This window comes from Microcoleus sp. N9_A1 (genome assembly GCF_036701795.1).
Taxonomy (GTDB): domain Bacteria; phylum Cyanobacteriota; class Cyanobacteriia; order Cyanobacteriales; family Microcoleaceae; genus Microcoleus.
Map to the genome: position 1 here is coordinate 36,854 of NZ_JAUBRI010000007.1, position 57,671 is coordinate 94,524.

Genomic DNA, 57,671 nt, shown 5'->3' on the forward strand with positions numbered 1-57,671 from the left:
GTTGGTTCCGGCAAAGGTTCTGGGGTTGGTTCCGGCAAAGGTTCTGGGGTTGGTTCCGGCAAAGGTTCTGGGGTTGGTTCCGGCAAAGGTTCTGGGGTTGGGGTTGGCAAAGGTTGCGGGGTTGGGGTTGGCAAAGGTAGCGGGTTGGGTACCGGAGTTAGTGTCGGCGTCGGACTGATGACTGCTGGCGCTGTCGGAGTGGGTTTGGGCCGCGAATTGTTGAGAAATGAGCCGACTAAAGCCCAGGAACCGAAGCCAGTCAAGATTACTAAGCCCGTCAGCAGTCCGATCGCAGCGATGGGATTGTCCCAAACAGAGTTGCCAACAGGCTCACTTAGCGGATCTGGCTGGTTTTGCGGGTGGGAACTCTGGGCGGCGGGCTCTGGCGGCCTGCCCACGGCCACCGTTGCTATTAGCGAAGGGTTTGTCGGCACCACTGCTGGCGCGGGCGGTACAGTTGGCTGGGTAGGTTTAGGATTAGTTTGGCCCTCGAGTGCTTGGGCGACTTCGCTGACAGATTGATATCGATCGCCCGGAGACCGGCTCAACATCCGATTCAGCACCAAAGCCAAACCTGTGCTCACCTGCACTCGCTGCTGCCAATTCCACTGCAGCGTCGTTTGATCGAGCAATTCCTGCGGTTCTTTGCCTGTCAGCAGGACGATCGCCGTTACAGCTAAAGCGTAGAGGTCGCTGCTGGCAGTTGCCCGCCCGCTTTGCAACTGTTCCATCGGCGCGTAGCCGATTTTACCCACTGTTGTCGCGTGGGCTGTTCCTTCGGGAGACTGAACTTTGGTGGCGAGTTCCTTCACCACTCCAAAGTCAATCAGCACCGGCAACTGGTCGTTTTCCCTGCGAATTATATTTTCTGGGGAGATGTCGCGGTGGATGATGCCGCGGGCGTGGATGTGAGCCAGTACCGGCAGCATTTGCCGGATAAATACCAAGACTTCGGCTTCGGTGAAGCTGCGACCATTTGAAGTTCGATCGAGCAACAGTTCGCGGTAAGTCATCCCTTCCACGTAATCCTGCACTAAAAACAAACGCTGATTCTCTTCAAATATTGCCCGAAACTGGGGAATTTGCGGGTGCCCAATTTGGTAAAGTATTGCTGCCTCTCTTTGAAACAATTCCTTCGATTTTTCCAAAACGTAAGGCCCGCTTTGCACCGGAATCAATTCCTTCAGGGCGCAGCGTTCTTGAAACCGTCCCAAATCTTCTACTAAATAAGTCCGGCCAAATCCCCCTTGACCTAAAATATTCACCAAACGGTAGCGGTTTTGTAGGAGAGTTCCAATAGCAATAGGTGGCTGCATAAGTTTAAGTAGAAACTGTTAAATAGTTGACAGTTGACAGTTGACAGTTGACAGTTGACTGGGGATTTAAACCCGTTCATCAACAATTGCTAATTGTCCAGTGTTAAAAAATAGACGATCCTGCTAGGTCTTTAACACTCAATAGCATACTTCACTGTCTCTCGCTCCCAGTCCCGACCAAAGTTAGCATCTTACGTTTTTTGACGCAACTTTGAGCAACCAATTTTTTTTTAGATTTAAGGAGGGGGCAACCACGGGGGGTTTGCCCCTACATTTCCGATGTTTTGGGGTCGATCGAATGACTGCTGATGGTACTGTCAACTAACAACTGTCAACTGTCAACTGTCAACTGTCAACTGACTAAGCTTTGCTTTCACCATGTCTTGAATTCTGTTACCGTCTGCTTTGCCCTTAAGCTGCTGCATTGCCTTGCCCATCACCTTGCCCATATCTTTTGCAGAAGTAGCGCCAACCGAAGCAATCACTTCGTCAACGACTTGACTCACCTCTTCGTCTGACATCTGCGGTGGCAAATACTCTTCAACAATTGCTAACTCCGCCTCCTCTTGTGCCACTAAATCTTCGCGGCCACCTTTGCGGTATTGTTCGATCGAATCCCGGCGCTGTTTGGCTATTTGCATCAAAATTTCCATTTCTTGAGCTTCTGTCAGCGTGTCTTGCCCGGAAGGACGAAGGCTGACTTCTTTTTCGAGAATAAATTTCTTGATGCCGCGAACTGTTTCCAAGCGAACTTTGTCCTTGGACTTCATGGCTGCTTTGATTTCTGCGTCAATGCGTTCTCTTAAGCTCATCGATTTCTACCTTGCTTTGCCCGACATCAAAAATCTGAAGTATGCTTCCGATTCTTAACTTTTTTTACAGTATTTTTCAAGTTTATTGCCTGTTGGTGGCTTTTTTATCGCATTGAACCCGGATGCCTTCGGCTTTCGACTGAATTTGGGGTGGCTGCACTTGCAGCCTCAGCCCCAAATTGACTCACGCTAGAACTTTTAGACGCAGGGGCACAAGTGCGATCGTACTTCTCCCAGTACAGAGTTCGCTAGAACCCACATTCCGCACCCTGGGGGTGTCACACAGCATAATTACGCAGAATACTCTATCTTTACAGTAATAAATTATGCCTTTAAAAAGTAATTTATCCGTTAATGTACGGTATTTTAGTATAACTTAGAGTTTTATTAGTGGATAAAAATAAGTAAAAACCGATTGTGACCGTTGAAAGTGCCGAAAGTGGGCTAGAAACCCGGTTTCTCGGACATATTTCTGCAAGTCCTATTCAATTCGCCTAACTTCACACTTGTGGTCGCCCCGAAAGTTAAATCTCTCAAAAATTTGGCTGAATATTTCTAGTTTCAGATGGTAAGATATCGATGGAATAAACGTCCTGCAAGAGGCCTGCTGTGATCCGTTCTGCTACTTTACCGCTTCCGCTTCCCGAGCCGCCGGTTTCCGCTCATGACCGTCTGCGGCTGTTCTCCGGTTCTGCTAATGTTCCCCTCGCCCAAGAGGTGGCTCGCTATCTGGGGATCGATTTGGGGCCGATGGTTCGCAAGCGGTTTGCTGATGGGGAACTCTACGTTCAAATTCAAGAATCGATTCGGGGTTGCGATGTTTACTTGATTCAGCCAACTTGCTGTCCGGTAAACGATCGCCTCATGGAATTGTTAATTATGATCGATGCTTGTCGCCGCGCTTCGGCCAGACAAATTACTGCTGTCATTCCCTATTACGGATATGCTAGGGCTGACCGCAAAACGGCCGGAAGAGAGTCGATTACTGCAAAATTAGTGGCTAATTTGATTACGGAAGCTGGGGCCGGTCGCATTTTGGCGATGGATTTGCACTCGGCTCAGATTCAAGGTTATTTTGACATTCCTTTCGATCACGTTTACGGTTCGCCGGTGCTTTTGGATTATCTGGCGAGCAAGCAATTGACGGATATTGTTGTGGTTTCGCCGGATGTTGGCGGAGTCGCTAGGGCGAGAGCTTTTGCCAAAAAGCTTGGTGATGCTCCCCTGGCTATTATTGACAAGCGCCGCCAAGCTCACAACGTGGCAGAAGTGATGAATCTTATTGGTGATGTCAGGGGCAAAACTGCTGTGTTGGTGGACGACATGATCGATACTGCCGGCACGATTTCTGAAGGGGCCCGATTGTTGCGCCGCGAGGGTGCGAGGCAGGTTTATGCTTGTGCTACTCATGCGGTGTTTTCGCCTCCGGCGATCGAGCGTTTGTCGAGCGGGGTTTTGGAAGAGGTAATTGTTACGAATACAATTCCTGTGCCGGAAGAGAACCGTTTTAAGCAGTTGACGGTGCTTTCGGTAGCGAATTTGCTCGGAGAAACTATTTGGCGGATTCACGAAGATAGTTCTGTTAGCAGTATGTTCCGCTAGACAGGAAAAGCGCTTTTTGAATGTTTGTTTGAGGGTGCGTTAAACTTGTTAACGCACCGTTTTTTTTGTGAATAGTGTGATACGTTTCCTGCGGGTAATAAGCCCAGGCCCCTCTAAATTTTACTGTCAAGTGCCATCAAATTCTTGTGGAGTGGGCGTCCCGCCCGCCCGGAGAATACAATTTAGATGCCCAACAGCTTATCAAGTTTCTCGGTAAAATAACGGTTATAACTTTGTAGTGAGGACTAAAGTCCTCATAAAAATTGGCTCAGACTTTAGCTCTCACTACGAACCAATGTGACGATCGGCGATCGATCGCACTTGGTACCACCGGAACAAGAGATGCTAAAATTCTATCTTGTTGTTGGAAGAGGGCGACTTTTTTATATTCTAGATAAGTCTCATTAAAATAAGGAGCCAATAGGGAAAAATCATGAAACATTCACTTGTACGAACAGTGGCCGCACTGGCAGGTTCAGCAATTTTAACACTCGGGGCGATCGGTTCAGCTAAAGCATTTACTTTTGACGAAACCGAAATTAGCCAAGACCGAGTAATTGTCATCGCCCAACCCCGCCCTTTCGGCGGCTACCAATTGCTAATTTTAGAACAAGTATCTGACAAGCGACAATGCTGGAGCGAAAGTGGCTCTAATCCCGTGAAAGTCGATCCATTATTAGTTACTTTTGATTTCACCGGTATTTGTGGCCGCGCAACAGACAGCAACGGCTTTTCAATTCGCATGGCAGGCAGCGATTTAGCATTAAAATACACCCTGACATTGGAAACTGTTGATGGCAATGTTCTTCTAATGGGAACTCCGGTAGATTACCAAGGTAAATCGGTAATTATCGGTCGCACAAACGGTGAGGTTAACGACTTCATGAAAATCAGTCTCGATCCTGCTTGGCGCTTGAGTAAAAGAGCTTACCAAGGCCGCACATTAGGCCACTTTTATTTCACTACCAATCAATCCGCACCGGGAGAAATTGGCAATACCGAAGCAATACCGCAACCAATACCAATACCGCAGCCAATACCGCAACCAATACCAATACCGCAGCCATTACCGCAGCCAATACCAATACCGCAGCCATTACCGCAGCCAATACCAATACCGCAGCCATTACCGCAGCCAATACCGCAGGAAATACCAATACCGTAGGCAATACTGGCTTTTCTACAATTCGGAGATAGCTACCGATGATATCTACGCTTCCGAAATTAAAGAAGTTGTGGGCTTTGGGTTTGTAGCCCGGTTTTATCAAAATAATGCTTTGGGGCCGCAACTTGCTGTTAGCAGAGAGCAATTGGTATCTTTAGTTGGGGAATCTTTGAAATGAATACAAGGTGCTAATATCACCTTTTCTAGCCATGTTTCTATCCGTCCATTTAGCGACTTTGATATTTCCCGCTGGAGTGCCGGAAAACTTCTATTGGCACGGAACAACAAGATAGTTAGCTAATATCAAGATGGAACTTTTAAACCTACCCAGCCCGTCACTCGCGCTGAATTGATGGCGGTGCTGCCAAAAGCGGCCGAATTTGGTTTGTCGGCGGGAATTCAGCCGAATTTAGTTGTTAAAGAGCGGTATAAAACTTTTTCAGACACTCAGAATTATTGGGCTGCTTCTATTATTACTCAAATGTCGGCTTATTGTTCTGTTGCTGCCGCTATTAACGAAATTGGCAATCGGTTTGCTTTCGATAATTATGCAAAGCGGAATTACGCCGCGGCTACTTTACGGATGGTGAAATGCGTCAAGGCTCAGTAGGATTATTGTAGGGTGCGTCACGGAAGCGAATGCAAAATAATTGGGATTTTCCCAAGTGACTCACCCTACCTGATAATAGTAAGTCACAGGAGGAAGTACAAAATAATTGGTGTTTTCTAAAGAGACGGGCCCTATATTAAGTGGACATTTGTCAACTGTCAACTGTCAACTGTCAACTGTCAACTGTCAACTGTTTACGCTACACCATAATCAGTATAGGGCCGTTTGTATGGCGGTTGCAATCCCAAAATAATATCCTCTCTCGGTACTCCCATTGCAACTAATTCCTCCGCAGGATTTTGCTCTGTCAAATTTTGCTGAAGCCAGATTTTTCCATCTTTGATGTCAATGTGAATGAAGGTTTGATAAATCCGGGTTAAGTGTTCCCAGCCGACATTCATCCACTGATAATGATCTCGTTCTGTGTCGCAGATAAGTTGCACTTCGACTTCATCATCAGAAACATCTTCTTCGGCATAACGGCTCATTAATGTCTGAACGTATTGACGATATTGAGTTAGTTTGTCCATTGCACAATTACCTCATTGGTTGGTTAATAGTTATATGTACTCTTGTCAAGGACGGGCAAGATGCCCGTTCCACAATAAAATCAAGTTTTGTGGAACGGGCAAGATGCCCGTTCCGGCACTGGCGTGTCCCTACTGATGGATTTTGGGGAAATCACATTTATGTTCGCGATCTAGATAATGATTTAGGATTACTATAGTTATATTTTGTACTCTTGTCAAGAACGGGCAAGATGCCCGTTCCACAATAAAATCAAGTTTTGTGGAACGGGCATCTTGCCCGTTCCTAAACAAGTAACTGATAATGGTGCAAGATATCAGTTAATCAGGACTAAAGTCCTTACTACAAACCTGTTCGTAATCAGCACTTTAGTGCTCATCATATCGTTTCCTTGGGTTTTTTCTTAGATGGCTTTTTAGGAGTTTTCGGGACGGCGATTGTATCTGATTCTTGCTGTGTGATGTCGGGGGTTAATTTGCACAAGTCATTTAAGGAAAGTTTTTGCTGAGATTCAAGTTCGTTGAGTCTGTTTGAAGCTGTTTCTAATATTTGCTTTCCCTGTCGGACTTGGATAGTAGTTTTATTTTCTATTCCATCTAGCAACACAAAAATCGAGACTGTTTGCCAAATATCTAAATCGTCGCCGACGACATCGCAAGCAGAGACAATTTTGCCGTTTTCTGGGGCGTGAATTCCTAAGCCGGAATCTTGAATTAACGGCTGGATTTCTGCTAGACTTAAATTCGCAAGGTCGCTAATTTTATGTTCGAGGGATACTAATTCTGCTAAATCTGGTAAGTCGATCGATTCTGCGGCTACAGCATCGAATTTAAAGGTAAGAGTTTGATTCAGCGGATCGGAAATGGCGTAAATTGATTGAATTTGCGATCGACTAACCGCAACTTTATCGAAAAAATCTCCACCTTGCGGGGCGATCCTCTTCGTTGATGAGCCTCCCGTAGGGGCGGGCTTCGCTAACGCAATTCGCCCATTTTCAGCCACCTCCAAGGTTTCCAAACTAACCAGAGTCGCCGCCGTAGTCTTCACAAAAATCTCGTCTAACCCCAGCAAATCCGCCAATTCCTTCAAAGTTGGCGCAGGTTCAAACTCAACACCCGCCCGCAAAATGAACTCTTCCAACACGTTAAACTCGCGCGGTTCACTAATCGCCACCTCCAGCGGAGTTTGACGGATTGCGAAGCGGAATTGACGCGCCGCCAACACTGACAAACCCGGATTTTGTTGCTCAATTTGTTCGGCTAGCGAACTTAAATTCGAGTCTATTGGTTTAGTTGAGGACGCTAGAAACATCTACAAAACCTCCGCAGTGACGCACCGTTTTTGAAACTTCCTGATACATTTTTCCGACAGTACCTGTTTGTTGGGTAAATAAATCGTGGCAGCCGACAACTACCAGCAATTCTTGAGCGCGGGAAAATGCCACATTCACCCGTTCCGGTTCCTTAGCAAATCCAATATCGCCCCTAATATTATTACACACTGTGCTAACAATAATTACAGGTCTTTCCATGCCTTGGAATATGTCAACCGTACCAGTGCGGATGCTCAAAGACGGAAATTTTTCGGCTTCGATTCTGTCTTTAATTGCATTTAATTGAGCGCCGTAAAAAGTGATAATTCCGATTTCTTTCGGCGGTTCGCCGATCGCAACTTTGGGCCGCCAAGCAGCCTCCATTTGCTCGCACAAACGCTCGATCGCATCAATCTCCTTGACATTCAACCGCGAAGTACCCTGTTTTTCCTCTTCAAATCCTTGTCCGATGGGCGTTTTTACCCAGAGAATGTGATTATTTTCTTGAATGATTCTACCTGCGAGGTTGTGGGCGCGCTTGGTGTCAGCTTCCTGAATGCCACAATTGAGTTTTTGTTGGTAAAACTGATTGATTGCGCCCATAATTTGCGGGTGCATTCGGTATTGAGTTGTCAGCATTTTTTTGATGCTGTCGCTGGCATTCTCAAACAATACTTTGAACAAAGATTCTTTGATGAAGCTAAGTTCGTCTCCGGTACAACCGATGTCTTCGGCAATATCGTCGATCGTACTTTGATTAAACATCGGTGGCAATTGCCTGTGATCGCCAACTAATACTAACTTCCTGCCTTTCAAAGCCGGAATTAATAACTCTGGGGGAGTGCATTTGCTAACTTCGTCAATGATGACTGCATCAAAGCTGGGAAAGTTTTTAGTAAAATCGAAACTAGCAGCCTGCACGCAAGTAATGCCGATCACGTTGGCATTGTCAATATAAATTTGCTTTAAATCGTTGCGGTCTTTTTCTGATGGATTGCGGAGTTTTTGAATCCAATCAGTCACAAACGTTTGAGAACGATTTAGGGCTGTTTCTTCTTGTTCTAATTTTCGCTGCCAAGTTTTGAAAAGACGCTTAATTTTGCTTAAAAAATCTACGCTGAACAATCCTGTATTGGGAACTTCTGGCCCGTATTGTTCCGGGATTTTTTTCCAGGTTGATTCCCACCAATTCCTCTCAGCAAGTAATGCTGCTGTCGGTTGCTGCTGTTGCAGTTGAGCGGTAATTCCGCTCAATTCTGTTTGAAGTTCGGCGAGTTGCTGGTGCGAAGTTGCGGCGGCAATTTGCAGCGGAGATAAATGATCGTCAAGAGTGTTTTTGATTATCTCCAAAATCCCAAAAGCATCTAAGTCAGCAATCGATTTTTCAAGCTGAATGGCGCTGGCTTTCCAAGCCTCAACTTGCTTGACAAAATGCTGCGGTTGCTCCCAAATATTCGATTTTTGGGCGAGATATTGTTCGGATAAAATCCGCAATTTTTCAGGTACATTTGGCTGTTGGACAATTGCTTGCAACAAATTAGTAACTTCGCTAATTTGTAAGTTTGCCTCTTGCTGCGCTGTTTCTACCTGAAGTTTAGCGGCGGATATTTGCTGCTGGTTCAAGGTTTGACCGATTTTATCTAATAACTGTTGCTGTTTGATCAGTTGCTGATCGGTTTCGGTTTTCAGGGGAACCACGCACTGACGGGCATTTGCGAGGATACTGTGCAGCAATTCTTTGACTAGGCGATCGAAGGTAGCCTGGATCTGATTTGGCTGCAAGGATTCACTGTAAAATTGTTGAATGCTACTTAAGAAAGTGCCAGCTTTTTCTATGATGAATTTGCGCTGACTTTGACTAACTTGGGAATAGCTGGCGAAGTCTTTGGCTAGCTGCTGCCATTGCGTACGATCGCCCGCAGAGAGCACGATCGGCGTTTGACTCAAATTTAGGTGCAGAAACTCGCTAAACCGGAACTGTTGCCCTTGTATGTCCTTAAAACCTGCGTTTGCTTCGTGGGATACCGCGTTTCGCAACCGATCCAAATCGGGCAAATTTATTTTGCATTTGGGCGGCACGATCGGCAATTTGAGCGATCGGGCAATTTTCAACAGTCCCACAGGCAATTCTACCATTTCATCGGTCAGGATCGCGCCCGTTTCCCAGCAAGTTTTCACAACTTCATAGAGTCCCGTATCCGCTGTTTCAATCCACTGTGCAACGGCGACGACAACGGCTGTAATTTCCGCTTTTCGCAGTTCCAAATTCTTGATTTTCTGTTCGAGATTGTGGCGGTGTGTCTGATTTTGCCGATCGCCCAATTCGAGTTGATTAACAGCCTCCGACATCTGCCGCGACACCCGCAACGACTCCGCAACCGTTGAGATAGCGTGACAAACATCATCAGCGCGATCGAATGCTATCTTAAATTCCGCTATTTGCGCTGCTACAGTTTCCTGCAGCCAAACCCCAATCCCAAACGCGCCACAAGCAGGGCGAGCGAAGCCGATTTGAATAGCATTGCTAGCGGCAATCCGAACATTTGCCATAAAGTTTTCTACTAAAACATTACCTTCGGAATAAGGTTTTAGTCTGGGCATAAACTCGGCAACTTCGGGAGATTCCCAGTTGACATTCGGCGCATCCAGCAAATTTACTAGCCCACTAGCTAGAGATTCAATATCGCTTTTTTCGGTTAAATTACGTTCATAATCTGCTGCTTGCTGGTTGCACTTTTCCTCAATATTTGCTTTACTGTCGTGCAGGTGTTTTAGTTCATTAAAAAAAGCTTTTTCGGCGGCACAGTAGGCGGTAAATCGCTCTGATTCTGCCAGCATCTGCCGCAAAAATTTTATATTATTCAGGCGCTGCGAGAGCTTTTCTTCGCAGTCAGTCGCCGTATTTTGCAACCAAGTGCCGATCGCATTTTCCTCTAAAAACGGCTGTCCTTCTTCCTGCACCTTATGAGCTTTTCCTTTCCGCAAAGCCCGAATCGCTGGATTGTGAACTAACCGACTCAAAGCATTGTCTACAGCCAAATTTGCTTGCGAAGCAATCAGCGTTTTGCCGCCCTGACGGGCAATTTGATAGCAAATTTCCGCAATCACAGTCGTTTTGCCCGTTCCCGGCGGCCCTTGAATCAAAATTAAATCCCGCGCCGAAAGCACCGTTTCTACGGCAGCAAGTTGGTCGTCATTAGCATTGCGATTTAATAAGTTTTCCCTATTCAATTTAATCAGTTTTTCGGGTATTCTCGCCTGAGAAGAGTCGAATAAAAATTCGCTCAAATAGGGATTTTGAGCGCGGCCATCTGTCAGCATTTTTAAAGCTTTCTTCTTGCGTTCAATCTGACTGATATCGCCCGCCGCCTCAAAATATAAGAATCCTTGTTTGGGTAATTGATATCTACCGCCCGCCATACGATCGCCCAAATCAACATCTAACTTAATGCGTAATTTACCATGTTCAAAGTCTATTTCGGCGATGCTGCCTAATGTCTCTCCATCGCGGCTGCTTCTGCTTCCGGGCGGCGAATCAAACAGGATAATTTCTTCATTTCTGGCTTTTTTCAGCCTTTCGCGAAAGTCGCCCAATTCTAAGGGATTTTCCTCGTAGCCGTCAAGAGTTGCGGAATTACGATCAATTTCAAAAGTGACGATTTTAAAGCCTGAACCGTAATTGTGCGCTCGGAAAGGCACGCAAAATTGACGCGCTTCCGCGATGCGTTTTTCCACATTTAAAAAAGTATGCCAAATTTTTAGTTGTTCGGTAGTTGGTATGTGTCTGTCGTCCCAAAAGGGCATTTTTTGGACGCGGGCGATCGACTTTACAGGAATTGGCGCTCGACTGTTAGCCAAAAGTCGCAACTGAACCGGCAAAGCATACCCATCTTTTCTTCCTCTCGGAAGCGCCACCAAACCAGCATCCAGCAGCTTTAAACCGCCAATTCCGTCTTCAACACGTACAGTTGCTAACAACCGCAAAGTGCGATCGGCTTTTTGCAGCAATTGAGGTAATTCAAAATCATCTCCATCCGTAGCAAGAATCAACTCCCAGATTTCCTCTTCCGAAAATCTCTCATTTACCTTTTGGCGGCGCACATAAAAAAGATTGTGAGATTCGCCGGCTATCTCCGACATCAGAAGTTCCGCACGATCTCGGCATTCCCAATCGCAATATTTCGCTAAAGCCGCTTCCCCTTCTATATCGCGAATAAACTTATTAATTGTGCGATCGCCACTAAATTTATATCCCCAATCTTCTGTTACTAAAGATGGCATATTTTGATGTTAGATTTTAGATTTGAGATTTTATCTTGGATTTAAGATTAGCACATCGGAACTTGTGCCGACAGAACCGCTAAATCCCAAAAAAGATTAAGGTGTGCAATGCACACCCTACCACCATCGCAAGTAACCGTACAGGCGACGGGCGATCGAATTAAACAGTTCAGAATTAAAAGGGCGAATGATGGGAATTGAACCCACGAATGGTGGTACCACAAACCACTGCCTTAACCACTTGGCTACACTCGCCATATCTTTTGTAACTATAGCATCAGATCTCAGCACAAGTCTAGGGGTAAAGCAAAAATATTTTGAAATATTTCTGAGCGTCCCTGAACCGGACAGATCGATTGTGCCTTAAATCCAACGCACAGTAAGAGTTTAGCACAATTCTCGCTCTGCGCGATCGGCCTGTGCGATCGGCAATTATCTCGCCCACAGCAGTCATCTGGCCTGGGTTCGGCAGCTTTGGCAGCGTCCCGATTCGATCCAGCGCATTAAAATAGCCTTATCAGCCCTGGCGCATCTAAATTTTACACTCCAGTTTGATAAAACTCACATCTGGCACCATTCTCACTTAACAGGCAAGATGCCTGTTCCACAAAGAATGAATTTCTTGTAGGGTGCGCTCTTCTAGCCCGCCCCTACAAGCCTGACTGAGAATGGTGCAACATCTCAGATGAAATGCTTGTGGGGTGTCCCGCCCGCCCGAAAAATACAACGCAAGAAGCGGGACAGCTTATCCCACACTGCATGAGTTATCAACCATCTCTCTTCTCTCTCTTCTCTCTTCTCTCTTCTCTCTCTTCTCTATTCCCTCTTCCTACCCTTCGGGAACGGCTTCGCCGAACGCGCAGCTTCGCGTCTTCGCGGTTCGTTTAAAAAAAAGTCTTGTCCGCCATCTAAAATCAAAAATCAAAAATCAAAAATCAATATGAGCTACTGTATCAACCCAGAATGCCAAAATCCTCAAAACTCCAACACCGCTAATTTTTGCTTAAACTGCGGCTTTAACCTGTTGCTAAGACAGCGATATCGCCCGATTGAACTTTTAGGTAGAGGCGGATTTGGTAAAACTTTCCTAGCAATTGATCAAGACATCCCGTCTCTACCCCGCTGTGCAGTCAAGCAATTTTATTTTTACGACCGTGACCCCGAAATTTTCAACAAAGCCCTTGAATTATTTCGGCAAGAAGCCGTCCGTTTAGACGAGCTCGGAAAACACCCGCAAATCCCCACATTATTAGCGGCATTTGAACAAGAAGGTCATATTTATTTAGTTCAAGAGTTTATAGACGGGCAGACTCTTAAACAAGAATTAGACAAAAGTGTCTACGATGACAATCAAATTTGGCAACTGCTGCAAGACTTATTGCCCGTCTTGCAATTTATCCACGACAAGCGCGTCATTCACCGCGACATCAAACCCGAAAATATTATCCGCCGCCAATCGGACAACAAACTCGTATTGATCGATTTCGGCATTGCCAAACTGCTGACTGATTCAGCCATGCTTCGTCCAGCAACGCTCATTGGCAGTCAAGATTATGTAGCTCCCGAACAAATGCGCGGCAAAGTATTTCCGGCTAGCGACCTTTACAGTTTAGGTGTGACTTGCATTCGCCTAATGACCCAAGTTCCTCCCTTGGATATGTACGACTGCAACAGCGAGCGCTGGTGGTGGCGGGAGTTTCTCCCCAAAGCCACGAGTATTAGCGACGAGTTAGGCGAAATTTTAGATAAATTGTTGCAAACTCATCTCAATCAGCGGTACAGTTTTGCTACGGAAGTTTTGCACGATATCAAAGCAGTTTTAGATATTCGCCATCAAAATTTGCTTTCGCCCGAAAAACCGATCATCGCTCCTGCTGTCAGTAATAGCCACAACTCAACCGATATCAGCGCGCTACAAACTCCTGATTCTCCCATTTTACCCACAAAATCCGTCGCCAATTGTGCAGAAACTTTTTCCTTATCTGTTACTTCAAATCTCGATAAAGCTCTAATTTCTGCACGGGGAGTTGATTATACCAAACTGCGAGAGTTTTTGTCTGACAATAAGTGGAAAGAAGCCGATCGCGAAACTTGGACTCTGATGTGTCAGTCTCTTTCCCAGGAACCGGGAACTCAGCTAGAAATAAGCCAAATTTACCATATCCCCTGCCAAGATTTGCAAACAGTCGATCGCCTTTGGTTGCACTACAGTCAAGGTCGGTTTGGCTTCAGCGTCCAAAAGCAGATTTATGAAAGCGTTAAGGGAGACTATATCAGATTTTGCGATCGGGTAAACTGGCAAACCTACAATTCTGCTAATACTTTAGGGCAGATTAAATTTAGTCAGCAAGCACCAATCGGACACCTCCCCTCTCGCAGTTGGGTTGGCGGCATTCAGTGGCTGCGGCATCTCGATGCCCTGTCAGCAAAATTAACCGAGTGCGACAATAATCCTGCTCCTAAATTGTAATTTGGTCTACCGACTCACTAAGTAAAATTTCATATTTAAACTCTACCTGAAAGCAGAGAAATTTGTCGAGCTAGATGTATCCATCGACCGAGGCTGGGTGCGATCGCTTGTCGCACAATGGATTCTGAAGGTGAACACAGCTACAAGTCTGCAATCCTCAGACTGTAGCAACAGAATTAAAGAGAGGTATCAATCCATGTTTTTTCACAAAAAACAATTAATGGCTGCGGTGACTGTAGACGAACCCAACCCCCGTTTTGCCCAATTGCTGCTAGAACAGTTTGGCGGAGCAACCGGAGAATTGACAGCAGCTCTGCAATACTGGGTGCAGTCCTTTCACTGTGAAGATGCAGGGATTAAGGATATGCTCCAAGATATTGCAATAGAAGAATTCAGCCACTTAGAAATGGTGGGGCAACTCATCGAAATGCACACCAAAAACGTTGACCAAACAGAAGCTTACAAAAGCACTTTGTTTGCGGTGCGTGGCGTAGGCCCACACTTGTTGGACAGCCAAGGTCAAGCTTGGACGGCAGCTTATATCAACGAAGGCGGGGAGGTGGTGCGCGATTTGCGCGCTGATATCGCTGCGGAAGCAGGAGCTCGCCAAACCTACGAAGAGTTGATTAAACTAGCACCGGATATGGGAACGAAAAAGACGCTGCACTTTCTGCTGACTCGCGAAATTTCTCACACTCAAATGTTCATGAAAGCTTTGGAATCGCTGGGTAAACTCACGGATCCGATGTTCGGCAATATTCCGCCAGATTCTACTGTGGATCTCTACTTTAACTTGTCTACAAATGGCAAGGATGAACGCGGCCCTTGGAACTCGGAACCTACTTTCCAATACATTGCCGATCCCGCTCCCAAAGGTTAATGTGAGATTTGTCTAGGGTGTGTGGCTTAGAAGATTTAAGCCCAGTATTAAGTAATTTTTAAGCCGCGCACCTTGTTTTGTAAGGTGGGCGGCTTAGAAGATTTAAGCCCTGTGTTGAGTAATTTTCAAGCCGGGTACTTTGCTTTAGTTGTTAGAGGTGGGTGACTCGGAAGCTTCCGGTTGAGGGTTGAGTATTTTTCAAGTCACGCGCCCAACGGTGTTATAATTATTTGAAATCCCGATCGAACATTAACATCAAATCTATATTGAAATTGCGATCGACCTATTTATTAGTCTCTCACGGCAGCCGCGACCCCAGACCCCAACTAGCTTTGGAAAACCTAGGTCAACTGCTGTCTCAAAATTTGGCTGACTCCTTCCCCGCAGTAGCAACCGCCACCTTAGAACTGGGCCCCGCACCGCTGCACGAACAAATTTGCAGTTTTGGCGAACGTACCCTGTCGCTGGGACTGACAGAATTGCAAATCCTGCCTGTATTTTTATTGCCGGGAGTTCACGTCGCCGAAGACATACCGGCAGAGGTGGAAATTGCCCAAAAAACTTTTGGTGACAAGCTAAAAATTGAATTGCGCCCGCATTTAGGTTCCCAGGAAGCAGGCTTAACACAATTGGTAAAAAGTCAGATGCAAGAGGTGACTTTTCTCCCCAATCTGCTATTGCCAAAATGGATTTTATTATCTCACGGCAGCCGTCGTCCCGGAGGTAACTCGATTGTTGAGGAAATCGCCAGCAAACTAGGTGCACAGACAGCTTATTGGTCGGTAAAGCCGAGTTTGTCAGAGCAAATTGACAGTTTGGTTCGTGGTGGACAGCAGCAAATAGGGATTGTGCCATACTTCTTATTTAATGGAGGAATTACAGATGCGATCGCCAAAAATGTCGCACAGCTAAAGCAGCAATTTCCTGCGGCGGAACTTCATCTCGCAAATCCTCTAGGCGCAAGTGTACAATTAGCAGACTTAATTGGGAATTTAATTCAAAAATGAACCCCAGAGGCAAAGCAGAGTTCAGTTGACAGTTGACAGTTGACAGTTGACAGATGAGTGCGACCTCTACCTAGAAGGAAGAGGATTGAAGTAATGAATCGTCTTCTTTTAATTTCTCGCCTTTAAGGGAGAGGCTTTAAACCAATTTTTTCTGGTAAAGGAAGAAAGAAAAATGTCTTTAGGAAAAGTGTATTTAGTAGGTGCGGGGCCCGGAGATCCGGGTTTGATGACCTTGAAGGGAAAAGCTCTGTTAGAGTGCGCGGATGTGGTGATTTACGATGCTTTAGTCAGCCCTCAAATTTTGGCAGCAATCAACCCCCAAGCAGAACGAATTGATGCCGGAAAACGCAAAGGTCGTCACTCGTTAATGCAGGATGAAACAACTCAGTTAATGATAGAAAAAGCTGGAGATAATGCGATCGTAGTTCGTCTCAAAGGCGGCGATCCGTTTATTTTCGGGCGCGGCGGCGAAGAAATGGAAGAGTTGGTAAAAGCTGGAGTGTCAGTAGAAGTCGTCCCCGGCGTAACTTCTGGGATTGCGGCCCCTGCTTATGCGGGAATTCCTTTAACACATCGATCGTACAGTTCCTCTGTCACCTTTGTCACCGGTCACGAATCAGCGGGAAAATATCGGCCGGAGGTAAATTGGCAGGCGATCGCCCGCGGCTCGGAAACCATTGTAGTATACATGGGAATCCACAATTTGCCTTACATTATCGGTCAGTTAACAGCAGCCCAATTGAGTGCAGAAACGCCAATAGCGTTAGTGCGCTGGGGAACACGGCCGGAACAAGAAGAATTGATCGGGACTTTGGGTACAATTGTAGAGCAAGTTGAGGCGATCGGATTTTCAGCACCTGCGATCGCAGTAATCGGAAATGTCGTCAATTTGCACTCGATATTGTCTGGCTGTCGGCCAGTTTCTCAGACTGTAGAATAAGCGGGAAAATTGGGTCAGAAGCGATCTAATTTCGATCGCTTTGATTTCGCTCCCTCTAAGGTGCCTCGCCAGCGGGGACAATCGCACCCTTAATGTCATTCCGATGTCATTCCAGGACGCATCAATGACATATTTACAGCATATTCCATGTAGATGTAGATCGCGATCAACCGGGTTTCGAGCAACAGAATCAGTAAGGATGCGAGAACTGTAAAGAAACCCGGTTTCTGAGGTGTATTTTATACACCTGGAATACCCTGTATAATCCGTGACTTTAGTCTAGGAGCTGTCTATTCCAGCCTGACTTGGGCGCCCCACAAATCTTGCGGGAGAAATACTCTGTCGGTGGGTAGGGGAGCAACTGGGGCCGTGAGGGTAAATTGACCAGCTTCAATTTGCTGCTTCAATTCCAATGCTACTTGCCGCGAGAGAAACATACTCGCCAGGGGGGCGGCCCGCACAGGTTTGCCCTCTATCAGGATGCGGCCAGTTTTTAATTGAGCGTAGCTGACTAAACCGAAGGTGGGACGAACGCGCCGGGGGATAGAGAAATCTACCACCGGCGCTACTATTTTTTTGTCGGATACTGCACAGTGGGCGACGACCGTTTCGTTTAAGACTGGAAACGGGATGCCGACTCCCAGCATCAGGGATGGGCCGTAGTTTTTGAAGTAGCACCCGCGCACCCATTTCGAGTTCATCTGTTTGGCGTCGCCGATGACTGCGAGGGTGGCGGCCGGGCCGATGGGGGTGCGGTTGGGCTGGCGTTTTTGCAGCGGGAAGTGCTGGGTTCCTTCCCAGGTGATGTAGCCGGTGGCGCCTCCTAGGAAGATGCGGGTGCCGATGCCGATGATTTCGAGGTCGGGGTCGTTTAGCAGGGGAGACATGGCTCCAAGGTTCGAGTAGACGGCGTTGCCGAGGTTTGGTTGCAGGGGGCCGAGGTAGGTGAACAGCGGGCGATCGCCCCCGTTAACTCCCACAATAAAGTTTTGATAGGCGTTGCGGGGATTGAATAAATAAAATTGGTTGATGGTATCGCGGGTAATCGTGGTTTCAAAGGAGGCGCGGGGGTAGCAATCTGTGACTTGCCCCAAGGCTCGCAACTGCACGGGTTTGCCGGCTATTAAGTCTTCGATGACGTGTCCGCCGCCCCGTTCGCGGGATTCTTCGCCGTCTTCGGCTACTTGGGTGGCCCCCAAGTACAGGTCTACAGCCCCAAAGCCGGAGTAGGCTAAAACGCCGTCTAGCCAGCACTGGCGGATTTTGATCGGCGGGTCGGTATGGCCGAGGTTGATGATGGCGCCGGAGGATTCCATCGGCTCGAAGGTGCCTGCGGTAATCACATCGACTTCTTTGGCGGCTTGGGTAATACTGGTTTCTTGGACTCTACTTTTGAGTTCTTCGATTGTCCAGACTGTAGCTTTGCCTTGGCTGATTTTATCGTTGATTTCGTCGATCGATCTCATAATTTTAGTTTTAGTTTTAGTTTTTAGTTTTTAGTTTTTAGTTTTTAGTTTTTAGTTTTATTGATGGCGATCAATTTCCTAAATTTTTAGTGAACGTAGGGTGCGTCGCCAATAACAAATCTCGCCATGAAACGCCAGATTAAACGAGCGACGCACCCTACAACTTATAACTTAAGTAAACCGTATTGTTTTATCATCAGGAATTCTGGTGCATCTGGGTTTTGCATTTGTAGTGCGAGCGTCCCCGCTCGCGTGTTTTATTACATACCACGCGAGCGGGGACGCTCGCACTGTAAAAAACTTTTTGCGAAAATGAGATGCTCCCAGGAATTCAGTCCTCACTCTCAGAATTAAGAAGGACTGAAGTCCGAACGATCAAACCTGACTGAAGTCCGAACGATCAAACCTGAATTATTGATTGACAGTATCGTCATTTTCTGCTTGGTCTGCGATGTCTGTTTTTGGTTCTGGAAGGCTTTCTTGTCTGTGATGTTTTACTCCTAGAGACTCATATTCTTCGTGAATAGCCGAATCGATTGCTGCTAAAGTTTTAGGATTCGCGTCCCAATGGTTGAGAATGTCTTTAATTAATACTTCCCTAATCCAAACTTGAGCTACAACGGTGAGGGGGAGGGCAAGTAATAGTCCTAAAAATCCAAAAAAGGTGGCGAAAAATACTTGAGAGATTAATGTTACTGCTGGCAGCAATGATACTTGCTGTGCCATGACGTAGGGAGTGAGGATGTTGCTTTCAAATTGTTGAATTAGAAAGTAAAGAATTAAAACTAAACCGGATTGTAAGGGAGAGTCTAAAAGTGCGATCGTCATTGGCGGAATGACGCTGATCGTGGGGCCAATATTGGGAATTAAGTTAAGAAATCCTGCTACTACAGCGTGAGCTAGCGGTAGGGGAACTCGCAAAATTGACAAACCAATTAAGCTCAACAAAGCAATCACGCTCATGCTAATAAGAGCGCCGACAACCCATCGACCGAGAGCTATTTCGCATTCATCTAAAATACCATCGATTCGCCGGCGGTAAAAAGAGGGAAATAGTTGTATAAATGCTTTGCGGTAAGAGAGCGGATCTGCTAAGGTCATCAAGGTCAAAACTAAGACCAGCAAAAAGCTGAGAATAACCCCTAATGTGTTGCCGACAAAAGCTCCTGCACCGCCAACGAGTTGGTTGAACAAGGGTTGCAGTTGTCGCATAATATCGTTAACATCGAGATTGGGCAGCAGCCGCTGATCGATTTGTCCCGAGAAGCGAGCTTCGATTTGATCTACCCAATCGTTGAGTTTGGCGATTGCTTCAGGTGCTTTTTGGGTCAATTGTTGGAATTGTAGGGCAAAGGGCGGTACAATTATCAGGAACAAGCTTACCAAAACCAGGACTAAAAAGCTAATTGATAAAAGTACGGCGATCGACCTTTTGAGTCGGAATTTTTGCAAGTAGCGTGCCAGTCTGTTTAAGGATGTGGCTAAGACGATAGCGGCAAACAGCAGCAGCAGGGCTTGTCTGATTTGCCAGAGGATGTAACAAGATGCGATGAGGGCTAATAAGCCCATCCATTGTCCTAGCTTCATTAGATTTTAGATATTAGATATTAGATTTTAGATTGAGGAATAGAGTATGGGGAATTACTGCTTGCTAATTGCTCTGCAGCCCAGAAGCGATGAATCGCCTTTATATCAAGATACAGCAGATGCGCGCGATCGCATCTTGAATCGGATACCCCTACTCGGACATTAGCATAAGCAGCCACCTCAATTCCCTTTTGCGAACACCTGCTGCGCTGTCAGCTTCAATTCTGGGAAAGTTGGGGACTCAATACACTCGCCCCCTCGGAACAGTTTGACTTGGTATTCCCCGTCAATTAGTTGGTAAACCGAAAAAGTAGGTTGTTTGGGGTTGCCGATGAACCGTCTGCCACCCAATCCTAGATAGTCTATAATCCAATATTCCTGAATACCCATTGCCTCGTATGCCTCAAGCTTTAGGGCATAATCATCCTCCCAGTTAGTGCTAGTTACCTCTACGATTAGGGACACTGATGAACCCATCGTGATAATTGATGATTTCTCCCATCGCGGCTCGTTTCCAATGGTTTGCTCGTTGAGTACAATGATATCTGGCTCATACCCAGATTCCTCGGGCATCGGTTTGATGACGCATTCTTTAGGGATGAAGTAGGGCAAATTGAGACGCTCAATCTCTATTCCGACTTTCAGTGCGGTAAAACCGGCAACTTTAGAATGTTTGCCTGTTGCTTTTGGCCTTTCAATAATTTCTCCATTGTGCAATTCGTAGCGGTGTTCTGAATTTTCAGGATACCAGTCAATGAATTCATCGAATGTTACTAATTCTGTTATGCTTTGAATCATGGTGAGTGCCTTTAGTTTGGTTGCGACCCTAAGCTATAGAATTACTATAACATTCAAGTTTTTCTAGAACAACTTTTTGATAAAAAGACTCTAACCCAGTCACGCAAACTCGATCGTCAAATAGATTACCTTGTCGCTGACTCATGCGTTGTGCAATATCTTGCCGCCACTTTGAATCTCTACCCAACTTGACAGCAATTTCAATATATTCTGCTTCATTTTTAGCGATTGTGTCTGTCACTCCCAGCATTTTGAGAAAGCTATAGGTGTGAAGTCCCCGCATAAATTCTCCCGGACAAGTTACTATGGGTAAATTACAGGCGATCGCCTCCAAAGATGTATTCCCCCCCGACCAAGTGAAAGTATCTAAGAAAACATCGGAAATAAAGTTAATTGCTATGTAATCTTGTCGAGTTGGAATAGTTCGGAACAGACAGTAATCTTCACTGTCAAGATTGATAGCAGCAAAAGCACGTTTTAGCCGTTCCCGCAGCAATTCACCGCGCGGAAAAATAAACTGAGCTTGCGGAACGCGACTCGCAATTTCTGCTAATATGAAATCATATTGCGGTAAGTATTTGAAAGGCGCTTGGCAGCACAAATAAATTATTGCATCTTCTCGGAGGTCAAAATCTGAGCGAGTCTGAGTTAATTGACCAACAATGGGTTTTGGGTAGGCAACACCAATATTAGGCAACTTAATTAAAGTTTCTGAGTAATGCAATTGCCCATCTTCGGGTTCCATCAATTCGCTGGAAATAAAGTAATCAATCGTAGGTAAACCAGAGGTGACAGGATGTCCCCACGCCGAACATTGCACGGGGGCAAGGCGCAAAGCTGCTATTTGGATAGTTGCTGCATCCATGCCAATTTCTGGGAAGACAAGAATATGCAATTTGTCATCAATAATTTGTTGGCATACGGCTTCTAGGTTGTAGGGAATGTGCCGAAATTCTGTGCTATATTGACGAAATTGTTCTGTAATTGGATCGGGATCGTTACCCGTATAGTAACAGTAAATTTCAAAGTGTTTTGTGTCGGCATAACGCAACCAGCCAGTCAACCATAAAGTGCCACTGTAAGAATGCAAATAACTAGAAATATAACCGACTCTAATTTTGCAATTTTTCAGCAGTGGAGGCATCGATCGCGCTTGCACCCACTGTGGATAGTTGGCGGCCATAACTTGATGGACTAAATTAGCATACTTTGATTGCGATTCCACAACATTGTGAGCCTGATATGCTAGGTAAAAATTAGTGAAACTACTAAAACCCCGGAAAGCATTAATTTTGTTTTGTGGAGTTCTTAGGGATGTTTGCTGAATTAAGTTTTTCAATTCTTGAACAAATCTTTTTTTGTAAAATTGTATTTCATCTAATGTGTTATAAATAATCGGCAATGTTAAGTGTTTAAACAGTTGAAAAACATATTCATTAGGCAATATCTGCATGGCTTTTTCTGCACTTAATATAGCTTTTTGAGTGCGTCCGTTTTGCTGGCAAACTTTGATGAGTTGAAAATGTAGTTGTCCGGCTGTCGGGTAATTGCGGATGCCTGACTCTAGAATCGCGATCGCTTCTTCGATTCTGTTGAGGTTTCTTAAACACTCGCTTAAGTTACCATACAGTTCTATATCTCCTATCTGGGATACTAAAAACCTTTGATAGTGCTTAATGGCTGCTTCGTATCTTCCTTGACGGTAGAGTGCGTTGCCAAAGTCTATCAACCGTGATACTTGGGAATCAACAGTTATATCGCTAAGTTGTTCTTGTTCCACTACTGGAATTAATGTGATTCCAGAGTCTGCTATTGCTTGGTGATTTTCCGCATTCAACTTAATTCGATATTGAATATGTGGCAAAATATCTAGCCACTGGCTTCGATTGAGATTTTCCAATAAAATAATTTCCGGTTCGCAGCTAGTATCTAAATCTTCTTCCATGAAAAGATTCATCACAATAGCTGATAAAATCAGATGGGCATCTAAATCTGAATTTTCTAAGGATTCGCTGACATATATTAAAATAGTTAAAAAATCGCGATCGGGATGACTTACCAGACTCCTAATAATTTGTTCTAACTCTAAATAAACTGATTCTTCGGGTTGGTTCCAATCAGGAAAAATCAGCAAATTTAAGGGTTTGAGATTTAAGGTGGCTAGATCCATGTGATTGTCTGTCTCATCTATATTGCTGGGCATGGAGGGGTTTTGGTTTGAGTGTTCGATCGCACCTAGCTTAATTTAACTCGTCTTTGGGCGCGATCGCCCTCCATCCCCTATCTGGGCTGTTGGCGCGATCGCCAACCGAGGATCGCAGCTAGGATGATACTAGGGGAAAGCACGGCGATTAGGGCGTTGATGTCGGTAGAGGGTATGGATAAGCTAGGCCCTGCGTACTTGATGGCCAGGGAAAGGGCGGCGGAGAGGGTGAATACTTTGAGGATGGGGCTGATGTTGGTGTTCATGGAGGCGGTGGTTGGTTGTATAATCAGGGATTGAGATTATTATGGCAAGTATGTGTTGCGGCTTGGCGGGCGATCGGCTATTTTTTGAGATACTAAGATAGTTTGCCAGCGTTGAGCGTAATTGAAAATGGATAACCAAGAATCAGAGTTAATAGAAAACATTCGCCAGCAATTTGACAATACTCCTTTTCCCAGAATTCCGCTGGAAGAATCTCCAAAAGACAACAGCGAATTGCTCTACCTTCACAATCTTGTCACCGCTTACTACTTCAGAAATAGAAAAGTTATCAATACAGAAGGTAAAGTTATCCTCGATGCGGGATGCGGCACCGGTTATAAATCCTTAGTCTTAGCTTTAGCCAATCCGGGAGCAAAAATAGTAGGGATAGATTTATCAGCAGAATCTGTGAAACTAGCCGAGCAGCGTTTGCAATATCATGGGGTTGCCAATGCAGAGTTTTATGCTTTGAAAATAGAAGAGTTACCAACTTTAGGGTTAGAGTTTGATTATATCAATGCTGACGAAGTTCTGTATCTCTTGCCCGATGCTGTTGCTGGATTGCAAGCGATGAAGTCTGTTCTCGCTCCCGATGGCATCATCCGCACAAACCTGCACAGTGCAAACGGTAGAGCCGGAGTATTTCGCGCTCAAGCTGTTTTCAAAGCAATGGGATTAATGGATGGAAGTCCGGGAGAATTGGAGATAGAAATAGTCCGGGAGACTATGGAAGCATTAGAAGATGGAGTAGGGCTTAAGGCATTTACCTGGACTTCAGATCGCGCGCAGAATGAGTCATGGATTATGGCTAACTATTTATTGGTGGGTGATAAAGGTTCTACCATTCCTGAAGTGTTTGCCATGTTGAGAGGTGCTGATTTAGAGTTTATCAATATGGTGGCTTGGCGCAGGTGGGAATTGATGGATTTGTTCAAAGATGCAGATGATTTGCCTCCGTTTTTGGCGATGAGTCTGCCAGAAGCTTCTGTCGAAGAGCGGCTGCATTTATTTGACTTGCTGCATCCCCTGCACCGTTTGTTTGATTTCTGGTGCGGCAATCCAAATCGAACTCAGGATTTTGTTCCCGTGGCGGAATGGACGGAAGCTCAATGGCGGGAAGCGCGGGTACACCTGCACCCTCAACTGAGGACTTCCCAGATTAGGGAAGACTTGAGTAATTGCATTGACAGCCAGACGGCGTTTGAGATTAGCCGTTATATTATTGTGCCAACTTTAGCGCCGGTGGCACTCAATAGTACAATTGCCGCTTGCTTGCTACCTCTGTGGGAGGGGTCGCAGTCTGCGGTGTCGCTAGTCCAGAAGTGGCTTCAAATCCGCTCCCAGATGGCTGTTAACCTAGAGCCTGTTAGCGAGCAGACTGCCTTTGAGGAAGTCAAGGAACTGTTGATTAGGCTAGAAGTCTTTCTGTACGTGCTTTTGGAGCGTTAAGACCGGAAGTTGAAAAAAAATTGCTCTGGGGTGATATTAAAGTGCCGACAACTGGGTAAGTTACATATACGAGTTAGAAATCGAGCATCCCACGCCTCTAGGAGAAAAGACTTATGAAGACTGAATTTAAAGCCAAGTTCCTGCAACACATCAACAAAAGAAGACAGGATCAAGGTTTCACCCTGATTGAACTGCTGGTTGTTATTATCATCATCGGTATTCTTTCGGCTATTGCTTTGCCATCCTTCCTCAGCCAAGCAAACAAAGCCAAGCAGACAGAAGCTAAGCAGTATGTCAGTTCCATTAACAAGGGAGTACAAGCTTACTACGCAGAAAACACCAAGTTTGTAACAGATATCTCTTTGTTGGGTCTTGGTCTCAAAACTGAGACAACTAACTATGGATACACCATTGGCACTACAGGTGCGGGGGGTGTAACTTCAGCAGCAACTCCTAATGCGGCCACTTTAGCTTCACTAAAGGGATATGCAGGAGCCGTAGCGGTTACTGCGCCTGACGCTTCAGGGGCTTCAGGCACACAGACAATCCTTTGTGAAACGACGAGTCCTGCTGCTCCTACTGCTATTGTTCTTGCTGGTAGCAATACTGTTTGTACTGGTATGACGCTAGTTACTAAATAACAGTTAACAGTTTACTACACAAGCAATCCTTGTCAAAAAAGACCGAAGAGCGGGTTAGCGCTATGTGCTGCCCGCTTTAGTTTAGTGTAAATTAAAAACTGCTTTTATTGGATGAGTTTATGAGTGACAATTTCTTAGCGTTGGCTACCGATTGGCAGGAGAAAGCCGAGCAACTCTTATTTAAAGAAAATTACGCTCAGGCAGCCATCCTCTACGAACAGGCAATTACAGAGCAACCAAGCGTTAAATCTTACTACTGGCATTTAGGATTGATATTGCTGTTGCAAGAACAAGAAGCAGAAGCTCAAACGACATGGCTGCTGGCAATGGCTGAGGGTGATTCTGAAGAAATTGAACTTTGGACAGCAGAACTGTTGGAAGTCCTGGAAGCTGAGGCTGAACGACAACGGTTGGATTTGAAAAATTATGAAGTAGCGTGGGCGATTCGGCAGCACATTCGAGAAATCAATCCTGGGGATATTAACAACCTGCTGCATTCGGTGGGACTTTCGATATTGCGGACAATTTACAGAGGTGAAAAATCAGACGCTCTGGGCGCGATCATTGAGCTTTTGAAGTCTGAGCCTCCAATAGCATTAGACTGCGATCTTTTGTTTCAAGTCTGGAAAAGCGTTTTAGATGTTGCTCCATTCCACCCTTCATCGTTTGAGTTTACAGAAGCTTGTTTTAAATATGTTAAAGAACCTCTACCTGTTATTGAAAATTTACTTTACTTTGCTTATGACATCGCATATTCAGGAAAGCAATTTCACCTAGCGACTCGTTATGTGGAACTCGCCTTGCAACTAGAAGCTAAACACCAAGAAACTTTGCGTGCCCTGGCTGGTTTTTACCAAGATATCGGAAATTTTTCTAAGGGGATAGAAACTGCTAAAATTTGCTCCTCAGTCATGGAACAGTTGGCAGATAAAATTTTTGCGAATCACTTGCTGCTGCGCGGGCTGATGCTGGCTGGTGGTCATTGGGAAGATGCTTGGTCAGCCTTTGAAGCACACAAATTAATGATGGGGGCGCTCATTGAGGAATATCCAACTAATCTGGATTCAACTACTGCGGTTCGCTTGATGAGTTCGTTATTTTTCTTTCCTTACTTTGAAGATAGGCCTCAAGAAGCCGGGATAATTCGTATCCAAATTGGTAATCTTTTTCAAGAAAATGTTGAAAATTATGCTAAGCCAGTAGTGGAGAAGTGCCGCCAGCGCTCGTTGCCCCTGCTTCAGGGAGGCAATCAAAAAAAACGTTATAAAGTTGGTTATTTATCTTACTGCTTGCGTAGCCATTCTGTGGGATGGCTGGCGCGGTGGCTGTTTGAACATCACGACCGCGATCGCTTTGAAATATCTACTTATTTACTAGGATCAAAACTGACAAATGATCCCATGCAACAATGGTATATTAGCAAATCTGATAAAGCTTATAAACTAGGTACCTCTGGTATTGAAGCTGCTGAAAAAATTTACGAAGACGAAATAGATATATTGATCGATCTCGATAGCATTACTATGAATAGTAGCTGTGAGGTAATGGCAATTAAGCCCGCCCCTGTACAAGTTAGTTGGCTGGGGTGGGATGCTTCGGGCGTACCAAATGCCGATTACTATATTGCAGATAATTACGTTTTACCGGAATCAGCACAGGATTACTACGCAGAAAAAATATGGCGATTGCCTGAAACTTATGTAGCAGTAGATGGCTTTGAAGTGGGAGTGCCGACGGTTCGACGCGATTTGCTAGATATTCCTAGCGATGCCGTCATCTACTATTGCAGTCAGATGGGATACAAATACAATCCCAACACAGCCCGCCTGCAAATGCAAATCATTAAAGCAGTCCCGAATAGCTACTTTGTAACTAAATGGTTCCCCGATCAAGAGTCCATGAAAAACTTTTTTATTCAGAGCGCGGAATCTGAGGGGGTGAGTGCGGATCGCCTGCGATTTTTGCCTATAGCTGTTTCAGAGTCAGTTCACCGAGCGAATTTAGGAATTGCTGATGTTGTACTCGATACTTATCCTTACAATGGAGCAACTACTACTTTAGAAACTCTCTGGATGTGCATTCCTATGGTGACACGGGCGGGCGAGCAGTTTTCAGCTCGCAACAGTTACGGGATGATGATGAATGCAGGTATAACTGAGGGTATTTCATGGACTGATGAAGAATATGTAGAGTGGGGGATTCGTTTAGGAAAAGATCCTGTTTTGCGGCAACAAATATCTTGGAAACTGCGACAGTCACGACAAACTGCTCCGCTGTGGAATGGCAAGCAATTTACACGAGAGATGGAAAAAGCTTACGAGCAAATGTGGCAGAAATATGTTGAAAACTATCAGGAGTAGTAAGGATATTTTGCAGAGCAATTATTGTACAACTCCAAATATCCAAATTCACAATCAACGCTGTACAATCCACGCTCGAATTTCAATGGCGCTGTTGCTTCAAGGGAATATCTTGAAGTAACAGCAGATTGTTCAACTTTTGTCGGGAAGCAATAAATACTGACCGAGATGATTTTTCTGGTGAACAGAAATTCCAATCAAGAGGAAACTGTTCGTGGTTAGGTTGGGTTATAGGCATATAAACAAACTCGAAGTATTGTTTTAGTTGATTGTACACCCACTTTCTAGTAGGTCGGCATCCATTACCGGATATAGCTTGCGATGGATAATCTGCTTCTTCTTTGCACAAATTGATAGCTTCTTCTTCCCCAAACGAGACGCACGTCTCCAGCAACAGCATCTTTTGGCAATTGCGTGCCATAAACTCGATAGCTTGAGTGGGTTTTTGCAAGTGATACAGCAACCCATAGCAGTAAACAATGTCAAATTGCTGATTTAATTTTAAATCTGGTGTGTCTAAATCTAGTTGTATTGTCTCAATATCGGGATAGCGCGATCTAAGTATTTCCAAATTTTGCGGTCTACCTTCGGTGACAATTACTTCACAGCTTCTATCCAGAAAAAAGGTTGTATGATCTCCAATTCCTGCTCCAAGTTCGAGTACAGTTTTCCCTACAATATCTAATCCTAAGCTTGCTAAATGTTCTAATCTTCTCTGGTTGTGTCGCAGATATTCATCGCAGTGGAACACCTTCATAGGATCGATAGGTAGTTCCTGCTGGTCTTTATTGGTAATATCAGCTTCACTGGGGATGAGAGAGTCAATATCATAACCATCAATATAATCTAAAATTCGGGAAACAGCAGGCAGAGAAGTTATTCCTTTACTGACAAGCTCTGGAAATTGAGCCAAACTCTCAACGATATTTTTGGCAAAATTATAGTCAGGGTTGTTGCCATAGTGTAAAGTTAAATACTCTAATAATTCCAGAGTATAGTCAGGGAAATTGAGAATATCAGCAATACAGGCTAATTTGAGAATTTTATCTGGTGTTTTTAGATCGTTTTCCAAGCCGTCTTCTATCAAGTCCCGCAAGTAAAAAGCGTCTCCGTATAATAACTGTCCAGCGCGAACTGTTGAACCAATGGGAGATCTGCTCCGCAAACGATAAGCTCGATCTAAATCGAACAAAGTAAATCCTTGTTCCCTGAGATCAATATCAACGTCCGCAAATAAAGGCTGATTTTTATAGAGGTATGAAAATCCTACTTCAGCCTGCACACCAAGAATAGACTGTCCCAAGATTTGAGAAGCACCTTGTAATACTTGTAACTCTGCTCCCTGAACGTCAATTTGCAAAAAGTCGATCTCCTCAATCCCTTCACTTTGGCAAAACTGATCTAATGTAGTTGTTTCTATTCCCATATAAAAATCTAAGTTGACTAATTCTGACAAGCCTGAAAAGCGCTCTAGATAAGGTTCATTAGGTGGGTACAAAGAGCTGCACATGGGATGCTTAGTTACATAAAGTGTAGATTCGCCTACAGAATTTGCTAGCGCTAGAGGAATATGTTTTTCTGTCCAATTTATTTGTTGAGCTTCCAGAGCAGTATTGCTCGCCTCACAAGCATCAGCATCAGCATCAAATCCATAAATAGTCAGATTTGGTGCAAATATTTCCCAACCTTTCTGCCCATACTCATCTTCACTGCTAAGTTTGCGGGAGCCAACGTTACAAACTGTCATGTGAATCCGATCTAAATGACCGCTTCTCTTCAAACTGGGGAGAAATACTGACATAGCCTAAATTTTCCTTTGGTTTATTAATTGAAATGTACTTTTAAGATTGAGAAATGAAATCTATTTTGCTTTCAGGAACAGCGATAACATTTAGGTTCCCCTCCAACTCATCAGATGAGTTTATAGGAATGAGTTCCTGGGCGTAAGGTTGATAGCGAAAGAGTTTATACCCTTTGCTTTTTAGATAATCAGCAACAGGTAAATTACTGCCTCTGCTCATAGCGATATTTTCATAGAGGATGATAGGACAAAATTCCGATAATATTTTTTCACTCCCTATTAAAACTGACATTTCGTGTCCTTCTGCATCTATTTTAAGGTAATCAACTCGGTTGACGTTTTCCTGCTCAACTAAACTGTCCAAAGTAAAACACGGGACTTCTTCAAAAGAACCAATTTGCATTGATTGTGCGGCATCGCCAGTAACAATTTCGTTCAATTCGGTAGCTGCGTAAAGCTGCAATCGTGCTGTACCAATGCGATCGCTAGCAGCTCCAGCACATATTGTTACCCAATCGAACTCGTTGATTTTACAGGTTTCTTCTAAGCAGCGTAAACAACCTGTAAAAGGTTCCACTGCTAGTACACGACCTGTAGTCCCCACCCGTCGCGCAGCAGTAAACGTATAAACCCCGACATTTGCGCCAACATCTATAACTGTCATGCCCGGTTTGATGGAATTCCGCCAAAATTCCATTTCATGTTCAAACCAATCCCCCTCTGCGAGCAGAACACCTGTTACAATACTCCGAAAGCTAGGCTCAACGGCTAATAATAGATCCTTTTCAACAGGCAGGTAAGTGACTGAAGAATTTGCTGCTAATTTTGCCCATTTCCAATCAGGAGAAGTAGGATCTTTCTTATAAAATTCACGAGCCTCATTTAGCCAGTAGCTAGCTGAATTTCCATTTTGTATATCTCGATAAGCGAGGTAGAGAGCTTGAAAAATTTGTGGTGAATGTGGCGCTAGCTGGTTGGCTTGGTGCAGGTATAAAAGTCCTTCCCTTAAATTGTTAGCCATGCACGAGACTCCTAGTTTAAACTTGATGAAACTCGAATCTGGTAGAACCTTCTCTGCTAGATTCAGCAGTCGGAGTCCACCTGCTGAATAAAATACAATGTGAGTTCGACATAGCACTTCGCTGAACAGGAGAAATGCCTGAGTAGAAGCATCTCTTGCTTGAAGTAGATGTGTCAATTGCTCAGCCAAAGTATGAAGCAAACTGTTGCGCGGTGAAGGCAAGTAAACGAGTGCAGGGGGAAGTTTCTCTATGGTACTGTAAACATTGGGGATGATGTTGAGAAAAGCAGGAAAACCAAGTTCTATAGCTTGCGACATCTCTCCAGTCATCGTCAAGACGAGAGCTAAATGAGCCATACAGAGAGGACAGCTATCTTGCTCTATTCCTTGGTTTAAGGCTTCTAAAGCCATATTCAGGTACAGTTGGCGATCTAATAAGTTTTCAGACTGTTCTGCCAGAATCAAAGCTAATACTGCAACGTTGTTTAAGTCGGTGCTGGAGGTAGGTTCTTCCCAGCAAGTGCTTTCAAGGATTGTCGCTACACGAGCTAGAGAATTTGCATCTAGACTAGGACAATTATGATAAATATAGTCGATATATTTATCTCTCATTTCGCGAGAAGAATCCATTGATTTAGGATCTACTTTTCCACAGCTTATCTCAGATTTTTGTTGAGGATAAAGGGGAAGGGCAAGTAATAAAACTTCACTAACCGTCTTTGCCATTTTTGACCAGGAAAACTTTTTCGCTTGCTCAATTCCGGCAGCTATCAAAGCTTCGCGCACTTCCGGGTTTTGAATATTAATAAGTGCGATCGCCATTGCTTCAACATCATCATCCTTAACATATAAAGCTGCCTCTCCAGCCACTTCAGGTATAGAAGCATTCGGACAAGTAATAACTGGACATCCGCAAGCCATTGCCTCTAAAATCGGCAAGCCAAAGCCTTCATACTGGGAGGGGTAAACCAGCGCCACAGCACCCGAAAAGGCTGCTTTTAACTCTTCATCGCTGAGGGGAAGCTTATGCACTGTACTCCCTGAAGTGTATGGTTCAAACTCATCCTTTGTTAAAGCGCTGTGAAATGTGCAGACAATATCAAATTCTGGTTGATTGGGCAGTTGTGCGAAAGCTTGCAAGAATAATGGTGCATTTTTATGACCGCCTGCCGCACCCACCATCATAAAGTATGGCTTTGAAAGATTGTATTTAATCTTAAAATTCTCGATCTCATCTGGGCTAGCTGGCGATAGATTTTTGGTAACTCCACAATGAGCGACTGTTACTAAATCTGGGGCAATATCAGGAAAAAACTTTAATAAGTCTGAGGCTGTATTGCGGGAAATAGTAATGTATGTAGATGCGTGGCGGATGCCGTAATGTTTCTCGCGCCACATGGGTTCATCAAGATTTGCCTCAAAGACTTCAGGAGTCATGTCATAGGCGATAAAGACAGAAGGTGTTGATAGTGGGGTTGTGTAGTAAGTTGAGATAAATAAGTCTGCACTCTCTTCGTCGCATACTTGCTGGAGCATTTCGCGATCGCTATCCGTCTTCTGATAGTCGTAAGCAGGAACCGGGCAATAGGCAATGCCAGGAATTTTTGGTGCAGTTCCCGCGCGATCGAGTACAATAATATGCTTGGCAAAATCTTGACTCACCCACTCTTCTAAGAGCGATCGCCACACCCGAGCAATTCCCGTATTGTAAAGCTGGAAAAACACACCATCAACAATAATCTTGGGAGGTTGTTCGGCAAGCACAGTTTGCCTCTGCACCTTTTCTGGCTGCACGAAATGCCACTCATTACTATCCTTTTCTCGTCGCGCGATCGGCGCTACACCAAAAGATTCAGCCATATCAATCATTGTTCCATCTTGTACCCATGACAAATAATCACCCAAACGCACAGGAAACTTAGTTTCTACTTGCAGCTTACTCCATTCTGCAACTGCATTTTTATAACCATAATATTGTTCTTTAAATCCTAGCTGTTCTAGCGTCACATAAGCAAAATGCTGGAAAACCAACCCCTTTCTTTCTGTATCTTCATGTAAAAAAGGGTTGACTTCTGCAACATCTCTCCATTCGCGATCGGATAAAGGTTCAGCTAATCTTGGAGGTTCGTGAGCGATCCAAACACATCCCGGTTTAAACCTCCAAGTTCGCAACCATTCCTGTGCAGGATTCTGAGCATAACAGTTGCGAGTGCTAATAACCAGTTTTTCTCCGACAAAATACCAACACCAGTAAAAAGCAGCAGTTTTTTCTGGATGTTCAACGAAGATTTGTCGGGCTTTACAAATTTGTTCTGCTGTCCACAGTTCATCTACATCCATCTGCCACAGCAAGCATTCCTCTTTAATATTTTCCAGGGGTGCATTTACCATCTCGCGTTTCCCATCCCAAAAAACACCTTTTGGCTGGCGATAAACTGTTATATTTTGGGGATAAAGTCGTGCTATTTCATCTATATATTCTGATGTACCATCCTTGCTGCGACCCCGATCGTGAAGTTCGTCAGTAATTTTTCCGCCCAATCGAATAGGCCAGGCAGTATCATGCTTCAAATCAGCTACCCCCTCAACAATATGCCAATGCCATTTAAAAGGTAGTTGCTGCAAAACTTCTATATGGTAGCGGATGAAAGGTTCACCGTTTAGGACTATTGTGAAAAAATGAATAGGCATATAATTTCGCAACATTGGTTCGCTATTCCAGGGGTCAAATGGGATTAATTTTTCCGCAGACAAGTGCGGACGAAAGAAAAATTTGCCTGTTTCGTTAAGCATACAAGCTGCAAAGGAAAATGAGCTATTTGAAATTGCTACAATATCGCACTGGCTCAATATGTAAAAATCCGGGTAAAACTCCGCTTCCGGTAACTCCAAACCTAAATCTTTGGTCGTGATGGGATTATACTCCTCAAAATCACTTAAAACTTTTTCTGGTTCATCACTGGCAATAAATAGTATCGGTTCATCTAGGGTTTCCCACAAACCTTGTAGCCATTCTCTGTACCAGTCGCTCGGTGCTATAAAAAAATCTTCGTAGCCGTAGTCTCCGCGCCGCAAATGCAAACCGACGATGGTTTTGCCGCGCGATCGCAAACAATCCAAAGCCTCCTTCATTTTAGTTTCTATTGCCGGCACAGGTTTGAACAGAGACCGAAAATACTTCTTGTGCGCTGCATAATACTTTGTATGGTACTGAAAGTAACCCCAAAAATCCACATTTTTGAAGGTTTGTTTGGCGTTTGGTATGCGAGCTTCTAAAAGGTTATTAGTTTCTTCGCTAACTACCGGTAACTCTTGAGAAATGGGCGAATCATTGCACCCAAAGAGATATTGACCGATCCAAGCTGGCGTCTCTACTTTTAAGTTATGTTCTTTAGCATAGATTTTCAAGAAAGCATACTGAAATATTTGATTGGCAAACCGTCCGTTTCTACCCAGCGTTGACATTGTGACTGCGGGCTTTTTCACATAAAACGCATCGCCCCAAGATGGATGGAACGGTGTTGTAGTTGCTGCGCGATCGAAACCGCAATTCTCCAAAAAATCATCAATGTCGTCAATTAAAGCGCATCCTTCATACAGTTCTTCATAATTAACTTCCGTGTTAATTGCCTCAATGTATTTCAAAACGTTAGTTGCTCCTTGCAAAGCCAACAACTCTGCACCTTGAATGTCAATATTTAACATATTAAACTCGGCGGGATTAATTTGCAGTTCTTCTAAAAGAGTATCGAGAGTTCTCGACTCAACAACTACCCGATCGACTTCCTTAATTTCCGGATAAATTTCCTGATGATACTTTAATTGTAAGATAGAACTGCTTTGATCCAGAGAAGTTACATATAATGTGCTTGTGCCGTTGATATTGCTAATTGCACAATTCACGGCTAACGCGTTAAAAAAACCCGCTATGTTCGTTTTTAAACGTTCAAATACAACAGGGTTAGCTTCAATTAACAGTATCCTTTGTACTCCCATTGCTTGGTATCTTGCAATTTCCTTGCCTTCGTGGGCTCCAATGTGAATAACGCCGCGCGGCACAACAGAATGTTTTACGCAAAGCTGCTGCAAATCGAGCATATTTGGTGCTTCACTAAAAATCAAAGCTGTGAATCTCTCGTTCACCGCTAAAAAGTTGCTATATTCGTAATTCTCATATTCTGGTAAAAACTGGAGTAAGGGTTGTAGGGCATTGGGCAGTATTTTAAAGATTGTGTAACGAAATTTTTGTAAATGCTCGAATACTTGTTTTAATGTGATGTTAGCATCGACAAATGTTCCGCCATACTCAAACTGAATATAATCTACTTTGCCTTTTTGCAACAGGTGAGTTGCTCCGTAAAGAACTTCTAGTTCGCCGCCTTCTGTATCAATCTTTAAGAAATTAATTCGCTTTATGGCCCTAGTTTGGACATAATCATCAAGGGTAGCTGTTAAAACCTGAAAAGGCTGAGGCGAATCAATGTTATACTGTTTTTCGATTTCAAATCGGCGGTGTAATGTACTCCAACCCGAAGATTTTTCGTAATAATAAAATTCCCTGATTTCCTGTTGGTGTGCTACTGCCAAGTTGTTTAACACGAGTTGACCGTTTTTAATCGGTTCAGCCAGATTTTGTAGAAGTGTTTGATATATTGGCGGTGCTGGTTCAAACAAATGGATTTGAACGTCGGGGCATATATTTAATACTTGATTTGTCCAGCTACCTATGTTGGCACCAATATCGAAAACCACATTACCGGAACCAATAAAATTTTCGATTATTTTTAATTCATAGTTGTTGATAGACTCTGCCTTATTAATATTATTAGTAGATACCCCAGTGCTTTGATGATTTTCTTCCTGTTTCCCGCTGCCTGTATTGCCTAAACTTGCGATTGAATCTTGGTAATACTGAACAATTAGTTCTTTTGCTCGCGCCGGAACAGCAATAATAACATCATCAATAATTACAATATGCCTGCTGTTTTTTCCTGAATTCAACAAATTTAATACTGCGCTAATATCCGGCCAATGTTGAGGTGAATGGGGCGGCGGTGGAGGAGATAAAAACAATCGGGCATCATCAATAAAAATAAAGTGTTCGCAGTCGGAGCGGTTGATTATTGCGATTTCTGCGAGTAAGGGACACTCATCGATTTCTCCATAGGTTTGCCCTCCGCTCCAATGAGCGTCAAGCCAGAATAAACTTAGACTTTCAAGTTGTGATACTGTATTGTCAATAAGATTTCTGCTATCACCGTACAAAAATTCTATGTTTGTGATATGACCGTATTTTTCAGTAACTTTTTGATAAAGGTCTTGAGAATACTCTATTGTAAAAACTTGTTCAAATACTTGGCTAGCCCAGTATGCTGTATGGCCTTGATAAGTTCCTGTTTCAATAAAATTATTAATCCCGTAAGCTTCTTTGAGTTGGGAGATGATTTCTATTGGTGGCCCCATGCGTACTATGCCCATATTCAATCCTTTTGTGAAACTAATTCGGGTATTTTAATTAGAAAGCTGCATTTAATTTAAGGATTTTCAATCTATCTTACTAACAAAATTGACCGATCGCCTACTACTTCCCCTTCACCTGTCCCAACAATACCTTATAATCAGCTCTGTCAGGATTTAGCTTCACCAACTTCTCCAAAGGCTCGATCGCCCCCACCTTATTATTCATCTCCAACCGCACATTTGCCAACCCCTCCAGAGCCGTCTGATTCTGAGGTTCCCGCTGCAAAACCGTCTCATATCCCCGTTCCTGCGCCGCCAGCAGAGACTCCTGGGAGACTACCGCAGCCACCGATTTTTGTTGATGCTGGCTGCTCAAACCGCTGCTGAACAGACTCACAATACCAAAAATCGCAGAACCAGCAAAACCTACCATCGATACTAACGCAAAAATCTGTTTAGTTCGATCGCCCTTATTAACTGGACGAGGGCTAGATTTTTTCTGTATACTTTCCATTGCTAACTCTTGGCCTCGCTGTTTTCCTGGTACTCGCAAAGCACCTATCTCTAGATTGCCCAAGTTCGATCGCAAAACGATCGCCCTTCGCCATTTAAAATTTGAGACCAATTCCAGTCGATTACACAAAACCTGAGATTTGTCAAGGACATTTAGGAAACAATAACACGCGCACGATCTCGATCGGTGAAGGGCGATCGCACCCCTGCATCTTTAGCCGTTATCCTCCGGCAATTCTCCAAACTGATCTCGATAACGCGCCAGCAAAGATTCCAGTTCAGCAGCACGTTGCCGTTCCGCTTGCAAAGCTGAAGCCAATTCATCGGGAATCAATAATTTCTCCCCATTATCTTCCCGATAAAATCCAATCAGTTTGCCTTCTATTTCTAACCGCAGTTGCAATACTTCGCTGCGATGATCTCTGATTAATTCATACCCATCTTCCCCCAATCGATACCCGCGCAATTGTTCCCGAATCCATTCACCTCTAGGGTCAAACAACCAATATTCCTGAACTTCTATCCCCTCGTACAATTCTTTTTTATTATTTTGATCTTCCGACTTTGTACCTGGTGATGTAATTTCAAAAATTACTTTCGGCACTTGCCCTTCTTCCCAGATTTTGTAATTATCTCTGCCACCAGGTTCTACATCAAAAATCACCATCACGTCTGGTGCTACACGGATTTTTGGGAAACCTTGAGCGTAGTATAAAAATTGGTTTGCTAAAACAGTAGCTCGACGGTCTGCAAAGTATTGTTTTAAGACTTCTAAAGTAGTTAAGATTGCATAAACATGGTCGTAAGTTTCTGCCACTGGTTCTCCATCAGCGCTAGGGTATACGATTTCATAAGTTTTGAGGGTGGGAACGACTGTTGTCATGGTCGTGCTTCCTTTGAGTTGTAGATTTATTATAAACTTTTTTGATGCAACTAAGTAGGTTAATTTAATTAAACGTAAAACTATCTCGTGCTTTAGAGTCCCGACTTATTCAAAAATTGGGGGTTCTGGTATGATCTATTTTTGACTACAAATCCCCATCGATCGCCCTTTTGAATTCCTTAATTGCCTCAACATGACTCGGCATATTAACACACCTGACGAGTAAACCAATATCCAGTTCTGGGAGCAATTCGGAACTGCCAATCTCTTCGTATCCTTGCTCTCTGAGAGCATACAGAGACAGTCGGCTGTTTTCCCAAAACCAGACTTCAGGGATTTGCAGCCGTTTGTAAGCCTCTAGCTTATCAATTCCGCCGCTAGTGACGACTACTTCGAGCGCTAAATCTGGACGTTCTCTATCAGCACCCAATTCGTAAGACTTGTCTGCTTCACACTTCACCAGTCGCGATTCATTTTCTAAAGTCAGAGACTCCGTAGGGGTGAAATCGATTCCGGCCGCCATCATGTAAGTTTCTACCAACGCACCGATACGTCCCTTGGCTGTTTCGTGTTTTCTTCCAGGCATTTTCTGAATCTCCAGTATCCCATCTAAAAATGACAGCCGAACCCCTGGAATATCCAGCATCGGTTCTAAGGTTTTGAATTGTTCCCAGGTTAAGCCTGGAAATAGTAACGGCCGATCTAATTTTTCTTCTAATGTTGTTGCAGTCATGGCGCTCCTTAATTCCCAATCGAAAATCGAAAATCTCAACTCTAAAATCGATCGCTCTGGCTCCTTGATTCCCAATTATTCAATCGAAACTCGAAACTCGAAAATCGATCGACCTCCCACACCTTCAAATGACATCAGGATCGATGCCTTGGCTTCTCAAGTATGCCATTAGTCGATCGGCCCTCTGGCGTTCATCTTCGGCGCGCTGGCGTTCCTGTTCCACCCGTTCTACACCCCACAGCAGCAAATTGCCATTCTCATCCCACCAGCGCAACCAATAACCGGTTCTCTGAGATTTTTCACCTTCCCAAACCCCCAGAAATAAACCCATTGATTCTATCCAGAATCGCTGATTAGCATCCAGTTCTTGCAGTTCGTATTCTCCCGATGTCGAGAGTCTGTACACTTCCAATACCCCCGATTTCGGTTCAAAAATTACATAAATCGGGACTTGCAAAATTCGCTCATAAAACCGCCATTTTCCGTAAGGATATGTCGGTTTATTTGAATATTCACTGCCGTCAGTATCCGATAAAAATTCCATCACTACTGCGGGTACTTCTCCCTCAGCATTGCGCGTATAACTGCGGCGAACTTCTCCTGGTTCTGCTGGCAATACCGAGGGAATGTACACCCAATCGGGTGCTTTTACTACTGTTTTGTCGTTGACTTTGGCACAGAGTCCAAAATTGGAAGCTATTAGCATTGAAGCTAGGATAAATCCTGCGATATCCAAGGCTTCTCGCAAGGCGGCGGCTAAAAGTGGTTGGTCGATATTTTCCACAGGATCGTCTGGTAATTTAAAGTCGTCTGGCAATTTTTCCCAAGTTACAGTATACTGGGTTTTGGTTTCAGCCGGTTTCGATAATGTTTGCGTCATTGGTTTTCCTTGTTTTGAGTTAAAGAGTTTTTTGTTAATAGGATTTGGACAATAAGTTTAATGCCAGGGGGCGAAAGGCGCACCTTATTAACTAGCTGTAATTGGGGCGCGCCTTTTGCATCTTACTAACTAGAGTAGATCGCGAATAGTGTGCAATTGCCGTTATTCAATTATACCTGGTTTGCATGGGTAATTTATGGATCTACTGGTTCGGATGACCTAGCAGTTTGAGAAGGTATAACAGGCATTTTTTGCTGTTTCTGCAAGCTGGGAAATCCCGGCTCTACTGATTGATTTCTTGCAGGTGTACTCGCATTTATTTTAGCAGAAAGAGGAGCTAATGTTTGAGTGACTTTAACTTGCTGTCGCAGTTGTTCTGTCGAACCCAACAAGCCTCCTAATCCGTTGAACAACCTGCGAATGTTGTTGCGGAAAGCCGGATCTCCTGTCAAATCATCCACGTCGGAAGTAATTTTCTGCACGTTCTGAAATGTAGCTCGTGCAGAATCTAGAGTTTGCTGCAATAATAGCAAAGTGGCGGGATTGTTTACCTGGCTGGATAAATCTCGCAAATTACCAGAAGCTTGGGCAGCATTCGCTGATAAAACTTCTAAATTGTTCAGCAATTGTCCTTGGTTAATTCGATTAATTGTCGGACTCAAACTGCTGACAGCTACCCGCAGTTCCTGACTGCTTTGATTGATGTTATTCAGAGTTGAGACTAAACTGGCGCGGTTGGTTGCTACTAAAGAATTGAGTTGGTTGGCTGTTAATGTAACTTGATTGGCTGCTTGAGTTACTGAATTAGCAGAATTTATCACAGATGCAGATACGGCTTTTGTAGAAGTGTCCGCTGTAGCTGCTACTTTAGAAATATCAGCGGCGACTGCTGATATTTCCCCTTTAAGCGATTGATTTAAACTGCTAGATTCTACCTTTAATGATTGATTTAAACTGGTTGCTTCTCCTTTTAATGATTGATTTAAACTTGCTATCTCGGTTTTCACCGATTGATTTAAGCTGCCGATATCTCCCCTTACCGATTGATTCAAAGTTTTTATTTCGGCTTGGGCAGTTTGAGTTAAATTAGACAAATCCTGAGTGAGTTTAGCTGCCCCTTTAGCTGTGTTGGCTGTATTTTCGGCCAGGGATTTAATATTGTTGAACAGCGCGGGGTCGGTGTAGAAATTAGCTAGCCGGACTGTGGATCTAATTAGTTCGTCTATAGTGACTCCCGCTTGACCTTTTAAGCGTGAATTTTGGCAGATAATTTCCGGGGGACAGTCGGCACTAACGGGATTGGCGGTAAGTAAGGATTCTGGCAAAATCGAGTTGGGGGTAATGTCGATCGACGATTCGCCAATTAAACCGGATTTATTCGCTTCGATCGTAACATCCCGGGGAATCACTAAAGTACCGGGGGCAATCTCCAGCGTCACGTCTACGCCGTTGGAACCCGGTTTGAGGGCGGTAATTTTACCGACTGCAACCCCGCGATACCTGATGGGCGTGCCTATTTGCATTCCTTGGGCGCTGCCAAATTCTACGGCGAATTTGTAGCTGCGGTTCCCTAGCTGCACGCCCCGCAGCCAGAGCACTAAGCCGCCAAATAAACCGATTCCTACTAAAATTAAGAACCCGACAGAACCTTCTCTTACAGTTCGCGATCGCATATTGCCTCCTTTGGCAGTTGGCAGTGGACAGTTGGCAGTGGACAGTTGACAGTTGATAGTTGGCAGTTGGCAGTTGACTGTTGATAGTTGGCAGTTGGCAGTTGGCAGTTGACTGTTGGCAGTTGGCAGTTGGCAGTTGATAGTTGGCAGTTGACAGTTGATAGTTTTTAATTTTTGTCGGATGTGTTGCCTATAGATTTTAGATAGGCGTTTAGCTTGGGCGACAGTTCGTCAATAATTGGCTTGAGTGTTTCTACTTGCATACTTGTTAGTAGTTGTCTAGTATAAGCCCGTCTCAACCAGTGCCTTTGTTTCATATAAAGAACCTCTGGCAATGTTGATAAATCGCCGATGATCCTGATAGCTCCCTCGACCATTTCCTTCAGCAATATTAGCACCAATACTATCAGCAGAGCGAATAATTTGCTTGCCGACCGTATCTTTTGCTAGTGCATCCCATTTTATAACTATATTCCCAATTTCATCAGCTAATTTTTCGCCTAATTTATAAACATCTAACTTCTGAAAATTTGTTTGTGACATATTTTATCTCTCAATAATACAAACAATTAACCACTGCCCACTGCCAACTACCCACTGCCAACTATCAACTGCCAACTGCCAACTGACAACTGACAACTGACTAATGACTATCCAAGTGCTTGAATTGGCCCAGTAACACTGCCACTAAAAAATTGTCGGATTAACAAATTATCTGTCGATGCAATGTCGCTGACAGTTCCCTCCCACTGCACTTTGCCTCGATAGAGAAATACGATGCGATCGGCAGTGCGGCGGATGGTACTGTCTTGGTGAGTGACGATCGCATAAGTGCTGCAAACCCCTTGAGCTTTCTGCAAGTCGCGGATTAAATCTTCAATTACCGTTGATGCGATGGGATCTAAGCCCGCCGTCGGTTCGTCGTACAGCAAAACCTCTGGATTATCCCTGTCATTATCCGGATTCGCCATGATAGCGCGGGCAAAACTTACCCGCTTCCGCATTCCCCCAGACAACTGCGCTGGATAGCGTTCGCCAATTCGCGGCAAACCCACCATCTCCAACTTTTCCTCCACCAATTCCCGAATGCGGCGGCGCGGCAGCTTAGAATGCTGGTAAAGTAAAAAACCGACATTCTCCTCCACCGTCAGCGAATCAAACAAAGCCGCTTGCTGAAACACCATCCCAATTCCGATCGGATCTGCCACGTCGTCCACCCATCCCACCCGCCGCTGTCCCTGAACAAAAACCTCACCGGCATCGGGGGCCAACAAACCCGCAATTATCCGCAAAATCGTAGATTTTCCCGTCCCGGAAGGGCCAATAATTGCCAGGGCCTCTCCCCGATAAATCCTCAGATCGACTCGATCGAGGATCTGGTTCTGGCCGAAGGACTTACTTACCCCTTTGAGTTCGATTAGCGGCTCAGCCATAAGATGTTATCAATAAGTTGTCAGTCCTCAGTTATCAGTCTAGCTAATGACTAATGACTCATGACTAATAACTAATTACTTAAATTGACTGCCAGAATCAAAACACTCTTGTATTGTAAATTTGTCAGATCGAGCTGTTCCAATACCCTTAAGACTAATTAACCATGTCAATTAGTTCATTTCCTAAAGCCCTTCGCGTCTTGGCTAAAGCCAAGCAGGTTATTGCCCATTCCAGAAATCCTTACCCCCCTTCTTTGCGGAACGGGCGAGTTCACCAGTGGTTTAAGTGGTTGGCCCCCGGACTGTTGGTGAAACGGTGGCTGCTGATCAGTGCTAGCGGTGTGGTGCTTGCCACTTTGGGTTTAGCGATTTGGACTGGGATGACTCCGATTTTTTTCCTGTTGCAATTGTTGAAAAATTTTTTGGCGTGGATTGCGGAAGTTATTCCCAATTACGTGTCGGGGCCGATCATCATTGCCGGCGGGATTTTGTTAATTCTGTGGGGCCAAACTCGCAGTTTGAACTCGATTACTCAAGTGCTGATGCCCGAAGGGAATGAGGAATTGGTTGATCGACTCCTCAACCACCGTCGCTTGCACCGCGGCCCAAAAATTGTGGCAATTGGAGGGGGTACGGGCCTTTCTCATTTGCTCAGGGGATTGAAGGATTACAGTGCCAAAATCACTGCTATTGTCACCGTGGCCGATGACGGCGGGTCTTCCGGGCGACTGCGGCGGGAAATTGGGGTATTGCCGCCGGGAGATATTCGCAATTGTTTGGCAGCTTTGGCAGATGAGGAAAAGTTATTGACTGAGTTATTTCAATATCGTTTTCAGGCCGGTGACGGTTTAGTGGGTCACAGTTTTGGGAATTTGTTTTTGACGGCGATGAGCGATATTGCTGGAGATTTGGAACAGGCGATCGCCGCGAGTTCTAAAGTTTTAGCAGTGAGGGGAGAGGTGCTGCCGGCTACTCTGAGCGACGTTTCTTTGTGGGCAGAACTGGCTGACGGCCGGAGAATTGAGGGGGAGTCCAGCATTACAAAAGCTAACGGGCAAATCCTCAAAATTGGCTGCACTCCTGCTAATCCTCCGGCGTTGCCCAGGGTTGCCCAAGCGCTGAGGGAAGCGGATTTTATAATTATTGGGCCGGGGAGTCTTTATACGAGTGTGATTCCGAATTTGTTGGTGCCGGAAATTGCTGATGCGATCGCCCGCAGCGAAGTTCCGCGCATTTATGTGTGCAATATTATGACTCAGCCGGGGGAAACAGACGGATACAGTGTTGCAGATCACATTCGGGCGATCGATCGCGCTTGTGGCCGGCCCCTGTTCGATGCTGTAGTAGTTCAAGGAAAAGTCCCCTCTGCAAAATCTTTAATCCGCTATTCTCAGGAGAATTCCTATCCGGTTGTGCTCGATAGAGAAGCCGTAACGCAATTGGGCCGGCGAATAGTCATCGCCAATGTCATGGATGAAGATAAAAATACGGGTTTAATTCGCCACAATTCTCAAAGGTTGGCGGGGATGTTGCTGCGTTGGTACGGCCGCGCCCAGAACATTTAAGCTACTTTGAGGGGGAGATGGGGAGATGGGGAGATGGGGAGATGGGGAGATGGGGAGATGGGGAGATGGGGAGATGGGGAGATGGGGAGAGTGGGAGATGGGGAGATGGGGAGGCTAATAACTAATGACTAATGACTACTGACTAATGAATGAAATGAAAACTTTACTGCCAGATTTTGAGGCTACGCGCAAGTTTGGTATGGCGTTAGGTCGATCGCTCCCCGCCGGCACTGTAATCTTATTACAAGGAGATTTAGGTGCGGGCAAAACTACCTTAGTTCAAGGTATCGCCGAAGGTTTGGGAATCTCCGAACCTGTGGAAAGTCCTACTTTTACCCTGATTAACGAGTATTTTGCAGGGCGAGTTCCGCTGTATCATCTAGATTTGTATCGACTGGAACCCGAAGAAGCCGAGGCTTTGCACTTAGAGAGTTATTGGGACGGGTTAGAAAGGGATTTGGGAATTGTGGCGATCGAATGGGCGGAAAGATTGCTGTACAAACCAGAAAATTATTTGCAAATTTCTTTGAGTTATCTCGATAACGGGCGGCAAGCTGAAGTAATTGGTAATGGCGAGTTATTGGATTGGCAATGGGAAAATTGAGAAAGGGCGATTCCCTACGGGATAGCTACGCTTCACGAACTTACTGCGGCGGGCGGTTGACTCGAATCAATTTTTCCCTCAAAGTTTCTTCACCAGCAATAGCATCATTAATGCGTGTTGCCAACCTTTCTAGATTTTTCTCGTCTGTACACACGATAATACCAGCATGATTTGGTTGTTGAGTGTGCAAGCGAATGAAATGCCGACGATTTTGCGTCATAACCGCCCGATCGTTATTCACAGCAAAGGCTAATACTTCGGGGTCATCATCTCCGGCATTTCCTGCCTCTTGAATGGTCAGGGCATCGTGACCTAAATTTCGCAGCAATGCCACAACAGGAAACGGGAACTGTTCATCTGTTCATCTGCATAGAGACGTGCCATAAATTATACTTCCTGCATCATTGCTGCTGCTTCTTCTCGGAGTGCTGTTTCAATTTCTTCGGAGTTAGCCTCCGCATAAGTCCAGACATTTACTAAGTTTGCAGCATTCAACTGGGGATAAAATTGTAGAAGTTCAGCATCACTTGAACCTTGACGGCGCAAACTCACGAACAGCCAAACGGGAAGTCGAGTTTTGGCAATGCAAGCATCGCCGCCACACAGGTCGGGAGTTTTGGTAATTCCTGGCCAGCTATTGTTTAAACTTTGGGTTAAAAGCCGGATGGCTTCAGCTTTCTCAGTCGGAGTTAAGGCCAGGAGTTGTGTTTCTAGTTCTTGGAGAAGCATGGGTAAAATCGCCTTTGCGATGCAGGAATACCCAATTATAACACTTGAGTTAAATTCATGCTTACTCAGCGTCAAATGTCAAAGCTTCCCCCCTAACCGTTGTATCCAATTTCCCATTTTCAAAAACAACTTTTCCTCCAACAACAGTCACAACTGGCCATCCAGTCAAACTCCAACTTTCAAAGGAACTCCAGCCGCACTTACTCGCCATTTCTGCTCCGACAACCGGGCGATACTTCTCCAAATCTACTAATACCAAATCGGCATCAAAACCCGGAGCAATTTTCCCTTTATTGGGAATTCTATAAGCCTTAGCAACTGCCGCCGACATCCAATTAGCAACTTGTGCCACTGTACATCTTCCCTCTACTGCTTGCGTCAGCATCAAAGGCAAAGAAGTTTCGACTCCGGGCATTCCCGACGGCGTATTTGGATATTCTTGAGCTTTTTCTGCTAATGTGTGCGGCGCGTGATCGGTGGCGATAAAATCAATTACGCCGTCGAGTAAAGCTTGCCAAAGTATTTCGTTATCGCGGGTATCCCGCAAAGGCGGATTCATCTGAGCTAAACTGCCAATGGTTTCATAAGCGCTGGTATTTAACAACAAATGCTGCGGCGTCACTTCCGCCGTTACCCAAGTCGGTTTTTCCTGGCGCAAAAACTCGGCTTCATCGCCAGTTGAAAGATGCAGGATGTGCAGTCGGCGTTGATATTTTTTAGAAAGTTTTACGGCTAGTTTAGTTGCTAACAACGCTGCTTGATTGTCTTGAATTTGTGAGTGCACGGCAACATCGGAAATGCCGGCAAATTCCTGACGGCGCTGATTGATTCTAGTTTGATCTTCGGCGTGTACTGCAATTAGCCGATCGCCCTTTGAGAAAACTCGCTCTAAATTTTCCTCTCCATCCACCAACAACTGACCGTGCATCGAACCCATAAACACCTTAATTCCCGGCGTCGGATTCGCACTCAACAAATCCGGCAAATTCTCGGGCGTTGCACCAATAAAAAAGCCGTAATTCACCAAACACTTCTCGGCAGCGCGACTTAGTTTATCATCTAAGGCAGCTTGGGTTGTGGTCAGAGGTCGGGTATTCGGCATTTCCAGAAACGATGTCACGCCGCCTTTAGCGCAAGCACAGCTAGCCGTAAACAAGTCTTCCTTGTGTTCTAAACCCGGTTCCCGGAAGTGTACCTGGGGATCAATTACTCCGGGTAACAGAGTTAAGCCTTTGGCATCTATTTCTCGATCGCCAGATTCGGCAATTTCCGCAGCAACCTTGACAATTTGGCGATCGCAGATTTGCACATCTCCTACCAAAAACTCACCATTGGGCAAAAGAATGCGAGCGCGACGGATTAACAAACTTGATTTGGGAGTCATAAGATATCATTAATTGAGTAAACAGCGTGCTAGCATGGAAGCATTATTAAGTTTATAATTCGTATCCAGCTCAGTCACTACAATACCCTATGACTCGTCTAGACAAGTCAGCCGACGAAAAACCTCCGCAAGACACGGAAAATCCTTGGATCGAAGGAATTAAGACGATCGGCTTAGCAGCATTTTTAGCCTTTGGTATCCGCACCCTGGTTGCCGAAGCACGCTACATTCCCACCGGCTCGATGCTCCCAACCTTACAAATTAACGATCGATTAATTATAGATAAGGTCAGCTATCGATTCCAAGAGCCCCAGCGAGGAGATATTATCGTATTTATGCCTCCTGACCCGGCTAGTTTGTGCACGGGACAGCCGCCACCGATCAAAGATGCCTATATCAAGCGAGTGATCGGACTGCCGGGGGACAGTGTGGAAGTCAGAGAGGGAAAAGTTTTTATTAACAAGCAGCCGCTACAGGAAAAATATATTGAAGAAATTCCGCAGTATCCCTACGGGCCTGTAGTTGTAGCTCCAAATTCTTACTTGGTGCTCGGCGACAACCGCAACGCAAGCTGTGACAGTCATTACTGGGGCTTTGTACCCAAAGAAAATATCATCGGTAGGGCGATCGTCCGTTTTTGGCCACTCAACCGCACAGGGTCGATCGACCCCACGCCCCTTTATCCCGCTAAAAATTAGCTACCACGCACAACCCGCAGATTTCCACCTGCGGTTGTCAGCTTAAATGACCAATTCCCATTTCCCACGATCAACTAATCAACGGTTAAACGAGATTTAATAGGAGATTTCGGGAGAACTTTCACAAATTTATGACCTCATAAACCCGGTTTATTCCTAAATTTCTACCTATCAAACGCAAAAGCAAAACTCGTAGAAACCGAGTTTCTCGCCCGTAAATCTCAAATGGAAAAAATGGAAAATCTGAAATCGACTTACCAGAAATAATTGGTTGAAAGCCTCTCCATTGTAGATAGAAATTAAGAGAAGACTATTCATTACTCCAATCCTCTTCCTTCGAGGTAGAGGTCGCCCTCATCTGTCAACAGTCAACAGTCAACAGTCAACAGTCAACTGTCAACTGAATGAAGTTTCGCGATCGAGCACTTTCACAACTTTGTTGTACATATCCTCTGCTTCTTGCTGCGAGTTGCCGATACTCGTCAATCCCAATTTGCCAAACTCCGACAAACAGCCCATTAAATGAAACACACTCCCCGTCTCAGTACCGCTGTCAAAGTGCAGTTGATTGTCAGCAATAATATCCATCAAATCATTCGGTAACAATCCCCGATAGCGCTCTTTTTTTAAATTGTCCGAAGCAACATAATATTTCGGACGACCCTGCTGGCTGTAAAATAATCCAGTAGTTCGCTCGTACCGACCGTTTGTTAACAGTTTAAGCGCCATAAACGGATGAGTTGTGCCTCCTTTCCGCAAGTTAATTTCTATTGCTTGCATATCCCATTTCCCATCGGATTGCTTTACAGCGAGAAAATCTACTCCAAATCGCTCTAAAGCCCCTTTTTCAGCTAAGTTTTGCCCCACTTTCCATCCCAATTCTTGCAACGCCAGCCGGTAAGATTCGTCCGCAGGAAATCGGCAACCCAAGAAAATTTGACCGTCTGGGCCTCCTAAAATTTGGTCGTGAGTGGAGAGAATTTCTACTTCGCCGCTGGGAACAATTCTGCCTTGAACGCTGGGCGAGAACTTTTCTTCTCCTTCGATAAATGCTTCGGCAATTGCCCCTAATTCGGGAATCCGGCTGCTAAAATTTTCCCAGGTTTCGCCTGTGGATTGAAAGCGCAAATTATGGAAGCAATCCCCAATTGCCTTCGCTCTTTCTTGAGGCGCTTTGCCTGCCAGGGAACGCAGATCTAGAATTGCATTCCCTTCCCCCGAAAAACCTTCATTTAACTTAATTACGATCCGTTGCAAATGTGGCTGCCGTGCCCACAACTCGGCCGCAGCTTCCGCTAAATCTTCCGCATTCCAAACCAACTCGGAACCGTCAGGATAAGGCACGCCACATTCTTTAAAAATTTGCCTGCTACCGCTTTTTGTTCCCCAGTATAACAGATCGGGATCGCTGGCCCACAAAGGAATCCCCAATTTAACAGATAACTCGCGTTCTAATGGCGTCGAGTTATAACAAACCATATAAGATTTTGTCGGCCGCACTGCTTGACGAATGCGCTCCATCAAGCGGGGACGATCTAAAATTTTCTGGGTGAGGGATTTGGCAGAAGCATCGTAAGCACTGAACAGCAAAAGCCGATCGCGCGCGTGAGAAAATGGTATTCCCGGCAGCAATTGCAGGTAATAATCCACAATCATCGGGTGCAACGGTTCCGAAGTAATGTAAATTAAGCGCGTGCGGGGATTTCGCAGGCGAATCAATGAAAATAAATGCCGCTCTTCGTAGTGGTAAGCACCCTCCACTTTCTGCATTTCTTGCTGATCTAAGCTGAGAGAGGGAATAATAATAATGTCACAATCTCCGCTGTCGAATTCTTCTATTGCTCGCCAACGTTCGCGTAATTCTGTCTGAAGATTGCGAAACTTCTGCGCCGATTCGGAAGATGAATTATTTAACTCTTGCATTGCGTTTTATCCTAAGTATTCAAATAATTATTGCTGATGAGGTAGCGTGCGTCAGCCCAGATATCTGAGACAACTCAAACATTTTTTTCCGGGGTACCTTACCGGGAATATTGACAAAAATGTCCAAATAGTGACTTAAGGTGCGTCAGATCAAATATTTGAGGCAACTCAAACAGTTTTTTCCGGGACACGCTACCGGGGATGCTCGGAAATTTCTGTCAAGTTACTTTAAGAAGCTCGCCGCACTCGAAAAAGTCTGGCATATTCCAATATAGGCTCTAAGCGGCGTTGATTTTGCTTGATTGCCGATCGCAATTTTTCCGAAGGGCGGAACACCAGAGGAGCCGAATATTTGTTCAGCATTTCCATCTCTGGCGACTGGCTCAGCAGCATCAGCCGTACATCTTTGTCAAGCAAATAACTCAGAGAAAGCAAATCTCCCATGTTAGTAAAATCGTTACCGCGATCGCTAATTACAATTGTATCTTTAATCGACCGGTTAGCTATCGCCTCTTTGTTAATAATTTTCGCAACTTCAGCATTTAAATAGCTCAAGTCTTTGCTCCACCAAGTATCAGAAAAAGCGCTGACCGTACAGGATGATACACTTGCTGTAAATACCAAGGCTAAAATGACTTGCCAAAACCGCTGCTGAGTTTTCACGTTACTGGCGAGCAAGTAAGCAACTGCTAGCTGCACTCCCGGAAAGCAAGAAATCAGATAGCGGCTGACGGCGGAACGTTTGCCACCTAGGATTAGATCCGGTAATGCCAGTATCAAAAAAGGCACAAAAATTGATGTTAAAATAAACAGCCAAGTAGAAGTGCTAACCAGGCGGCATATTTTGTAAAGGGCTGCCGCAATTAACAGCAAAAATGGCCATCTCAGCAGATAAGTCCAAATATTATCAAACCCGAAGTCGAAGTCAAAAAATAAGGCTGTAAAGCTGAGCGTCCACAGTTTTGCTAGATACAGCCAACCCGGAGATACTCGCGTCCAATCTGTCGTCGCTGAGGCTCGTCCCAGGTTGGTTGCCAGCACGTAAATCCACGGCAGATACAAGATTAAAGCTGCTGTTACTGCTAAAAAAAATTGAGAATTAGTGAGATGACTTCGCAATTTTCTTTTTTTAACAAACACCCAGCAAGAAATTATAAAAACTCCGTGTCCGATCAGTGTTAAACTGAAAAAAGGGTGAGTGTAGAAGCCGATCGCGATCGCCAGCGAGTAATAGACCCAATTTTGCCAGCCCCGCAACCGCACTGCTCTCAACAGCAGCCAACTGCTACCAATAACTGCGGCTGTCAGCAAACTGTACTGCCTTGCTGTCTGGGCAAATAAGATGTCAAAGGGAGATAAAGCTAACAGTGCTGTTGCTACTAAGGCCACATTTTTTGAGGCGAAAAGTTCCTGAGCTAAAGCGTACATCAAAGGCAGCGACAGCAAACTCAATATTGCTGGCAAACTGCGGGATGCTGCTAGAGAGCTGCCAAATTGCTGCATCCACAAACGAGCCATGAGAAAGTACAAAGGCGGATGTTGTGGGTCTTCTAGTGCTAAAGAACGAATTGTGTCTGCTGCTGTACTTCCCGGTTTTATCCGCTGATATTTCTGCAATTCTGGTGCGGGAAAAATCCGGTTTTGGAATAGTGCGTCGTCGATTTCTTGGCGGGTGAAACCAGCGGCGCGGATAGATGTGTAAACTTCGTCGTGCCAGTACAGTTTGCGATCGAGATCGAAGAACCGAAATCCGATTCCTAGTAAAATGCCGAGCGCCAATAGGTTCATCAGCCAGCGGGAATTTTTAGGATTAACAGATGTGTCTTGAGGTGTTGTAGATGCCATGCTTGTCCTTATTGTGGCGATCGTCCGAGAGGAACTGTCGATCATCCTAGACCTCACTCCGAGAGCTCTTGATACCAACTCCATACCCCAACCGACAATAATTCTACCCTCTGCCGGATGCCGAATACCTTCTAGACCAGAGCCTTCTGAAAGCTGGCTCAGGCTCAACCACCCCCAAAATCAAGAATCTTCAGCCAGATCATCCCAGAAGCTCCAGAGCCCAAAAATAACTGCTAACATACGTGTTGTACAGTTAATCAACAAGCTCCGCAAGGGGTCTACCCGCGTACCGAAAATGGCAAAAAAAGAAGCTTCTACAAAAACTACTGAAAACACAGAAAAGCAAAAAGCCCTAACTTCCGTACTGTCCCAAATCGAGCGCAGCTTTGGCAAAGGGGCGATCGTCCGATTGGGAGACTCCACTCGCATGAGGGTAGAAACCATCCCCACCGGAGCCCTGACACTGGACATCGCTTTGGGCGGCGGTTTGCCAAAAGGTCGAGTTATTGAAATTTATGGCCCCGAAAGTTCCGGTAAAACCACTCTAGCGCTCCACGCGATCGCCGAAGTCCAAAAATCCGGCGGAATCGCAGCCTTCGTCGATGCCGAGCACGCCCTCGATCCCACCTACGCCTCAGCATTAGGCGTAGATATTGAAAATCTCTTAGTTTCCCAGCCAGATACCGGCGAAATGGGCCTAGAAATAGTCGATCAACTCGTCCGTTCCGTCGCCGTCGATATCGTAGTAATTGACTCCGTAGCCGCCCTCGTCCCCCGCGCCGAAATCGAAGGCGACATGGGCGACTCCCACATGGGTTTGCAAGCGCGCTTGATGAGTCAAGCTTTGCGGAAAATCACCGGCAATATCGGCAAATCTGGCTGTACCGTCATCTTCCTCAACCAATTGCGGCAGAAAATCGGCATAACTTACGGCAACCCCGAAACCACAACCGGCGGCAACGCACTCAAATTCTACGCCAGCGTGCGGCTCGACATTCGCCGCATTCAAAGCTTGAAAAAAGGTACAGAAGAATACGGCAACCGCACGAAAGTTAAAGTTGCTAAAAATAAAGTTGCTCCGCCTTTCCGCATTGCCGAATTTGACATTGTATTTGGCAAAGGCATTTCTACTTTAGGCTGTCTGACTGACTTGGCAGACGAAATGGGAGTAATTCTGAAAAAAGGTTCTTGGTATAGCTACAACGGAGAGAACATAGCTCAAGGACGAGACAAAGTGATCCAGCACATGGAGAAAAACATCGATTTCAAAAATGAAATTGAGGAGCTAGTTAAAAAGAAACTTGAGACTGGTGCTGTGGTTTCTGCTAATTCTGTCGCTCCTGTTGAGGTAGATGTTGATGATGATGTTGAGGATGATGATGTTGATAATGTTGATGATGACGCTCAAGATGTAGGAGATATGGAAGAAATCTAAATTTTGTAGTGATTAGTCATTGGCAATAGTAGGTTGGGTTTCAATACAGAAACCCAACCTACTATTGTATTATTGCTGTTGCGATCGTGTGCTGCCTGTGTGCTTTTATCTTTCGAGGAGCCGAAGGTTACTCAAAGCAAAGGGTTAGCAGAGACAGCTATGCTAATAGATTAGCAATCTCCCGGTGCGATCGCAAGTGCACCTTACCCGGTGATATTTAAACCTTTGCCTTTGGTTTGTAGTGAGGACTAAAGTCCTCAGATTTGATGAGGACTAAAGTCCGAACGATCAAACACTTTTTTTTACCAGGAAAAATAGGTTTAAAGCCTCTCCCTTAAAGGCGAGAAATTAAAAGAAGACGATTCATTACTTCAATCCTCTTCCTTCTGGGTAGAGGTAGCTGTCAACTGTCAACTGTCAACTGTCAACTGTCAACTGAAGGGTAATTGACCGGAACTGATATCGCTTACGATCGCTTATTCAGGCATAGAAACTGGCTGAAAGTATTGAGAATTAGCCCGCACATAACAGTTTTGTCTTGTCCGCAACCAGGGTTGACCGTTCGCCATCGTAATCGCATTTACTCCCCTGAGTTCAGCAGCAATTGTATCTCTATCCGCGCGGTAAACTTGTTGAATTGCTCCGTTTGGCGTCTTGCGGCAGTTGAGTTGTCCATCTCGCGACGTGACTCGCCAAGCAGGCCAAGTTGCAGAACCAGCAGTTTCAGTCAACCAAGTATTAGAATTGCTAGAAGTATAGTCGCCACTTGCATTAGGACGCGGTAAAGATTCGACTAAATTTACTTTAAATGTCTGGCCAATAGAAGGACAATTTTCTCCTCCTTTCACCTTCCAAGTAACTTCGGCTCCCAATTGGCTGCTCCTTCTAACTTGACGCCTAACAATGGTAATATCCCCAGAACAAACAATTTTTCTGCCAGGGCCGGTCGCACTGTCTTTGAACGTCCCATTGTAATAGTAAGAGCCTGCTGCTCCTTCGGAACGGGTAATTTGAATATTGCCCAAAAATTCCCGATTGCCTACTTTTGTCAAGTAAAAACCTCTGGGATTGTTCGCTTTTTCTGAAAGGTTTAAAGTAGTTTTACCGTTAGGATTAACATAAGTCGTAGCGCTAGCAGCACCGCACCAAATTAATGACAGAACTCCTGTGGATAACAAAATGGAAAGTTTTTTCACAGCAACACCTTGTATGATATGAATCTCTATTTTATTTATAGCTGTTGGTGAAGATATTTAGCCAGTCGCTCAAATGAGTGTCACTCATTTGAGCGACATTCTAACGACATAGGGGCAATCGCCCAGGATTGCTACTACAAATTCGGCAACCACGGGGGATTGGCACTACTGCGTAATTCCGAAAAATCAACTCTGCATAACTTCACCTTGCTTCAGCTCCCTTCAACTCTCTTCACTTTTCTGCACCTGCATCACGATGCCTGCAAGTTTCCACTTCTGACTCATTGCAAGTTCCAATTATTGGCAGCAGAATAAATTTATATACGTAAGTAAGGGAGTTCAAATCACCGCTAGATACTGTGGATTTTACGGCTACTTCCGGGTGGGTCAAGTTGCCGCAAGTAACACTAGCCAGATTTTGGCAACTGGCAGATTTCACCTCTGAGGCTGTTTGTAAAGAAATGTAAAAGCTCCTGATCGCCGATTGGTTTGACAGAAAGTACGATTTTTAAGCTGAGTCGGTAAAAAAAGTCGTCTTGATTCAGCGCAAAAATGAACTTGACAAACACAAATTAATTTGCGAGAAAATTAATTCATTGTTGAAGGGAGAATAAATCATGGCTGACGGTCAATTAGAAGTTATATTAAAGATGGCTCAAACAATTAATCCTCAAATTGAGAGCGATCGACATTTTGAAATAGACTTGGCGAAATTGCGCCAACTGCCAGCAGGAACATTAGGGTGCTCAGTGGCGCAATTTTTAGACGAACAAGGGTTTGAGCCGATCGCATCGGGAGACTGGATTCAGCGAAACCACGACGTTTGGCACGTTCTGACTGGTCTTTCAGCTTCAACAGAAGATGAATTTATACTTCAAGCGTTTACTCGTGCTCAAGTATTTCGTCCTTCTTGTGCGATTTTAGTGTTAGTTGGACTGATCAGCGGCAAATGCGCGATCGGACAAATTATCAAAGGCTTAAAACATGGAAAATTAGCCACTAGGCTAATTGACTGGGATGTTGCATCTGATTGGGAAACTCCTTTATCTGAAGTTCGAGAAAAACTCGGAATTCAACCATTCATTGATTAGATATTAACTCGTTACCTCATTGCAAAAGTATGCAAAGCAAAAGTTACAAACCGGAAATTAGCCTGAGCCCACGGGAAAGAGCGATCGCGCAATTAGTAGCCCAAGGCCTGCCAAACAAATGTATTGCCAAAAATTTAAATATCAGTCACTGGACGGTTGCTACTTACGTGAGGCGGATTTTTATCAAACTCGGTGTTTGTTCCAGAACTGCGATGATTGCACTGCTGATCCAAGAAAATTTGCTCTGGGACTGATCAATAAGTCAATACGCTTCAGTTAAGCCCGATCCCCCCTAGCCCCCTTCTTAAGGGGGGAACAAGAACTTACTCAAAGTCCCCTTTCTTAAGGGGGATTTAGGGGGATCTCCGAGGAATAAACAGTTTTAACCCAAGCGTATTGATCAATAAGTAGGGTGCGTCAGATATTAAGAACGGGCAAGATGCCCGTTCCACAAAAATTCAATGTTCTTGTGGAACGGGCATCTTGCCCGTTCTTATTTACAAGCGTTAATTTTTTTCTATGCCAAAGCCACAGAACCAGAAGAATTTCTCAGAAAACTCAGCAATTCTCGATTCACCGTTTGCGGCGCTTCCTGCTGAATCCAGTGACCGCAATTAGGGACTAATTTTAACTTAAACGGAGCCGTAATTAATCTGTCTAAACCTTCTACAAGTTTGTGGCTCAAAAACGCATCTTCTTCTCCCCAGAGCACCAAAGTAGGCACTGTCACAGGTTCTAATTTCTGCCCCAAATTCCAAAGCCTCTGCGGGTGAAACATCTGCCGGTAATAATTGATAGCGGCAGCTAATACTCCCGGCTTTTCTAAAGCAGTCTGATAAATCTTAGTTTCCTCAGCGCTAAAAGATCCTTTGCGAACAGCTTGTCCTTGGAAAACATTGTGTACAAAATCTTTCAAGTTTTGCCGGATCAACCATTCGGGAATGCCGGGAACCTGAAACGCCAAAACGTACCAACTGCGGCGGATTTGATCTAAATTGCTCGCCATTTCCTGCACGAATCGCTGCGGGTGCGGAGCGTTTAAAATTGCCAAGCGGTTGAGTTGTTCGGGGAATTTTTGAGCTAAGTGCCACGCAATCGCCCCTCCCCAATCATGACCTACAACGTGAGCTTTTGTATAACCGAGGCTCGCAATCAAACCGCGAATATCCGCGCTCAGCGTATCTAAATCATAGCCGCTTTCCGGCTTGTCGGAATCGTTGTAGCCCCGCAAATCCGGCACCACAACCTTGAAATGACGCGCTAAAGCAGGAATTTGATGACGCCAAGAGTACCAAAACTCTGGAAACCCATGCAGGAGGAGAACGAGCTCGCCTTCTCCTTGAGAAACGCAGTGCAGGCGGATGTTGTTGGTTTCGACAAAGATGTGTTGCTGTTCGGAAGCGAAAGAATTCATAGTTGAAAAGTTAGACTTATTTTCGGGAAGTACAGAACCCGCCGACTGGTAGCAGATGAGTACAAATAAACATTAGGAGATGGGAGGCGGGTTTTGCCTTCATCTTCTCGCTTTTATCATAGATTCTTAGCTAAACCCGCCCCTACAAGGTACTATTGTTTTTTTGCCATTACCTACTTAGTCGGCTGAAACGGCCCAATGGTTTTAATTATTCTACTTTTATTGTAGCTGCTTTTCGATCCCCGCCGCTGCAATCTAATTAAACTTAAAACTTGTAGGGTTTTTGGGTGTCCTGTGTTTTAGGTGTAACTACTGAGCTTAACTTTCTCACCTTAAATCTGTTGTTTTAACAGCGGCGCAGGCGATTCAATAATAGCACAATTTCGTCCGTTGCCGATCGCATTTTTGCAGCCGATAGGTCAGATTGATTGACGATAATGCTAAACACCAGCGGCTCGTAATTCGGAACTTCGATATATCCCGACAGCGCCGAAACTCCGCTCAGAGTTCCTGTTTTTGCTTGCAAAATTACGCGGTTTGGTGTAATATTAAAGCGATTTTTCAAAGTGCCGCTCTCGCCAGCGATCGGCAGTGATGCGCGGTAAATCGATGCAGCAGGTGAATTGGCCATAAATCTCAAAGTTTCCACTAAGGCTTCTGGAGTAATTAAATTGTGCCGAGACAAGCCGGAACCGTCGGCTAATCTGTAGCTGTTTGGATTTACTCCTAATTGAGTTAAAACTGTCTTTAGCTCTTTCAAACCGCTTTCACCTGTATCCTCTTGTGGCACAGGCATCTTGCCTGTGAGTGTTGGCGGCAGGGGGATCTTGTCTGTAACTTTTCCCAGCAATCTCAATAAAACTTCTGCATAAAGATTGTTGCTTTCGCGATTAGTTTCTCTCACCAATTCAGCCAGCGGCGGCGATTCAACGGTTGCTAATTCTTGATTTGAATTGCGAGAAGCCGATGCAACTAAAGTCTGTTTAACAGGAATTCCCTCAGTCGCCAGGGCTTGTTGAAAAGACTGCAAAAAATTATTAGCGGGGTTGACAACTGCGACATAAGCTGATTCAGGTTCGCCACCAACGTTCAACTGTCCGCTCACTCGAATTATAGGTCGATCAAACTCCCGGCCAACTTCAATAAACTCGGATTCGTTTTGAGCGACGGTAACAGTATTGTTCTGGAGTTGCCACTGATTTGCCAGCTTTGGTTCGGCAAAAGTAACTTTCAGAGGTTGCCCAAGAGCCTGTGGGGACAAGAGAAGGTCGATCGCGTTTTGATTGAAAATTAAACTGTTAATCGGCGCTCCGTAACCCGCTTGGGCGTCTTCCCATTCCCAATTCGGATTAACTGCACTGCCTAGAAAATAGCTGTCATCGCCAATCAACTGGTTAACTTGACTGATTCCCCGCTGCTTCAACTGCTGCGCTAAAGATTTCAACTGAGCCTCAGCAATGCTGGGATCTCCCCTGCCGGCAACGTACAAACTTCCATTTTCGCCGCTGTAAACCGATGTCTTAATCCGAAAATCTGCACCGAGTTTCTGCAAAGCAGCGGCTGTAGTTAGCAGCTTGGCATTTGATGCTGGAATAAAATATTTTTGGGCGTCGCGGCTGTAGAGAGTAGTAGTAGAAGATAGAGGTTGAATCAAAATGCCCCAGCGCGATCGACTAAATTCGGGACGATTGGCGATCGC

General features: G+C 44.9%; 44 protein-coding genes, 1 tRNA gene and 1 pseudogene (1 of these 46 cut by a window edge). 17 read left to right on the top strand and 29 right to left on the bottom strand.

Annotated elements, in window-relative coordinates; all coding sequences use genetic code 11:
* The coding region (locus QUA58_RS04875) for a protein kinase domain-containing protein (RefSeq protein ID WP_333393204.1) at positions 1–1,316 on the bottom strand (1,316 nt) is incomplete at its 3' end.
* Between the two features lie 338 nt (positions 1,317–1,654).
* Complete coding sequence (locus QUA58_RS04880; RefSeq protein ID WP_333248884.1) at positions 1,655–2,128, bottom strand: GatB/YqeY domain-containing protein; 474 nt, start codon at positions 2,126–2,128, stop codon at positions 1,655–1,657.
* 609 nt (positions 2,129–2,737) lie between these two features.
* Between QUA58_RS04880 and QUA58_RS04885 the strand changes: the two genes are divergently transcribed.
* Positions 2,738–3,730, top strand: a complete 993-nt coding sequence (locus QUA58_RS04885; protein WP_006635514.1) for a ribose-phosphate pyrophosphokinase — start codon at positions 2,738–2,740, stop codon at positions 3,728–3,730.
* A 268-nt stretch (positions 3,731–3,998) separates the two neighbouring features.
* Here the strand turns inward: QUA58_RS04885 and QUA58_RS04890 are convergent, their stop codons facing one another.
* Positions 3,999–4,172 carry a hypothetical protein gene (locus tag QUA58_RS04890; protein WP_333393205.1) on the bottom strand — a complete coding sequence of 58 codons (174 nt, stop codon included), beginning with the start codon at positions 4,170–4,172 and terminating at the stop codon, positions 3,999–4,001.
* On the opposite strand from QUA58_RS04890, the gene QUA58_RS04895 reads away from it, so the two are divergent.
* The 3 genes and pseudogenes from QUA58_RS04895 (at position 4,164) to QUA58_RS04905 (ending at position 5,505) form a co-directional block, all read left to right on the top strand.
* Positions 4,164–4,895, top strand: coding sequence for a DUF3747 domain-containing protein (locus QUA58_RS04895; RefSeq protein ID WP_333393206.1), 732 nt, complete (start codon positions 4,164–4,166; stop codon positions 4,893–4,895). The two genes, QUA58_RS04890 and QUA58_RS04895, sit on opposite strands and share 9 nt — an antisense overlap.
* A 301-nt stretch (positions 4,896–5,196) precedes the next feature.
* A pseudogene (locus QUA58_RS04900) lies at positions 5,197–5,247 on the top strand (S-layer homology domain-containing protein); the annotation flags it as partial.
* A 6-nt stretch (positions 5,248–5,253) separates the two neighbouring features.
* Entirely contained in the window at positions 5,254–5,505 is a 252-nt protein-coding gene (locus QUA58_RS04905) for a hypothetical protein (protein ID WP_333393207.1), read from the top strand.
* A 194-nt stretch (positions 5,506–5,699) separates the two neighbouring features.
* On the opposite strand, the gene QUA58_RS04910 is transcribed toward QUA58_RS04905, so the two are convergent.
* The 4 genes from QUA58_RS04910 to QUA58_RS04925 all read right to left on the bottom strand — a co-directional run bounded on the left by QUA58_RS04910 (position 5,700) and on the right by QUA58_RS04925 (position 11,881).
* Complete coding sequence (locus QUA58_RS04910; RefSeq protein WP_333393208.1) at positions 5,700–6,035, bottom strand: XisI protein; 336 nt, start codon at positions 6,033–6,035, stop codon at positions 5,700–5,702.
* A gap of 376 nt (positions 6,036–6,411) precedes the next feature.
* A complete protein-coding gene (locus tag QUA58_RS04915) occupies positions 6,412–7,344 on the bottom strand; it encodes a hypothetical protein (protein WP_333248874.1) in 933 nt (310 codons plus the stop codon).
* A complete protein-coding gene (locus QUA58_RS04920) occupies positions 7,322–11,626 on the bottom strand; it encodes an AAA domain-containing protein (RefSeq protein ID WP_333393209.1) in 4,305 nt (1,434 codons plus the stop codon). Before QUA58_RS04920 ends, QUA58_RS04915 begins: the two co-directional genes overlap by 23 nt.
* 182 nt (positions 11,627–11,808) lie before the next feature.
* Positions 11,809–11,881, bottom strand: a tRNA-His gene (locus tag QUA58_RS04925).
* A gap of 685 nt (positions 11,882–12,566) precedes the next feature.
* Here QUA58_RS04925 and QUA58_RS04930 point away from each other — a divergent pair.
* The 4 genes from QUA58_RS04930 to cobA all read left to right on the top strand — a co-directional run bounded on the left by QUA58_RS04930 (position 12,567) and on the right by cobA (position 16,923).
* Positions 12,567–14,096 (top strand): serine/threonine-protein kinase, encoded by a 1,530-nt coding sequence (locus tag QUA58_RS04930; protein WP_333393210.1) that lies wholly within the window; start codon positions 12,567–12,569, stop codon positions 14,094–14,096.
* Positions 14,097–14,292: 196 nt separating this feature from the next.
* Complete coding sequence (locus QUA58_RS04935) at positions 14,293–14,976, top strand: manganese catalase family protein (protein WP_333393211.1); 684 nt, start codon at positions 14,293–14,295, stop codon at positions 14,974–14,976.
* A gap of 230 nt (positions 14,977–15,206) precedes the next feature.
* Positions 15,207–15,983: a sirohydrochlorin chelatase gene (locus tag QUA58_RS04940; RefSeq protein ID WP_333248864.1), complete on the top strand. Its 777-nt coding sequence runs from the start codon at positions 15,207–15,209 to the stop codon at positions 15,981–15,983.
* A gap of 172 nt (positions 15,984–16,155) precedes the next feature.
* Positions 16,156–16,923, top strand: coding sequence for a uroporphyrinogen-III C-methyltransferase (gene cobA / locus QUA58_RS04945; RefSeq protein ID WP_333248862.1), 768 nt, complete (start codon positions 16,156–16,158; stop codon positions 16,921–16,923).
* Positions 16,924–17,213: 290 nt separating this feature from the next.
* Here the strand turns inward: cobA and QUA58_RS04950 are convergent, their stop codons facing one another.
* The 5 genes from QUA58_RS04950 to QUA58_RS04970 all read right to left on the bottom strand — a co-directional run bounded on the left by QUA58_RS04950 (position 17,214) and on the right by QUA58_RS04970 (position 23,243).
* Complete coding sequence (locus QUA58_RS04950) at positions 17,214–18,389, bottom strand: homocysteine biosynthesis protein (protein ID WP_333393212.1); 1,176 nt, start codon at positions 18,387–18,389, stop codon at positions 17,214–17,216.
* A 411-nt stretch (positions 18,390–18,800) separates the two neighbouring features.
* On the bottom strand, positions 18,801–19,976 hold the full coding sequence (locus tag QUA58_RS04955) for an AI-2E family transporter (RefSeq protein ID WP_333248858.1): 1,176 nt from the start codon (positions 19,974–19,976) through the stop codon (positions 18,801–18,803).
* Between the two features lie 180 nt (positions 19,977–20,156).
* On the bottom strand, positions 20,157–20,774 hold the full coding sequence (locus QUA58_RS04960; protein WP_333393213.1) for a Uma2 family endonuclease: 618 nt from the start codon (positions 20,772–20,774) through the stop codon (positions 20,157–20,159).
* 28 nt (positions 20,775–20,802) lie between these two features.
* Positions 20,803–22,977 carry an O-linked N-acetylglucosamine transferase family protein gene (locus tag QUA58_RS04965; protein WP_333393214.1) on the bottom strand — a complete coding sequence of 725 codons (2,175 nt, stop codon included), beginning with the start codon at positions 22,975–22,977 and terminating at the stop codon, positions 20,803–20,805.
* 77 nt (positions 22,978–23,054) lie between these two features.
* On the bottom strand, positions 23,055–23,243 hold the full coding sequence (locus QUA58_RS04970; RefSeq protein WP_333393215.1) for a hypothetical protein: 189 nt from the start codon (positions 23,241–23,243) through the stop codon (positions 23,055–23,057).
* Between the two features lie 127 nt (positions 23,244–23,370).
* Between QUA58_RS04970 and QUA58_RS04975 the strand changes: the two genes are divergently transcribed.
* The 3 genes from QUA58_RS04975 to QUA58_RS04985 all read left to right on the top strand — a co-directional run bounded on the left by QUA58_RS04975 (position 23,371) and on the right by QUA58_RS04985 (position 27,691).
* A complete protein-coding gene (locus QUA58_RS04975) occupies positions 23,371–24,690 on the top strand; it encodes a methyltransferase domain-containing protein (RefSeq protein WP_333393216.1) in 1,320 nt (439 codons plus the stop codon).
* Between the two features lie 113 nt (positions 24,691–24,803).
* The gene (locus QUA58_RS04980) at positions 24,804–25,331 is read left to right on the top strand and encodes a type IV pilin-like G/H family protein (protein ID WP_333393217.1); all 528 of its coding nucleotides are present in this window, start codon (positions 24,804–24,806) and stop codon (positions 25,329–25,331) included.
* Positions 25,332–25,450: 119 nt separating this feature from the next.
* A complete protein-coding gene (locus QUA58_RS04985; RefSeq protein ID WP_333393218.1) occupies positions 25,451–27,691 on the top strand; it encodes an O-linked N-acetylglucosamine transferase family protein in 2,241 nt (746 codons plus the stop codon).
* Between the two features lie 82 nt (positions 27,692–27,773).
* On the opposite strand, the gene QUA58_RS04990 is transcribed toward QUA58_RS04985, so the two are convergent.
* The 9 genes from QUA58_RS04990 to QUA58_RS05030 all read right to left on the bottom strand — a co-directional run bounded on the left by QUA58_RS04990 (position 27,774) and on the right by QUA58_RS05030 (position 42,088).
* Positions 27,774–29,492, bottom strand: a complete 1,719-nt coding sequence (locus tag QUA58_RS04990) for an FkbM family methyltransferase (RefSeq protein WP_333393219.1) — start codon at positions 29,490–29,492, stop codon at positions 27,774–27,776.
* Positions 29,493–29,532: 40 nt separating this feature from the next.
* A complete protein-coding gene (locus QUA58_RS04995; RefSeq protein WP_333393220.1) occupies positions 29,533–35,991 on the bottom strand; it encodes an FkbM family methyltransferase in 6,459 nt (2,152 codons plus the stop codon).
* 103 nt (positions 35,992–36,094) lie between these two features.
* On the bottom strand, positions 36,095–36,598 hold the full coding sequence (locus QUA58_RS05000) for a tetratricopeptide repeat protein (RefSeq protein WP_333393221.1): 504 nt from the start codon (positions 36,596–36,598) through the stop codon (positions 36,095–36,097).
* A 102-nt stretch (positions 36,599–36,700) separates the two neighbouring features.
* Positions 36,701–37,369 (bottom strand): Uma2 family endonuclease, encoded by a 669-nt coding sequence (locus QUA58_RS05005; RefSeq protein WP_333393222.1) that lies wholly within the window; start codon positions 37,367–37,369, stop codon positions 36,701–36,703.
* Between the two features lie 145 nt (positions 37,370–37,514).
* Positions 37,515–38,102: a Uma2 family endonuclease gene (locus QUA58_RS05010; RefSeq protein WP_333114749.1), complete on the bottom strand. Its 588-nt coding sequence runs from the start codon at positions 38,100–38,102 to the stop codon at positions 37,515–37,517.
* Positions 38,103–38,226: 124 nt separating this feature from the next.
* The gene (locus QUA58_RS05015; RefSeq protein ID WP_333393223.1) at positions 38,227–38,982 is read right to left on the bottom strand and encodes a Uma2 family endonuclease; all 756 of its coding nucleotides are present in this window, start codon (positions 38,980–38,982) and stop codon (positions 38,227–38,229) included.
* A 194-nt stretch (positions 38,983–39,176) separates the two neighbouring features.
* Positions 39,177–40,655: an MlaD family protein gene (locus tag QUA58_RS05020; protein WP_333393224.1), complete on the bottom strand. Its 1,479-nt coding sequence runs from the start codon at positions 40,653–40,655 to the stop codon at positions 39,177–39,179.
* A gap of 279 nt (positions 40,656–40,934) precedes the next feature.
* On the bottom strand, positions 40,935–41,198 hold the full coding sequence (locus QUA58_RS05025) for a four helix bundle protein (RefSeq protein ID WP_333393225.1): 264 nt from the start codon (positions 41,196–41,198) through the stop codon (positions 40,935–40,937).
* Positions 41,199–41,305: 107 nt separating this feature from the next.
* Positions 41,306–42,088 carry an ATP-binding cassette domain-containing protein gene (locus QUA58_RS05030; RefSeq protein WP_333248820.1) on the bottom strand — a complete coding sequence of 261 codons (783 nt, stop codon included), beginning with the start codon at positions 42,086–42,088 and terminating at the stop codon, positions 41,306–41,308.
* Between the two features lie 164 nt (positions 42,089–42,252).
* Here QUA58_RS05030 and QUA58_RS05035 point away from each other — a divergent pair, with 164 nt between their 5' ends.
* The gene (locus tag QUA58_RS05035; RefSeq protein ID WP_333393226.1) at positions 42,253–43,653 is read left to right on the top strand and encodes a gluconeogenesis factor YvcK family protein; all 1,401 of its coding nucleotides are present in this window, start codon (positions 42,253–42,255) and stop codon (positions 43,651–43,653) included.
* A 154-nt stretch (positions 43,654–43,807) separates the two neighbouring features.
* Positions 43,808–44,257, top strand: coding sequence for a tRNA (adenosine(37)-N6)-threonylcarbamoyltransferase complex ATPase subunit type 1 TsaE (gene tsaE, locus QUA58_RS05040; protein WP_333248930.1), 450 nt, complete (start codon positions 43,808–43,810; stop codon positions 44,255–44,257).
* Between the two features lie 40 nt (positions 44,258–44,297).
* Here tsaE and QUA58_RS05045 read toward each other — a convergent pair whose 3' ends face one another.
* From QUA58_RS05045 to QUA58_RS05055, 3 genes are all read right to left on the bottom strand, one after another.
* Positions 44,298–44,591, bottom strand: a complete 294-nt coding sequence (locus QUA58_RS05045; RefSeq protein ID WP_445243631.1) for a DUF5615 family PIN-like protein — start codon at positions 44,589–44,591, stop codon at positions 44,298–44,300.
* 53 nt (positions 44,592–44,644) lie between these two features.
* Positions 44,645–44,986: a DUF433 domain-containing protein gene (locus tag QUA58_RS05050; protein WP_333153907.1), complete on the bottom strand. Its 342-nt coding sequence runs from the start codon at positions 44,984–44,986 to the stop codon at positions 44,645–44,647.
* A 61-nt stretch (positions 44,987–45,047) separates the two neighbouring features.
* Positions 45,048–46,370, bottom strand: a complete 1,323-nt coding sequence (locus tag QUA58_RS05055; RefSeq protein WP_333393227.1) for a dihydroorotase — start codon at positions 46,368–46,370, stop codon at positions 45,048–45,050.
* 89 nt (positions 46,371–46,459) lie between these two features.
* Here QUA58_RS05055 and lepB point away from each other — a divergent pair, with 89 nt between their 5' ends.
* Complete coding sequence (gene lepB / locus QUA58_RS05060; protein WP_333248809.1) at positions 46,460–47,068, top strand: signal peptidase I; 609 nt, start codon at positions 46,460–46,462, stop codon at positions 47,066–47,068.
* A 396-nt stretch (positions 47,069–47,464) separates the two neighbouring features.
* Here lepB and QUA58_RS05065 read toward each other — a convergent pair whose 3' ends face one another.
* Together QUA58_RS05065 and QUA58_RS05070 are read right to left on the bottom strand one after the other, a co-directional pair.
* Positions 47,465–48,991, bottom strand: a complete 1,527-nt coding sequence (locus tag QUA58_RS05065) for a peptide ligase PGM1-related protein (RefSeq protein WP_333393228.1) — start codon at positions 48,989–48,991, stop codon at positions 47,465–47,467.
* 228 nt (positions 48,992–49,219) lie between these two features.
* On the bottom strand, positions 49,220–50,836 hold the full coding sequence (locus QUA58_RS05070) for a glycosyltransferase family 39 protein (RefSeq protein ID WP_333393229.1): 1,617 nt from the start codon (positions 50,834–50,836) through the stop codon (positions 49,220–49,222).
* A 295-nt stretch (positions 50,837–51,131) separates the two neighbouring features.
* Here QUA58_RS05070 and recA point away from each other — a divergent pair, with 295 nt between their 5' ends.
* Positions 51,132–52,271, top strand: a complete 1,140-nt coding sequence (recA, locus tag QUA58_RS05075; protein ID WP_333248799.1) for a recombinase RecA — start codon at positions 51,132–51,134, stop codon at positions 52,269–52,271.
* A 476-nt stretch (positions 52,272–52,747) separates the two neighbouring features.
* On the opposite strand, the gene QUA58_RS05080 is transcribed toward recA, so the two are convergent.
* Positions 52,748–53,467 (bottom strand): hypothetical protein, encoded by a 720-nt coding sequence (locus QUA58_RS05080; RefSeq protein ID WP_333393230.1) that lies wholly within the window; start codon positions 53,465–53,467, stop codon positions 52,748–52,750.
* A gap of 617 nt (positions 53,468–54,084) precedes the next feature.
* Between QUA58_RS05080 and QUA58_RS05085 the strand changes: the two genes are divergently transcribed.
* Both QUA58_RS05085 and QUA58_RS05090 read left to right on the top strand, forming a co-directional pair.
* Positions 54,085–54,558 (top strand): Coq4 family protein, encoded by a 474-nt coding sequence (locus QUA58_RS05085; RefSeq protein ID WP_333248793.1) that lies wholly within the window; start codon positions 54,085–54,087, stop codon positions 54,556–54,558.
* A gap of 29 nt (positions 54,559–54,587) precedes the next feature.
* Complete coding sequence (locus tag QUA58_RS05090; RefSeq protein ID WP_333036912.1) at positions 54,588–54,812, top strand: helix-turn-helix transcriptional regulator; 225 nt, start codon at positions 54,588–54,590, stop codon at positions 54,810–54,812.
* 263 nt (positions 54,813–55,075) lie between these two features.
* Here the strand turns inward: QUA58_RS05090 and QUA58_RS05095 are convergent, their stop codons facing one another.
* A complete protein-coding gene (locus QUA58_RS05095) occupies positions 55,076–55,972 on the bottom strand; it encodes an alpha/beta hydrolase (protein WP_333393231.1) in 897 nt (298 codons plus the stop codon).
* Between the two features lie 346 nt (positions 55,973–56,318).
* On the bottom strand, positions 56,319–57,671 hold the 3' portion of the coding sequence (gene dacB / locus QUA58_RS05100) for a D-alanyl-D-alanine carboxypeptidase/D-alanyl-D-alanine endopeptidase (RefSeq protein WP_333393263.1). The gene runs 120 nt beyond the window's last position; the window shows 1,353 of its 1,473 coding nt (coding positions 121–1,473); the start codon falls outside the window, past its right edge — the gene reads right to left on this strand; the stop codon is at positions 56,319–56,321.

What these genes read in the sequence shown, in the direction of transcription:
- QUA58_RS04980 (WP_333393217.1), top strand. Translation starts at nt 24,804, where the DNA reads ATGAAGACTGAATTTAAAGCCAAGTTCCTGCAACACATCAACAAAAGA.
- QUA58_RS04915 (WP_333248874.1), bottom strand. Translation starts at nt 7,344, where the DNA reads ATGTTTCTAGCGTCCTCAACTAAACCAATAGACTCGAATTTAAGTTCG.
- QUA58_RS05095 (WP_333393231.1), bottom strand. Translation starts at nt 55,972, where the DNA reads ATGAATTCTTTCGCTTCCGAACAGCAACACATCTTTGTCGAAACCAAC.
- QUA58_RS04965 (WP_333393214.1), bottom strand. Translation starts at nt 22,977, where the DNA reads ATGCCCAGCAATATAGATGAGACAGACAATCACATGGATCTAGCCACC.
- QUA58_RS04975 (WP_333393216.1), top strand. Translation starts at nt 23,371, where the DNA reads ATGGATAACCAAGAATCAGAGTTAATAGAAAACATTCGCCAGCAATTT.
- tsaE (WP_333248930.1), top strand. Translation starts at nt 43,808, where the DNA reads ATGAAAACTTTACTGCCAGATTTTGAGGCTACGCGCAAGTTTGGTATG.
- recA (WP_333248799.1), top strand. Translation starts at nt 51,132, where the DNA reads ATGGCAAAAAAAGAAGCTTCTACAAAAACTACTGAAAACACAGAAAAG.
- QUA58_RS04880 (WP_333248884.1), bottom strand. Translation starts at nt 2,128, where the DNA reads ATGAGCTTAAGAGAACGCATTGACGCAGAAATCAAAGCAGCCATGAAG.
- QUA58_RS05085 (WP_333248793.1), top strand. Translation starts at nt 54,085, where the DNA reads ATGGCTGACGGTCAATTAGAAGTTATATTAAAGATGGCTCAAACAATT.
- QUA58_RS05090 (WP_333036912.1), top strand. Translation starts at nt 54,588, where the DNA reads ATGCAAAGCAAAAGTTACAAACCGGAAATTAGCCTGAGCCCACGGGAA.
- QUA58_RS04970 (WP_333393215.1), bottom strand. Translation starts at nt 23,243, where the DNA reads ATGAACACCAACATCAGCCCCATCCTCAAAGTATTCACCCTCTCCGCC.
- QUA58_RS05035 (WP_333393226.1), top strand. Translation starts at nt 42,253, where the DNA reads ATGTCAATTAGTTCATTTCCTAAAGCCCTTCGCGTCTTGGCTAAAGCC.
- QUA58_RS05055 (WP_333393227.1), bottom strand. Translation starts at nt 46,370, where the DNA reads ATGACTCCCAAATCAAGTTTGTTAATCCGTCGCGCTCGCATTCTTTTG.
- QUA58_RS05015 (WP_333393223.1), bottom strand. Translation starts at nt 38,982, where the DNA reads ATGACGCAAACATTATCGAAACCGGCTGAAACCAAAACCCAGTATACT.
- QUA58_RS05020 (WP_333393224.1), bottom strand. Translation starts at nt 40,655, where the DNA reads ATGCGATCGCGAACTGTAAGAGAAGGTTCTGTCGGGTTCTTAATTTTA.
- cobA (WP_333248862.1), top strand. Translation starts at nt 16,156, where the DNA reads ATGTCTTTAGGAAAAGTGTATTTAGTAGGTGCGGGGCCCGGAGATCCG.
- QUA58_RS05070 (WP_333393229.1), bottom strand. Translation starts at nt 50,836, where the DNA reads ATGGCATCTACAACACCTCAAGACACATCTGTTAATCCTAAAAATTCC.
- QUA58_RS05030 (WP_333248820.1), bottom strand. Translation starts at nt 42,088, where the DNA reads ATGGCTGAGCCGCTAATCGAACTCAAAGGGGTAAGTAAGTCCTTCGGC.
- QUA58_RS04920 (WP_333393209.1), bottom strand. Translation starts at nt 11,626, where the DNA reads ATGCCATCTTTAGTAACAGAAGATTGGGGATATAAATTTAGTGGCGAT.
- QUA58_RS04990 (WP_333393219.1), bottom strand. Translation starts at nt 29,492, where the DNA reads ATGTCAGTATTTCTCCCCAGTTTGAAGAGAAGCGGTCATTTAGATCGG.
- QUA58_RS04985 (WP_333393218.1), top strand. Translation starts at nt 25,451, where the DNA reads ATGAGTGACAATTTCTTAGCGTTGGCTACCGATTGGCAGGAGAAAGCC.
- QUA58_RS04935 (WP_333393211.1), top strand. Translation starts at nt 14,293, where the DNA reads ATGTTTTTTCACAAAAAACAATTAATGGCTGCGGTGACTGTAGACGAA.
- QUA58_RS05065 (WP_333393228.1), bottom strand. Translation starts at nt 48,991, where the DNA reads ATGCAAGAGTTAAATAATTCATCTTCCGAATCGGCGCAGAAGTTTCGC.
- QUA58_RS05005 (WP_333393222.1), bottom strand. Translation starts at nt 37,369, where the DNA reads ATGACAACAGTCGTTCCCACCCTCAAAACTTATGAAATCGTATACCCT.
- QUA58_RS05050 (WP_333153907.1), bottom strand. Translation starts at nt 44,986, where the DNA reads ATGCTTCTCCAAGAACTAGAAACACAACTCCTGGCCTTAACTCCGACT.
- QUA58_RS04930 (WP_333393210.1), top strand. Translation starts at nt 12,567, where the DNA reads ATGAGCTACTGTATCAACCCAGAATGCCAAAATCCTCAAAACTCCAAC.
- QUA58_RS04950 (WP_333393212.1), bottom strand. Translation starts at nt 18,389, where the DNA reads ATGAGATCGATCGACGAAATCAACGATAAAATCAGCCAAGGCAAAGCT.
- QUA58_RS05025 (WP_333393225.1), bottom strand. Translation starts at nt 41,198, where the DNA reads ATGTCACAAACAAATTTTCAGAAGTTAGATGTTTATAAATTAGGCGAA.
- QUA58_RS04995 (WP_333393220.1), bottom strand. Translation starts at nt 35,991, where the DNA reads ATGGGCATAGTACGCATGGGGCCACCAATAGAAATCATCTCCCAACTC.
- lepB (WP_333248809.1), top strand. Translation starts at nt 46,460, where the DNA reads ATGACTCGTCTAGACAAGTCAGCCGACGAAAAACCTCCGCAAGACACG.
- QUA58_RS04890 (WP_333393205.1), bottom strand. Translation starts at nt 4,172, where the DNA reads ATGTTTCATGATTTTTCCCTATTGGCTCCTTATTTTAATGAGACTTAT.
- QUA58_RS04960 (WP_333393213.1), bottom strand. Translation starts at nt 20,774, where the DNA reads ATGATTCAAAGCATAACAGAATTAGTAACATTCGATGAATTCATTGAC.
- QUA58_RS04910 (WP_333393208.1), bottom strand. Translation starts at nt 6,035, where the DNA reads ATGGACAAACTAACTCAATATCGTCAATACGTTCAGACATTAATGAGC.
- QUA58_RS04955 (WP_333248858.1), bottom strand. Translation starts at nt 19,976, where the DNA reads ATGAAGCTAGGACAATGGATGGGCTTATTAGCCCTCATCGCATCTTGT.
- QUA58_RS04895 (WP_333393206.1), top strand. Translation starts at nt 4,164, where the DNA reads ATGAAACATTCACTTGTACGAACAGTGGCCGCACTGGCAGGTTCAGCA.
- QUA58_RS05010 (WP_333114749.1), bottom strand. Translation starts at nt 38,102, where the DNA reads ATGACTGCAACAACATTAGAAGAAAAATTAGATCGGCCGTTACTATTT.